This is a genomic window from Pseudomonas sp. SC3(2021), assembly GCF_019856535.1.
Classification (GTDB): Bacteria; Pseudomonadota; Gammaproteobacteria; order Pseudomonadales; family Pseudomonadaceae; genus Aquipseudomonas; species Aquipseudomonas monsensis.
Window position 1 is genome coordinate 5,889,845 of sequence record NZ_CP082236.1, and the last position, 57,671, is coordinate 5,947,515.

Genomic DNA, 57,671 nt, shown 5'->3' on the forward strand with positions numbered 1-57,671 from the left:
ACAAGGTATCCAAACGTCTGGACGACGACATTTCTGCCGTCTGCGCTGCCTTCAACCTGCGCGTGGAAAACGGCGTGATCAGCGACGCCCGCATGGCCTTCGGCGGCATGGCCGCGATCCCGAAACGCGCCGCCCACTGCGAAGCCGTGTTGCTCGGCCAGCCGTTCAACAACGCTGTGATCGAACGCGCCTGCGCCGCACTGGCCGACGACTTCACACCGCTCTCGGACTTCCGCGCCAGCAAGGAATATCGCCTGCTCAGCGCGCAGAACCTGCTGCGCAAATACTTCATCGAACTGCAAACACCGCACATCGAGACTCGGGTGACCGCTTATGTCTAACCATCACGCCGTAGAGAAGACTCAAGCTGAATTGGCTGAACTGTTCGCCAAGGACCTGACCACCGGCGTCGGCCGCAGCGTCAAGCACGACAGCGCCGCCAAGCACGTGTCCGGTGAAGCGCAGTACATTGATGATCGTCTGGAATTCCCCAACCAGCTGCACCTGTACGCACGCCTGTCGGACCGCGCCCACGCGAAAATCATCAGCATCGACACCAAGCCGTGCTACGCCTTCGAAGGCGTGCGCATTGCGATCACCCATGAAGACGTGCCGGGCCTGAAAGACATCGGCCCGCTGCTGCCGGGCGATCCGTTGCTCGCCATCGACGACGTGCAGTTCGTCGGCCAACCGGTGCTCGCCGTCGCCGCCAAGGATCTGGAAACCGCCCGCAAGGCCGCGATGGCGGCGATCATCGAATACGAAGATCTGGAACCGGTGCTCGACGTGGTCGAAGCCTTGCGCAAACGCCACTTCGTGCTCGACAGCCACACCCATCAGCGCGGCGATTCGGTCTCTGCGCTGGCGACCGCTGAACACCGCATCCAGGGCACGCTGCACATTGGCGGTCAGGAACACTTCTACCTGGAGACGCAGATCTCCTCGGTGATGCCGACCGAAGACGGCGGCATGATCGTCTACTGCTCGACACAGAACCCGACCGAAGTACAAAAACTGGTCGCCGAAGTGCTCGACGTGTCGATGAATAAAATCGTCGTCGACATGCGCCGCATGGGCGGTGGTTTCGGTGGCAAGGAAACCCAGGCTGCCAGCCCGGCGTGCCTGTGCGCCGTGGTTGCACACCTCACCGGCCAGCCAACGAAGATGCGCCTGCCGCGGGTCGAAGACATGCTGATGACCGGCAAGCGTCACCCGTTCTACGTCGAATACGACGTCGGCTTCGACAGCACCGGGCGCCTGCACGGGATCAACATGGACCTGGCCGGCAACTGCGGTTGCTCGCCGGACTTGTCCGCGTCGATCGTCGACCGGGCGATGTTCCACTCGGACAACTCGTACTACCTCGGTGACGCGACGATCAATGGTCACCGCTGCAAGACCAACACCGCGTCGAACACCGCTTACCGTGGTTTCGGTGGCCCGCAAGGCATGGTCGCCATCGAGGAAGTGATGGACGCGATTGCCCGTCACCTCCACCTCGATCCGCTGGCGGTGCGCAAGGCCAACTACTACGGCAAGACCGAGCGCAACGTCACCCACTACTACCAGACCGTCGAGCACAACATGCTCGAGGAGATGACCGCCGAACTGGAAGAGAGCAGCCAGTACCACGAGCGTCGCGAAGCGATCCGGCGCTACAACGCCAACAGCCCGATCCTGAAAAAAGGCCTGGCGCTGACCCCGGTGAAATTCGGTATTTCCTTCACCGCCAGCTTCTTGAACCAGGCCGGCGCACTGATCCACATCTACACCGACGGCAGCATCCACCTGAACCACGGCGGCACGGAAATGGGCCAGGGCCTGAACACCAAAGTCGCACAGGTGGTGGCCGAAGTGTTCCAGGTCGAAATCGACCGTGTACAGATCACCGCGACCAACACCGACAAGGTGCCAAACACCTCGCCGACGGCCGCCTCCAGCGGTGCTGACCTCAACGGCAAGGCCGCGCAGAACGCCGCCGAGACCATCAAGAAACGTCTGATCGAATTCGCTGCGCGGCACTACAAGGTCAGCGAAGAAGATGTGGAATTCCATAACGGCCATGTGCGCGTGCGTGATCACATCCTGACCTTCGAAGCGCTGATCCAGCAGGCGTATTTCAATCAGGTGTCGCTGTCGAGCACCGGCTTCTACAAGACCCCGAAAATCTATTACGACCGCAGCCAGGCCCGTGGCCGGCCGTTCTACTACTTCGCCTTTGGCGCCGCATGTTGCGAGGTGATCGTCGACACCCTGACCGGCGAGTACAAGATGCTGCGCACCGACATCCTTCACGACGTCGGCGCCTCGCTGAACCCGTCCATCGACATCGGCCAGGTCGAAGGGGGCTTCGTGCAGGGCATGGGCTGGCTGACCATGGAAGAGCTGGTCTGGAACAACAAGGGCAAGCTGATGACCAACGGCCCGGCCAGCTACAAGATCCCGGCCGTGGCGGACATGCCGCTCGATCTGCGGGTGAAGCTGGTGGAAAACCGCAAGAACCCGGAAGACACGGTGTTCCATTCCAAGGCTGTCGGCGAGCCGCCATTTATGCTCGGGATCGCCGCATGGTGTGCGATCAAGGATGCGGTGGCGAGCCTGGGTGATTACCAGCATCAGCCGAAGATTGATGCGCCGGCGACTCCGGAGCGGGTGTTGTGGGGGTGTGAGCAGATGCGCCAGTTGAAGGCCGTGAAAGCGGTCGAAGCTGAAACCGAGTTGGCTCCGCTCTAAACCGAGGTGCGGTCTTCGCGAGCAAGCTCGCTCCCCCATTTGGAATGCATTCTCCTGTGGGAGCGAGCTTGCTCGCGAAGAGGCCCGAACAGACAACAAAGATGTCGAGGTGAACATGTACAACTGGATCGACGCCCTCGCCGACCTGCAGAATCAGGGCGAACCCTGCGTTCTGGTGACGATCATCGAAGAACTCGGCTCGACCCCGCGCAACGCCGGCTCGAAAATGGTCGTCAGCGCGAAACAGACCTTCGACACCATCGGTGGCGGGCATCTGGAATACAAAGCCATGCAGATCGCCCGCGAGATGCTCGCCAGCGGCAAGCAGGACACCCATCTGGAGCGCTTCAGCCTCGGTGCCAGCCTCGGCCAGTGCTGCGGCGGCGCCACGGTGCTGTTGTTCGAACCGATGGGCCAGGTGCAGGCGCAGATCGCGGTGTTCGGCGCCGGCCACGTCGGTCGCGCCCTCGTGCCCTTGCTCGCGAGCCTGCCCTGCCGGGTACGCTGGATCGATTCGCGGGAAGAGGAATTTCCCCAACAGATTCCCCACGGCGTCCGTAAAATCGTCGCCGAAGAGCCTGTGGATGAAATCGACGACCTGCCCGCCGGCAGCTATTGCATCGTCATGACCCACAATCATCAGCTGGATCTGGAACTCACCGCCGCGATCCTCAAGCGCAACGACTTCACCTGGTTCGGCCTGATCGGCTCGAAGACCAAACGGGCCAAGTTCGAACATCGCTTGCGTGATCGCGGTTTCGACCCCGGCGTCGTGCAACGCATGCGCTGCCCGATGGGCATCGGCGAAGTCAAAGGCAAACTGCCTGTGGAAATCGCCATCTCCATCGCCGGCGAAATCATCGCCACCTATAACGCCAGTTTCGGCCAGCACAGCGCCAGCGCCGAACCGATTGCCAGACTGCTGCCCGCTTCCCGGCGCAGTCAGGCCGCCAAACTCAAAGCCTCAAACTGATTAGAGAACCCTCATGCCTCTGACTCGCAAAGCCTACCGCGCCGCCATCCTGCACAGCATCGCCGACCCTGCCGACGTCGGGATCGAAGCCTCCTACGAATATTTCGAGGACGGCCTGCTGGTGGTCGATGGTGGCAAGATCAGCGCCCTCGGCCACGCCAGTGAACTGCTGCCGACCCTGCCAGCGGACATCGAGATCACGCATTATCAGGATGCGCTGATCACCCCCGGCTTCATCGACACCCACATCCACCTGCCGCAAACCGGCATGGTCGGTGCCTACGGCGAGCAACTGCTCGACTGGCTGAACACCTACACCTTCCCCTGCGAAAGCCAGTTTGGTGACAAAAACCACGCCGATGAAGTCGCGGACATCTTCATTAAGGAGCTGCTGCGCAACGGCACCACCACCGCATTGGTATTCGGCAGCGTGCACCCGCAATCGGTGAACTCTTTCTTCGAAGCCGCCGAGAAGCTCGACCTGCGGATGATCGCCGGCAAGGTGATGATGGACCGCAACGCCCCGGACTACCTGACCGACACCGCCGAATCGAGTTACGTCGAGAGCAAGGCGCTGATCGAGCGCTGGCACGGCAAGGGCCGTCTGCACTATGCCGTCACCCCGCGCTTCGCCCCGACCAGCACCCCGGAACAACTGACCCTCGCCGGGCAACTGCTGACCGAATACCCGGATCTGTACATGCAGACCCACATCAGCGAGAACCTCAAGGAAATCGAGTGGGTCAAGGAACTGTTCCCGGAGCGCAAGGGTTACCTCGACGTCTACGACCACTACCAGTTGCTCGGCGAGCGCTCGGTGTTCGCCCATGGCGTGCACCTGTGCGATGACGAATGCGCACGCTTGGCGCAAACCGGCTCGGCAATCTCGTTCTGCCCGACTTCGAACTTGTTCCTCGGCAGCGGCCTGTTCAACTTGCCGATGGCCGAGAAACACAAACTGAATGTCGGCCTGGGTACCGACGTCGGCGGCGGCACCAGTTTCTCGCTGCTGCAAACGCTGAACGAAGCCTACAAAGTCATGCAGTTGCAGGGCGCGCGCCTGAGTCCGTTCAAGTCGCTGTACCTCGCAACGCTTGGCGGTGCGCGGGCACTGCGCCTGGAAGACAAGATCGGCAACCTGCAACCGGGTTCCGACGCCGACTTCCTGGTGCTGGACTACAACGCCACGCCGCTGCTGAGCTACCGCTTGAAGCAGGCCAACAACATTGCCGAAACGTTGTTTGTGTTGATGACGCTGGGCGATGACCGGACCGTGCAGCAAACTTATGCGGCGGGTGCGCTGGTGCATCAGCGCTGAGTTTTTCCAAGGCATAAAAAATCCCCCGGAGGTGTTCACCCCGGGGGATTTTTATTGCCTGTCCGATTGCCATCGCTGGCAAGCCAGCTCCCACAGTTTTTGAGGTGTTCACCCGATTTGCGCTACACCACACATCCTGTGGGAGCTGGCTTGCCAGCGATTGGGCCAACTCGGTCCGACTTAGAGCTTGGCCGCTGGACGCCCCGGTTTCTTGGTCTGCAACAAATGCGAGAACACCGCATGCAGATCATCCGACGCGCCTTCCTCATCGAGGTTGAGCTTGCTGTCGATGTGATCCATGTGATGCATCATCAGGTCCACCGCCAGCTCACCGTTGCGCGCCTCGATGGCGTCGATCAACTGGGTGTGCTCGTCATAGGAGCAGTGCGAACGGTTGCCGCTTTCATACTGGGCAATGATCAGCGAGGTCTGCGACACCAGGCTGCGCTGGAAGCTGACCAGCGGTGCGTTCTTCGCCGCTTCGGCCAGTTTCAGGTGGAATTCGCCCGACAGCCGGATACCGGCGCCGCGATCACCACGGGAGAAGCTGTCGCGCTCGTCGTTGACCATCTGGCGCAGTTCGGCGATCTGCTCGGCGGTGGCGTGCTGCACGGCGAGTTCAGTGATCGCACGCTCCACCAGACGGCGGGCCATGAACACCTGACGCGCTTCTTCAACGCTCGGGCTGGCGACCACAGCGCCACGGTTCGGCCGCAACAGCACCACACCTTCATGGGCCAGTCGCGACAGCGCACGGCGAATGATCGTGCGGCTGACCCCGAAGATTTCCCCCAGCGCTTCTTCACTCAACTTGGTGCCGGGCGCCAGACGCTGTTCGAGGATGGCCTCGAAGATATGCGCGTAGACAATATCGTCCTGGGTTCCGCTGCGGCCGGCTTTGCCTGCTCGCGGTTGTTTCTTGAGGGGTTGCAACTGTTCGTTCATGGGCACTCGAGTCGGGAGAACTGCGGCGAATAGACCGTGACTGTAATACGGCACAGTAGGTCGCTGGCAAGTATCGCGTAAAAAACAGCGCGATTGTACACAATGGATGGTGGCAACACGACTGTATGGCCGTTTGTGACCTCGGCTGTATTGCGACGATCCGTTACGATTGAGTTTAGGCTTGATCGCAGAATCCGCCTTCAGCACACAATTCCCTGTAGGGATTGCGTCAAAGGGGACATCTTCATCTGTATAAGGAACACCGCCGTCATGAACGACGCCACCTACACCCGGCTGCGCCCTCTGGCCGACACTTCGCCCTCGGCCATCGTCGCCGGTTTCATCGCGATGATGACCGGTTACACCAGCTCGCTGGTGCTGATGTTTCAGGCCGGGCAAGCGGCCGGCCTGAGCAGCGGGCAAATCTCGTCGTGGATCTGGGCGATCTCGATCGGCATGGCGGTGTGCTCCATCGGCCTGTCGCTGCGTTATCGCACGCCGATCACCATCGCCTGGTCGACCCCGGGCGCGGCCCTGCTGATCACCAGCCTGGGCGGCGTCACGTATGGCGAGGCCATCGGCGCCTACATCACCTGCGCGGTGCTGGTGACGATTTGCGGGCTGACCGGCAGCTTCGAACGCCTGGTGAAAAAGATTCCGGCTTCGCTGGCGGCGGCGTTGCTGGCAGGGATTCTGTTCAAGATCGGCAGCGAAATCTTCGTCGCCGCGCAACACCGCACCGGTCTGGTGCTGGGGATGTTCTTCACTTACCTGCTGGTCAAACGCCTGTCGCCGCGTTACGCCGTGCTCGCCGCCCTGCTGATCGGTACAGCGCTGTCCGGGTTCATGGGGCTGCTGGACTTCAGCGCTTTTCATCTGGAGGTGGCGACACCGGTGTGGACCACGCCGCACTTCTCGCTGGCGGCGACCATCAGCATTGGCATTCCGCTGTTCGTGGTGGCGATGACTTCGCAGAACATGCCCGGCATCGCCGTGCTGCGCGCCGACGGCTACAACGTGCCGGCCTCGCCACTGATCACCAGCACCGGCATCGCCTCGCTGCTGCTGGCGCCATTCGGCTCCCACGGGATCAACCTCGCGGCGATCAGCGCCGCGATCTGCACCGGGCCGCACGCCCATGAGGATCGCAACAAGCGCTACACCGCGGCGGTGTGGTGCGGGATTTTCTACGGGATTGCCGGGGTGTTTGGCGCCACATTGGCGGCGCTGTTTGCCGCGCTGCCGAAAGAACTGGTGCTGTCGATCGCCGCGCTGGCGCTGTTTGGCTCGATCATCAACGGTTTGAGCATTGCCATGACCGAGGTGAAGGAGCGTGAAGCGGCGTTGATTACCTTTATGGTCACGGCGTCGGGGCTGACACTGTTTTCCATTGGTTCGGCATTTTGGGGGATTGTCGCAGGGGTCTTGACCTTGCTGATTCTGAATTGGCGCAAAGCTTAGGGTCAAAAGCCCCCCATCGGAACGCCGCCCGCCTAGCCCTCTCCCAGAGGGAGAGGACTGACCAAGGTGCTTGGAGGACATACGCCGACGTGAGATACCGAGTCGAACTCAAATTTTGACAAGCCCATAAATCGGCTCCCTCTCCAGGGGGAGAGGGCTGGGGTGAGGGGTAGATTCACCGCAAACCAAAGCCGAACCCCCAAACACCAGACGAAAAAAAACGGCGACCCGAAGGTCGCCGTTTTTTTCAGTATCACTTAGCCGGGTTGATCGGCTTTTCCGGATACCAGACGTCCAGCAGCGGGCTGACAGTCATACCAGTCAGTTCGCTACGGCCTTTCAACCAGGTTTCAACAGCAGCACGCTGCTCTTCGTTCACCGAGCCACGCTTCTGCAGGCATACCAGACCGAAGTCGTCGCCACCAACGTAACCCAGACCATTGGCTTCCATGGCTTCTTTGATGAAGGCTTCGAGGAAAGCGTCAATGGCTTCTTCGGACAAGTCTTCTTTGAAGTCCAGGTTCAGTTCGAAACCCAGCTCTTGAAATTCATCAACGCACAGTTTTTTGCGCAGACGCTGGGAACGGTTAGTCGCCATTGGAACAATCCTCTTAAGTATTAACGGCCGGCACTTTACCAGTTTAAGGCGTCGATTGCCCGACTCTCTGGCCCCTGAAGCCGACCGCCTGTAAAAAAATAACGTATTGGCCGGCCCGGACAAGGCACAAGCTGTAGAACCTTGGGGCATAATGCCGACACTTTCATGACCACTGAGGGCTTTTTCATCCATGTCCTCGTTATTTTTCCCCTCTTCTGCAGGGTTTTATTTCATATGATCAAATCGTTGCGTCCACTGTTTCTCGCCGGCCTTCTTCTGCCGCTGGCCCTGCCTGTTTCCGCCGCCACCCTTAATACCGCCCTCACCCCCAACGTCGAAAAAGCCCTCAAGGCCAGCAAATTGCAGCCAAGCGCGCTGTCGCTGGTGATGATCCCGCTCGACGGCCCGGGCAACCCGACCGTGTACAACGCCGACGTGTCGGTCAACCCGGCCTCGACCATGAAACTGGTCACCACCTACGCGGCGCTGGAAATGCTCGGCCCCAACCATCAGTGGAAAACCGAGTTCTACACCGACGGCAACCTCAGCGGCGGCATCCTCAACGGCAACCTCTACCTCAAGGGTGGCGGCGATCCGAAACTGAACATGGAAAAACTCTGGCTGCTGATGCGCGACCTGCGCGCCAACGGCGTGACCCAGATCACCGGCGATCTGATCCTCGACCGCAGCTTCTTCATCCAGCCACAACTGCCCGAGTTCAACGACGACGGCAACGACGAGAACAAACCGTTTCTGGTCAAGCCCGACTCGCTGCTGGTCAACCTCAAGGCCCTGCGCTTCGTCGCGCGCAATGACGGTGGTCGGGTACTGATTTCGGTGGAACCACCGATTGCCAGCATCCATATCGAAAACACCGTCAAGGCCCTGCCCTCCAAGCAATGCACCGGCGGCGTGCGCTACAACCCGGTGACGCAGGCCGATGGCAGCGTCAACGTGACCGTGGCCGGCCAGTTGGGCGAAGGCTGCAACTCACAGACCTACCTGTCGCTGCTCGACCACGCGACTTACACCGCCGGCGCCGTGCGCGCGATCTGGAAAGAACTGGGCGGCAGCATTCAAGGCAAGGATCGTCTAGGCGCGACGCCAGGCAACGCCAAACTGCTGGCCCGTGCGTACTCGCCGGATCTGGCGGAAATCATCCGCGACATCAACAAGTACAGTAACAACACCATGGCCCAGCAACTGTTCCTGAGCCTCGGTCAGCGCTTTCGCAACGATGCCGACGGTGATGACGCCAAAGCCGCGCAGCGCGTAGTACGTCAGTGGCTGGCGAAGAAAGGCATTACCGCGCCGCATCTGGTGATGGAGAACGGCTCCGGCCTGTCCCGTGCCGAACGCGTCAGCGCCCGCGAGATGGCGAACATGCTGCAAGCGGCGTGGCACAGCCCGTATGCCGCCGAGTACATCAGCTCGATGCCGATCGCCGGCACCGATGGCACCATGCGCAAACGCCTGAAAACCACAGCGATGCGCGGCGAAGCCCACGTCAAGACCGGCACCCTGAACACCGTGCGTGCAATTGCCGGCTTCAGCCGCGACGTCAACGGCAATACCTGGGCGGTGGTGGCGATCCTCAACGACAAGGCGCCGTTTGGCGCATCGTCGGTGCTGGATCAGGTGCTGCTGGATCTGTACAAGCAACCGAAACTGCCGCAGACCGCTTCGGCGCTCTAAGCCGCCCAAAGCAAAAGATCGCAGCCTGCTGCAGCTCGTACAGGGTGTACATCATCCCCATGCAGGAGCTGCCGAAGGCTGCGATCTTTAGATTTTGTGGGAGCGGGCTTGCTCGCGAAGGCGTCAGTTCAGTCAGTATTTTTGGCGACTGACCCGCCGCCTTCGCGAGCAAGCTCGCTCCCACAGGGGAACCGCGTCGCGGCCTAACTCATCTGCTCGACGCGATCGCGCCCGCGCTGCTTTGCCATATACACCCCCGAATCCGCCCGCAGCAGCAACGCATCCGCGCCCTCCCCCGGCCGCCAGCTGGCGATGCCGAAACTCGCCGTCACCACCCCGACCACATCCACCGGCGCACTGCGCAAGCCTTGCCACAACTCCACCGCCAGCATGTACGCATGCTCACCGTCGATGTCCGGGCAGAGCACCATGAACTCTTCGCCGCCCAAGCGGCAAAACACATCGGTACGCCGCAAGCGATGACCAATACGCTCGCACACCGCTTGTAACACCCGGTCGCCCATGGCGTGGCCGTACTGATCGTTGATGCGCTTGAAATGGTCGATGTCGAGCATGATCACCGACAACTCGCCGCCGCCCCGTTCGACGCGAGCCATTTCAGTGGTCAGGCGCTCCTGGAAATAGCGCCGGTTGTGAATCCCGGTCAGCGAGTCGGTTACCGACAGCGCACGCAATTCTTCTTCCACCCGCTTCAGGTCGGAGATATCCGAGATGTAGCCGTGCCACAACACGCCGCCGCCCGGCAGTTCCTCCGGGGTCGCCTCGCCGCGCACCCAACGCAGGCCGCGCTCGGGTAATTGCACGCGATACTCCTCGCGCCACGGGCTGAGGCTGTCCGCCGAGGCACGAATCGAGGTACGGACGCGGGTGACGTCCTGCGGATGAATACGCGTGAAGATTGCCTCGGCATTGAACAGCAACACGTCGGGTTCCAGCTCGTAGATCTCACGGATGCCGTCGCTGGCGTAGATCACGCTGAAACGCCCGTCGAATTCCATCTTGAATTGATAAATGCCACCGGGCACGTGGGCGCTGAGTTTCTTCAGCAACACGTCCCGCGCCGCCAGCACTTCGTGCACACGCTTGCGCTCGGTGATGTCGATGCAAATCGCCAGATGGCCGACCCACAAGCCCTGCTCATCCAGTACCGGGGTGGCGAGCATGTTCACCGGTAGATGACTGCCATCGCTGCGCACCAGCGTCCATTCGCGTGCTTCGTGGCCACCGACTTCACCGCCCTCGACCAACATCGCATGGCAGGTAGGAATGCTTTTGCCATAACGCGCGCTCAATTCCGCCGCCCGCGCACTCAACTCGCGGGGCAAGTGCAGGTTTTCCAGAGTCATGTGGCCGACGACATCGGCACTGCTGTAACCGAGCATCTGCTCGGCGCCGGGATTGAAGGTGTTGATCACCCCGCGCAGGTCGGTGGCGATGATTGCCACCTGGGTCGCGGCGTTCAACACCCCGCGCAACTGGCCGTGGGTGCCGCGCAACTCCTGTTCGCGCTCGTGCAATTCCTGGGTGCGCAACTGGACCATGCGCAAGGCACGCTGGCGCTGGCTGACCAGCACATACAGCAAGGCGCTGAGCAGCAGGCTGAGCAAACCACCGAGAATCACCACACTGCCGACCGACGAATGGTTGGCCTGCATAAAGGCTTCGCTCGGCAGGATGTCCACCTGGTAATCATGATCGGCCATGCGCAGCAAGCGGGTGGCCGACAAATCGCTGGCCGCCGGCTCGTTGGTCGATTCGAACAGCACCTCATGCTGATCAGTGACTGACAGATCGAGGATGCGCACCGACAGGTAGTCATGAGACGCATCCGGCAAGCCGTCGGCCAGCAACTGGCGCATGCTGATTACGGCCATCGCGTAGCCGAACGGTCGCGGCTGGCCCTCGCGGCTCACCGGCGCCACCAGCAGCACGCCGCGGGCGTAAGACGGCTCGATGCTGACCAGATGCATCGGTTGCGACACCGCCAGACTGGCGAGCTTGTCCGCGCGCTGCAAGGTGTCGCGGCGCAGCGGCTGGGCCAGCAAATCGTAGCCCAACGGCGAGCCGAGACGGCTCTGGGTCTGGCTGTACAGCACCGGCACGTATTCGTCGCGGATCGCGGCCAGTTGCAACTCGCCCTGGGCATTAAGTTCGCGGATGGTAAACGTGCTCAGGCCTTCGTCACGCACGCGCTGCTCGAACGCGGCGCGCTCGGCACCGCTGACCCGCATGGCAAACGAATAGGCCTGGGTGCGCAGCAACAGAGGGCGGGTATAACCGTCGAATTCGGCGCGGGACACCGACTCGGAGTTGGCGAAGAAGCGGCGCAGGCCATCCAGGCGTTGCTCCTGATCCTGAAAGCGCTCTTCGATGCGGCTGTAACGTTCATTGGCCAGCAGTTGAAAACGCTGACGCAATTGCTGATGGAACTGGTTGAGGGTGGCCCAGGCGAGCAGCCCCGTGAGAATCCCGCCGGCGAGCAATACCAGCAGCGCGACCAGCCAGGCCGAGACTTCTTCGCTGATAAAACCCAGGATCTTTGGGCGCACGGGGTGCAACGACATAAAGGCAACTCACTACGCCAGTGTTCCGGGGAAACCCCATTGGCCATGAGTTGAGTTATAGCTATTAGCCATTAATTTGGCTAGCACTGAACGGATCCAAGAGCCTTTAAAAATCAAGGCTCTGTGGATCCAACTTTGGCAAGTGTCAACGAGCCGTGATTTTCCAGGCGCGGTGGATCTTGGTGTTGCGGGCGAAATCCGGATCAATGGTTTGCGCGCTGATTTCCTCGACCGCATAGCGCTCGGTCAGGTTTTCCTCCAACTGGAACTTGCGGAAGTTGTTGGAGAAATACAGCACGCCACCGGTTGCCAGACGCGCCATCGCCAGGTCGATCAACTGCACCTGATCACGCTGCACGTCGAAGATGCCTTCCATGCGCTTGGAGTTGGAGAAGGTCGGCGGATCAATGAAGATCAGGTCGTACTCGTCGCGGCTGCTTTCCAGCCACGCCATCACATCGCCCTGCTCCAGACGGTTCTTGTCAGAGAAACCGTTCAGCGACAGGTTGCGGCGTGCCCAATCGAGGTAGGTTTTCGACAGGTCGACGCTGGTGGTGCTGCGTGCGCCGCCCTTGGCCGCGTGCACGCTGGCGGTCGCGGTGTAGCAGAACAGATTGAGGAAGCGTTTGCCGGCGGCCTCTTTCTGAATGCGCATGCGCATCGGCCGGTGGTCGAGGAACAGGCCGGTGTCGAGGTAGTCAGTGAGGTTGACCAGCAACTTCACACCGCCTTCGCTCACTTCATTGAACTTGCCCTGCGCCGCCTGACGCTCGTACTGCTTGGTGCCACTCTGGCGCTCGCGGCGTTTGACCACCACGCGGCTCTTATCGACATTCAGTGCCTGCGGGATCGCTGCCAGGGCGTCGAACATGCGCGCCGAGGCTTTTTCCGGGTCGATCGACTTCGGCGCGGCGTATTCCTGCACGTGCACCCAATCGTGATACAGGTCGATGGCCATGGCGTATTCCGGCATGTCGGCATCGTAGACGCGGTAGCAGTCGATGCCTTCGCGCTTGACCCACTTGCTCATCGCCTTGAGATTCTTTTGCAGGCGGTTGGCAAACATCTGCCCGCCTTCACTCAAGCGCGGCTGCTCGATCACCGGGGCCGGAGCGGGCGTCGGCTTGATAGGGTTGCCGTTCTTGTTGAACTTGCGCTCTTGCGGCTCGTCCGGGGTCTGGTCGTAAGCCGCTTGTTCGCGTTCGGCCTGACGCTGCTCCGGGGTACGACGCTCACCAGTGACGAACTGATCCGGCAGCACCTTGATCAGCAGCAGCTTGCACGGCAGCGCGCCGTTCCAGAACGAATACTGTTTGTGGCTGCGGATGCCCATGCGCTTGCCCAGGTCCGGCGCGCCGGTGAACACCGCGGCTTCCCAGTTCAGGCAGGCCTGACGCAGGCGCTCGCCGAGGTTCTGGTAGAGGTACAACAGACTGGCTTCGTCACCCAGACGCTCGCCGTACGGCGGGTTGCAGATCACCAGACCTTTCTGGTTCTGGTCCGGACGCGGCTCGAAGGTCGCGACTTCGCCCTGGTAGATCTTGATCCACTCGCTCAGACCGGCGCGCTCAACGTTGTTGCGGCCCGGCTGAATCAGACGCGGGTCGGCTTCGTAGCCGCGAATCCACAGCGGTGGCTTGGCCAGACCGGCAGCGGCACGCTCGACGGCTTCTTCATGGAGCTTTTTCCACAGCGCCGGGACGTGACCCAGCCAGGCGGTGAAGCCCCACTGCTCGCGGCGCAGGTTCGGTGCCATGTCGGCGGCGATCATGCCGGCCTCGACCAGGAACGTACCGACACCGCACATCGGGTCAGCCAGCGCCCCGCCTTCGGCCGCAATGCGTGGCCAGCCGGAACGGATCAGAATCGCCGCGGCGAGGTTTTCCTTCAGCGGCGCCGCGCCCTGCTGCAAGCGATAGCCGCGCTGGTGCAGGCTGTGGCCGGAGAGGTCGAGGGAGAGGATCGCTTCGCCGCGATCCAGACGCAGGTGAATGCGCAAGTCCGGGTTGAGCTTGTCGATGCTCGGGCGATCGCCCTGCGGGGTGCGCAGTTTGTCGACGATGGCGTCTTTGACTTTGAGGGCACCGAAGTGGGTGTTGTCGATACCCGAACCGTGGCCGCTGAATTCGACAGCCAGGGTGCCGTCGGCCAGCATGTGATCCTGCCAGTCGATGTCGAGCACGCCGTGATACAGGTCTTCGGCGTCCTTCATCGGGAAACGCTTGAGCACCAGCAACACGCGGTTGGCCAGACGCGACCAAAGGCACAGGCGATAAGCGGTTTCCATGCTCGCCATGCCACGCACGGCGGAAGTGTGCTCGCGCGCTTCTTCAAGGCCAAGCCCGACGGCTTCCTCGATGAGCAGGCCTTCAAGGCCTTTAGGGCAAGTGAGGAAGAGTTCGAAACGGTCGGACATGGTATTTCCAGAGCCTTTGGCTAGTGAATCGGCAACGCATTGCCGATCCGGTTTTCAATCAGGCGCTTTTCTAAAAGAGCGCCCGCGTGGCACGAAGGTGTGCCTTTCCATCCCCGCTGCTCGGGTTAAAGGAGCTTAGATGCCGGGACAGATAAAAAAGTTGATGAAACAAAAAGTCTTAAAGCGACCCTTCGTCGCTTATTAACCTAGCGCAAACGTGGGTCATTCTCACTAAAGGATTAACCCCACCATCCGCCGCGGAGCCGATCATACCGGGGTTTGCTGAAAAAACGTTCATGAAACCCGTCGTTACTTATGGCTGTAGCACTATTTTCGTTACGTCCTTATGACAAAACGATCATTCCCTCGGTGTGACTCATTGGTTAGAACTGACCACAGGTTGACGTCGCAACGGCGTCAACACCTTGGCTCGCCACGCCGGCAGCGAGCCGCACCCCGGCAGAGTTTTCTGCCAGACCTCGGTTGAGGTCAACGCGACACAAACAGTCAACAAGTGAGGGAAACACCCTATGAGAAGACTTAAGCGTGATCCGTTGGAAAGAGCATTTTTGCGCGGATATCAATATGGCGTTGGTGGCAAATCCCGTGAGCTTTGCCCATTTACTCTACCGTCGGTACGCCAAGCCTGGATCAACGGCTGGCGAGAAGGACGCGGCGACAACTGGGACGGTATGACCGGCACTGCGGGAATCCACAGACTCAACGAACTTCACGCCGTTGGCTGACACAGGGCACTGACTGCAACACGACAATCTGAATTTCTAGCGACTTACCATGCACGTCCTTCCCGGACGGCGGGCTACGGCCCAGGGGCTCCTTCGAGGAGCCCTTTTTTATGCCTGTCACATTATTTGTGCTGCACACACCTGTGGGAGTGAGCTTGCTCGCGAAAGCGTTTATTCAGTCAATATCTACAGAGACTGACACACCGCTTTCGCGAGCAAGCTCGCTCCCACAATTGGATCAACGCAGGGCGGCGATCGCGTCGACCGATTCGCGGATCAGCGCCGGGCCTTTATAGATGAAGCCCGAATAAATCTGCACCAGGCTCGCACCCGCCGTAATCTTCTCGGCCGCATGCTTGCCTTCAGTAATGCCGCCGGCCGCGATGATCGGCAACCGGCCACCCAGTTCCGCCGCCAGCACCTTCACGGTGTGGGTGCTCTTGTCACGCACCGGGGCGCCAGACAGACCGCCCGCCTCGTCACCGTGCTCCATGCCTTCGACGCCGACGCGGCTCAGGGTGGTGTTGGTGGCGATCACCGCGTCCATACCGGTCTCGATCAGCGCCTGAGCCACTTGCGCGGTCTCTTCATCGGTCATGTCCGGAGCGATCTTGATCGCCAGCGGGACATGCTTGCCGTGGCGCAGGGCCAGCTCGGCGCGACGCGCCGCCAGATCCGCCAGCAACTGCTTGAGCGAATCACCGAACTGCAGGCTGCGCAGGCCCGGGGTGTTCGGCGAGCTGACGTTGACCGTGACATAGCTGGCATGGGCATACACCTTGTCCAGGCAGATCAGATAATCGTCCACCGCGCGCTCGACCGGGGTGTCGAAGTTCTTGCCGATGTTGATCCCCAGCACGCCGTTGTATTTGGCTGCAGCGACCCGCGCCAGCAGGTTATCCACACCGAGGTTGTTGAAGCCCATACGGTTGATGATCGCCTCGGCTTCCGGCAGACGGAAGATTCGCGGTTTCGGGTTGCCCGGCTGCGGACGCGGGGTCACGGTGCCGATTTCGACAAACCCGAAGCCCAGTTGCGCAAAGCCGTCGATGGCCGCGCCGTTCTTGTCCAGACCGGCCGCCAGACCCACCGGGTTCGGGAAGTCCAGGCCCATGACCGTCACCGGCACGTGCGCCGGCTTCTTGCACAGCATGCCGTTGAGCCCCAGACGCCCACCCGCGCCGATCAGATCCAGCGACAGATCGTGAGAGGTTTCCGGGGAAAGTTTGAACAACAGCTGACGGGCCAGGGTGTACATGGGCGGCGATGACTCGGGCGGCGAAAAGAGGCGGCGATTATAGCCGGGCAACACCCCGGCGCGCGAGGCGCACGCGCAAATCGCCGCGAGTGGCATATGCCTTGCACCTTTCCCCGGTATCAGCCTGCAAGCCAACGACGGCGTGCGGCTCAGGACAATGGCGTCGTCCTCGGTTTTTGCCTGTGCAAAAGCCCGGGACGGCGTTTTTTTTCAAGGTGGCTTTTTATGAATGATTCGTCCGTCGGGCCGCTGGCCTGGGTCAATGGCAGTGATGCCCCGGAAAAAAGCGCGATCGACCTCGGTTTCATGGCCCTGAGCGATTGCGCCTCGGTCGTCGTCGCTGCCACTCAAGGCTTCGCCCAGCCTTATGGCCTGACCCTCAACCTCAAACGCCAGACGTCGTGGGCCAATCTGCGCGACAAACTGGTCAGCGGTGAACTCGACGCCGCCCATAGCCTTTACGGCCTGATCTACGCCGTCCATCTGGGCATCGGCGGCGTCGCTTCGACGGACATGGCGGTGTTGATGGGCCTGAACCAGAACGGTCAGAGCCTCAACCTTTCCCACGGCCTGCAAAACCTCGGCGTGATCAGTCCTGAAGCGCTGGATCGCCACGTGCACCAAAGCCGCGCAAAACTGACCTTCGCCCAGACGTTTCCCACCGGCACCCATGCCATGTGGCTCTACTATTGGCTGGCGAGCCAGGGCATTCATCCGTTGCAGGATGTTGACAGTGTGGTGCTGCCGCCGCCGCAAATGGTTGCGCACTTGCAGGCCGGGCGCATCGACGGATTTTGCGTCGGCGAACCGTGGGCAGCCAGCGCGGTGCAGCAGGATCTCGGTTTCACGATGGCGACCAGCCAGAGCATCTGGCCCGATCACCCGGAAAAAGTCCTTGGCTGCACCCGTGAATTTGTCGAGCAGTACCCGAATACCGCGCGGGCGCTGGTGATGGCGGTCCTGGAAGCCAGCCGCTTTATCGAAGAAAGTCCGGAAAACCGCCGCAGCACCGCACAATTGCTCAGCGCGCCGGAATATCTGGACGCTCCGCTTTCGTGCATCGAACCGCGTTTTCTCGGTGATTATGCCGACGGCCTCGGCAATCGCTGGCAGGATCCGCACGCGCTGCGTTTTCACGGCAACGGCGAGGTGAATCTGCCGTATCTGTCGGACGGTATGTGGTTCATGACCCAGTTCCGCCGCTGGGGCCTGCTGCGCGAAGACCCGGATTACCTCGCCGTCGCCCGCCAGGTTCAGCAACTGGATATCTACCGCGACGCCGCCACCGCTGTCGGCGTCGCCGCGTGGGGCACCGACATGCGCAGCAGCCAGTTGCTCGACGGCAAGGTCTGGGACGGCAGCGATCCGGCCGGTTTCGCCCGCAGCTTCAAGCTGCACGCCCTGAGCGATGACGCTCCCCTACTCGCCCGCCGCTGACAGGAGACCGCCAACATGTTGCGCATTCTGCTGATCAACGACACGGCGAAAAAAGTCGGGCGTCTGAAAGCCGCGCTGACTGAAGCCGGTTTCGAAGTGATCGACGAATCCGGTCTGACCATCGACCTGCCAGCCCGCGTCGAAACGGTGCGCCCGGACGTAATCCTGATCGATACCGAGTCACCCGGCCGCGATGTCATGGAACAAGTGGTGCTGGTCAGCCGCGACCAGCCCAGGCCGATCGTGATGTTTACCGATGAACATGATCCGGGGGTGATGCGTCAGGCGATCAGGTCCGGGGTCAGCGCCTACATCGTCGAAGGCATTCACGCACAACGCTTGCAGCCGATTCTGGATGTGGCCATGGCGCGCTTCGAAAGCGATCAGGCCTTGCGTGCGCAACTGCAGGCGCGCGACCAGCAACTGGCCGAGCGCAAGCGCATCGAGCTGGCCAAAGGGCTGCTGATGAAGATGAAGGACTGCAACGAAGAAGAGGCCTACACCCTGATGCGCCGCCAGGCCATGAGCCGGCAGCAGAAGCTGATTCAGGTGGCGGAGCAGATCATTGCCATGAGTGAGTTGCTTGGCTGAAAAGCTCTGGCTGCTTGAAAAGCCCCTCACCCTAGCCCTCTCCCGGAGGGAGAGGGGACCGATCGAGGTGTGCTGACGTCAAACATCGACCTGAAAGACCGGGTCGATTATGAATTCACAGCAAAAATCACAGGTCGGCGTACTTCGCGAGCATCCCCCAATCAGTCCCCTCGCCCTCCGGAGGAGGGAGAGGGGATTGATCGAGGTGTCTGGCGTCACACATCGACCTGAAAGACCGAGTCGATTATGAATTCACAGCAAAAATCACAGGTCGGCGTACTTCGCGAGCATCCCCCAATCAGTCCCCTCTCCCTCCGGAAGATGGAGAGGGGATTGATCGAGGTGTCAGGCGTCAAACATCGACCTGAAAGACCGGGTCGATTATGGATTCACAGCAGAAATCACAGGTCGGCGTACTTCGCGAGCATCCCCTAATCAGTCCCCTCTCCCTCCGGAAGATGGAGAGGGGACTGATCGAGGTGTCTGGCGTCACACATCGACCTGAAAGACCGGGTCGATTATGAATTCACAGCAGAAATCACAGGTCGGCGTACTTCGCGAGCATCCCCCAATCAGTCCCCTCTCCCTCCGGAAGATGGAGAGGGGATTGATCGAGGTGTCTGGCGTCAAACATCGACCTGAAAGACCGAGTCGATTATGGATTCACAGCAGAAATCACAGGTCGGCGTACTTCGCGAGCATCCCACAATCAGTCCCCTCTCCCTCCGGGAGAGGGCTAGGGTGAGGGGCTTTTGATCTTTCACCTGTTGGCACAAATCTCGCTAGGTAAAACGCACAGGTAACCAACGGCGGTTGCCCCACCCACGACAAAGACGTCGCTCACCCGTTTGCCCCTCATGGCGAAACAGGTAGCGGCGTTTTTTGCGATTTGGCCCCACAGCCCGGGGCCGGTGGTGCGGCCGTGGTGGCGCCCCACCTGCTGTGACTCCTATCGAGACTCTTTTCAGCTGAGGTGCGCGATGAATTCAAGCTTCTGGAAATCCGGCCATACCCCGACCCTGTTCGCGGCCTTCCTGTATTTCGACCTGAGTTTCATGGTCTGGTACCTGCTCGGCCCGCTGGCGGTGCAAATCGCCGCCGACCTGCACCTGACCACGCAACAACGCGGTCTTGTGGTGGCGACGCCGATTCTGGCCGGGGCGGTGCTGCGCTTTGCGATGGGCATGCTGGCTGATCGTCTGTCACCGAAAACTGCCGGTCTGATCGGCCAGGTCATCGTGATCTGCGCACTGTTCGGTGCGTGGAAACTCGGTATCCACAGTTACGAACAGGCTCTGCTGCTGGGTCTGTTCCTCGGCATGGCCGGTGCGTCGTTCGCTGTGGCCCTGCCATTGGCGTCGCAGTGGTATCCGCCGCAGCATCAGGGCAAAGCCATGGGCATTGCCGGTGCAGGCAACTCTGGCACCGTGTTCGCCGCGCTGATTGCACCGGTGCTGGCGGCTTCGTTTGGCTGGAGCAATGTGTTCGGTTTCGCCTTGATCCCGCTGATACTGACACTGGTACTGTTCGCCTGGCTGGCAAAAAACGCCCCTGAGCGGCCGAAAGCCAAAGCGATGGCTGACTACTTTAAAGCCTTGGGCGACCGCGATAGCTGGTGGTTCATGTTTTTCTACAGCGTCACCTTCGGCGGTTTCATCGGCCTGGCCAGCGCCCTGCCCGGCTACTTCAACGACCAATACGGCCTGAGCCCGGTCACGGCGGGCTACTACACCGCAGCCTGCGTATTCGGTGGCAGTTTGATGCGACCGCTGGGTGGCGCGCTGGCGGATCGCTTCGGCGGCATCCGCACCTTGCTGGCGATGTACACCGTCGCTGCCGTCTGCATCGCTGCCGTCGGGTTTAACCTGCCAAGTTCCTACGCCGCGCTGGCACTTTTCGTCTGCACCATGCTCGGTTTAGGGGCAGGCAACGGCGCAGTGTTCCAACTGGTGCCGCAGCGTTTTCGTCTGGAGATCGGCGTGATGACCGGGTTGATCGGTATGGCCGGCGGTATCGGCGGATTTGCCTTGGCCGCCGGCATGGGCGCGATCAAACAGAGCACCGGCAGCTATCAACTGGCCCTGTGGTTGTTCGCCAGCCTCGGCGTACTGGCGTGGTTTGGCCTGCACGGCGTCAAGCGTCGCTGGAGAACCACCTGGGGTTCGGCAGCCGTGACGGCGGCGCGGGTCTGAGGCGTCGATGGCCCTGCAACTGAGTTTTGCCGAAGCCAGCGCCACCGGGCCGCGTGCGGAGAATCAGGACGCTTTGCGCCTGGTCACGCCCGCTCCGGCGCTGGCGGCGAGCAAGGGTTATCTGTTCGCTATCGCTGATGGCGTCAGCCAGTGTGCCGATGGCGGACTGGCTGCGCGTTCGACCTTGCAGGCGCTGGCGCTCGACTACTACGCCACACCGGAAACTTGGAGCGTGGCCCAGGCACTAGACCGTCTATTGCTCGCGCAAAATCGTTGGCTGCAGGCCAATGGCGGTGGCCAACCCTTGCTCACCACCGTCAGTGCTGTGGTCATGCGTGGTCGGCGTTTTACCCTCGCCCACGTTGGAGATTGCCGGGTGTATCGCTGGCACGGCGATAGTTTGCAGCGGATCTCTGAAGATCACGTCTGGGATCAGCCGGGTATGCAGCACGTGCTCAAGCGCGCGCTGGGGCTGGATCAGCATCTGGTGCTGGATTTTCTCGACGGAGAGCTGCGTGACGGTGAAAGCTTTGTGCTGCTCAGTGACGGTGTCTGGTCAACGCTGGGCGATACCGCGATTGCAGCGATTCTGCGTGATCAGCCGGATCTGCGCAGCGCCGCGCAAACACTGGTCAATGCCGCGCATCTGGCGGGGAGCCAGGACAATGCCAGTGCATTGCTGGTGCGCGTCGATGCGCTGGGTGAAGCAAATATCGGCGATGCATTGATTCATTTGCAGCAATGGCCCCTGCCGCCGCCGCTGAAACCTGGCCAATCCTTCGAAGGCTGGCAGGTTCAGGGGATTGTCGCTCAGAGTCAGCAATCGCTGCTGTATCGGGTTGTCGATGGACAAGGCCAGACGTGGTTGCTGAAAACCCTGCCGTCGCGCAGCGCCGATGATCCTCACGCCGGGCAAGCGCTGCTGTCCGAGGAGTGGTTCCTGAAACGTGTGGCCGGCCGGCACTTTCCTGAAGTCCATGCCTGCCAGCAGCGTCAGCATTTGTACTACGTCATGCGCGAATATTCCGGGACGACGCTGGCGCAGCTGTTTCAGCAGTACGGCCCATTGCCGCTGGCGCAGTGGCAGGATATTGCCGAGCGCCTGCTGCGCGCGGTGGGGCTTTTGCATCGACGGCAGATTGTGCACCGGGACATCAAACCGGAAAACCTGCATTGGGGTGACGACGGTGAGTTACGTCTGCTGGATTTTGGTTTGGCGTATTGCCCGGGCTTGTCCGAAGACGCGCCGTCAACGCTGCCCGGAACCCCAAGTTACATCGCCCCGGAAGCGTTTCGCGGGGATCCGCCGAGTGCACAGCAGGATTTGTATGCGGTCGGCGTGACCCTGTATTTCCTGCTCACCGGGCATTTTCCCTATGGCGAGATTGAGGCGTTTCAGCGGCCGCGCTTTGGCGTGCCGGTAAGCGCCAGTCGTTATCGGCCGGATCTGCCGGAATGGTTGGCGCAGAGTCTGGAGCGTGGTGTGGCAGCGGATCCGCAGCAGCGTTTTGAAACGGCTGAAGAGTGGTTGCTGGTGTTGGAACAGGGCGAGCGGCGCAGTTTGAGCGTGCGTCCTCGGCCATTACTGGAGCGTGAGCCACTGAAGGTCTGGCGGACGATGGCGTTGCTGGCTTTGCTTGGCAATCTGGTGCTGCTGGTTTTGTTGTTTCACAGTTGAACCACATCGCGCCATTCGCGAGCAAGCTCGCTCCCACAGGGGATTTGTGAACACCACAGCCCCCTGTGGGAGCGAGCTTGCTCGCGAAGGCGCCCGCCCAATCACCACAAATTCAACTGCCTGAATGCCCCACGAACGAGCAACCCGCTTCGAATCAGTGCAAAAAAACCATCCTCAAAATCCGTCACCCCCAATAAACCCGCCACCGTCCCCACTTGGCACAACCACTGCATTACCCCACTCAACACACACATAAAGCCCAACCTTCAACGACGAAGGCCGGGCTTCCCGAGAGAACGGGACCAGGACAAAGGCGTCCTCGCTAGGCAACTAGCGGGACGCCTTTTTTTGTTTGCGCAAAATTTCTCGAGCAAGGCCTGACTGCCCACAAGAGGCCAGCCGCCGCTCCCCGGAGACCCTGATGAAAAAACTCAAACTGGTGATGATCGGCAATGGCATGGCCGGCGTCCGCACCCTGGAAGAACTGCTCAAACTGAGCGACGAGCTCTATGACATCACCGTCTTCGGCGCCGAACCGCACACCAACTACAACCGCATCCTGCTCTCGCCAGTGCTGGCCGGTGAGCAGACTTTCGAAGAGATCGTCCTCAACGATCTGGACTGGTACCTGGAAAACAACATCAAGCTGCTGCTCAACCGCAAAGTGGTGGAGATCGACCGGGTCAAACGTCGGGTAATCGCCGAGGACGGCACCGAAGCTGAATACGATCGCCTGTTGATCGCCACCGGCTCGACGCCGTTCATCCTGCCGATCCCCGGTAACACTCTGCACGGGGTGATCGGCTACCGCGACATCGCCGACACCCAGGCAATGATCGACACCGCGAAAACCCACAAGCACGCGGTGGTCATCGGCGGTGGCCTGCTCGGCCTCGAAGCCGCCAACGGCCTGATGCTGCGCGGCATGCACGTCACCGTGGTGCACCTCGGTGAATGGCTGCTGGAGCGGCAACTGGACAAGACCAGCGGCCAACTCCTGCAAAGCGCCCTCGAGTCACGCGGCCTGCATTTTCGCCTGTGCGAGCAAACCCAGGCACTGCATGACGCCGGCAACGGTCGGGTCGGCTCGGTGCAATTCAAGAACGGCGACATCATCCCGGCCGATCTGGTGGTGATGGCCGCCGGCATTCGCCCCAATACCGAACTGGCGGAAAAGGCCGGCATCCCGTGCAACCGCGGGATTCTGGTCAACGACACCCTGCAAACCTACGACCCGCGTATTTATGCCATCGGCGAGTGCGCCAGCCATCGCGGCATCGCCTATGGCCTGGTAGCACCGCTGTTTGAACAAGCCAAGGTCTGCGCCAACCACCTCGCACAATTGGGATTCGCCCGTTATCAGGGCTCGGTAACCTCGACCAAATTGAAAGTCACCGGCATCGACCTGTTCTCCGCCGGCGACTTCATGGGTGGTGAAGGCACGGAAACCATCACCCTCTCCGATCCGATTGGCGGCGTGTACAAAAAACTGGTGATCAAGGATGACGTACTGGTCGGCGCCTGTCTGTACGGCGATACGGCGGATGGCGGTTGGTATTTCCGGCAGATTCGTGAGAATCACGCCATCGGCGAGATCCGCGATCATCTGATGTTTGGGGAAAATGCGTTAGGCGATGTAGGACATCAAGGCCAGGACAAAGCCATGAGCATGGCCGACACCGCCGAAGTCTGCGGCTGCAACGGCGTGTGCAAAGGCACCATCGTCAAGGCGATCCAGGAACACGGCCTGTTCAGCGTCGACGAGGTGAAAAAACACACCAAAGCTGCCAGTTCCTGTGGTTCCTGCACCGGGCTGGTCGAGCAGATCCTGATCAACACCGTCGGCGGCGCGGCGGACGTCAAACCGAAAAGCGAAAAAGCCATCTGCGGCTGCAGCGACCTCAATCACGGGCAGATTCGCCAGGCCATTCGCGAGCAGCATCTGCTGACCATCGCGGGCGTCATGAGCTACCTCAACTGGCGTACACCCAATGGCTGTGCAACCTGCCGGCCGGCGCTCAACTACTACCTGATTTCCACCTGGCCCGGCGAAGCCAAGGACGATCCGCAATCGCGCCTGATCAACGAACGCGCCCACGCCAACATTCAGAAGGACGGCACCTACTCGGTGGTTCCGCGGATGTGGGGCGGCGTGACCAACCCTTCGGAACTGCGGCGGATAGCCGACGTAGCCGACAAGTACAACGTGCCCATGGTCAAGGTCACCGGCGGCCAGCGCATCGACCTGCTGGGGATCAAGAAGCAGGACTTGCCCGGCGTCTGGAAGGACCTCGACATGCCCTCCGGCCACGCCTACGGCAAATCCATCCGCACCGTTAAAACCTGCGTCGGCAGCGAGTTCTGCCGCTTCGGCACGCAGAATTCGACGCAGTTGGGCATCGAACTGGAACACGACCTGTTCAACATGTGGTCACCGCACAAAGTGAAGCTGGCCGTCTCCGGTTGCCCACGCAACTGCTCGGAAGCGGGGATCAAGGACGTCGGCATTATCGGCGTCGACTCCGGCTGGGAGATGTACATCGGCGGCAACGGCGGGATCAAGACCGAAGTCGCCGAGTTCTTCGTCAAGCTCAAGACCGCCGAAGAAGTCCGTGAATACAACGGCGCCTTCCTGCAGCTCTATCGCGAAGAAGCCTTTTACCTCGAACGCACCGTGCACTACCTGCAACGGGTCGGCATGGAGCACATCAAGCAAGCGGTGCTTGAAGACCCGGAGCGCCGCAAAGCCCTCAACGAACGCCTGCAATTCTCCCTGTCGTTCGAACAGGACCCGTGGAAAGAGCGTCTGGCGCAGCCGCAACTGAAGAAAGAATTCGACGTGATTCCCGTGAAAAACCTGGAGGTACCGGCATGAACTGGCTCGATATCTGTGCCCTGGATGAAATCAATGCGCTCGGTTCGCGGATCATTGCTGGCCCCAAAGGCGACATCGCGATTTTTCGTACAAGCGACGATGAGGTTTTCGCTCTCGATGACCGCTGCCCACACAAGGGCGGCCCGTTGTCGCAGGGTTTGATCTACGGTAAGCGCGTGGCCTGTCCGTTGCACAACTGGCAGATCGACCTGCAAACCGGCGAAGCCCAGGCCCCGGACATCGGCTGCGCGCACCATCATCCGGCCCGGGTCGAGAACGGCCGGGTGCAACTGGCGCTGCGGGATGCCGTCTGATGAACCGCAAGACGACCGCCTCGACCTGCTGCTATTGCGGGGTCGGCTGCGGCGTGCTGATCGAACATGACGGCGAGCGCATCCTCGGCGTCAGCGGCGATCCGGCGCATCCGGCCAACTTCGGCAAACTGTGCAGCAAAGGCTCGACCCTGCACCTGACTGGCGACCTTGCGGCGCGCGCGCTGTACCCGGAGCTGCGCCTGGGCAAGGGCCTGGCGCGCAGCCGCACCGATTGGGACACCGCACTGGAACACGCCGCCAACGTATTCGCCGAGACCATCGCCGAACACGGCCCGGACAGCGTGGCGTTCTATATTTCCGGCCAGTTGCTGACCGAGGACTACTACGCCTTCAACAAGCTCGCCCGGGCGCTGGTCGGCACCAACAACATCGACAGCAATTCACGGCTGTGCATGTCTTCGGCAGTGGTTGGCTACAAGCGCAGCCTCGGTGCCGACGCGCCACCGTGCAGCTACGAGGATCTGGAACTCAGTGATTGCGTGATGATCGTCGGCAGTAACATGGCCTACGCACATCCGGTACTTTTTCGTCGGCTTGAAGAGGCAAAATCCCGCCGCCCACAGATGAAGGTCATCGTCATAGATCCCCGCCGCACCGACACCTGCGACTTGGCGGATCTGCATCTGGCCATTCTGCCGGGCACCGATGTCGCTTTGTTTCATGGGATTTTGCATCTGCTGTTGTGGGAAGACTGGATCGATCGCGACTTCATCAAGGCGCACACCGAAGGCCTTGCCGAGCTGAAGAACCTGGTGCGCGATTACACCCCGCAAATGGTTGCGCAACTGTGCGGGATCAGCCTCGAGCAATTGCAGCAATGTGCTGAATGGGTGGGCACGTCAGCGAGTTTTCTGTCCTTGTGGTGCATGGGCTTGAACCAGTCCACGGCCGGCAGCGCGAAAAACAGCGCATTGATCAATCTGCATCTGGCCACCGGGCAGATTGGCCGTCCGGGAGCAGGACCGTTCTCCCTTACCGGTCAGCCGAATGCCATGGGCGGGCGGGAAACCGGTAGCCTGGCGAATCTGTTGCCCGGCCATCGAGAGGTCGCCAATCCGCAACACCGCGCCGACGTGGCGCACTACTGGGGTGTAGAGCGGCTACCGGAAACCCCCGGGCTCAGCGCCATCGAACTGTTCGAGCAGGTGCGCAATGGCAAGATCAAGGCGCTGTGGATTGCCTGCACGAACCCGGCGCAATCGCTGCCGGATCAGAGCGCGGTGCGGGCAGCGCTGCAAGCCTGCCCGTTTGTCGTACTGCAAGAAGCCTTCCGCACCACCGAAACCGCTGCGTTCGCCGACCTGCTCTTGCCCGCTGCCAGTTGGGGCGAGAAGGAAGGTTCGGTGACCAATTCCGAGCGTCGTATTTCCCACGTGCGCAAAGCCATTCTCCCACCCGGTGAAGCGCGAGCGGATTGGTCGATCACGGTGGACTTTGCACAACGGCTGGAGAAACGCTTGCGCCCCGAGGCGCCAAGCCTGTTTGCCTTCGATCAATCCGCGCAGTTATTCGATGAATACAAACTGCTGACGCGCGGTCGGGATCTGGACTTGTCCGGAATCAGTCACGCCTTGATTGATGAGATCGGGCCGCAGCAATGGCCCTTCCCCATCGGCGCCCGAAAAGGGACGGCGCGCTTGTACGCAGACGGCATTTTTCCTACGGCCAACGGGCGCGCTCAGTTCATGGCCGAGCCTTACCGAGCGGCCAAAGAGCAGCGTGATGCGCGCTTCCCGTTGACATTAATCACCGGGCGCCTGCGTGATCAGTGGCACGGTATGAGCCGTACCGGTACCGCTGCTCAATTGTTTGGGCATGTCAGCGAGGCGCAGTTAAGCCTGCATCCGGATGAATTGCGTCGGCATCGCTTGCAGCCTGGCGATCTGGTCAACCTGAAAAGCCGTCGGGGCGCCGTGATCGTTGCTGTTGGCAGCGACGACAGCGTGCGTCCGGGACAGGCGTTTTTACCCATGCATTGGGGCGATCGTTTTCTCAAGGGCGGTGTGAACAATCTGACCCAACCGGCGTTCGACCCGTTGTCGAAGCAACCGGAGCTCAAACACAGTGGCGTGCGCCTGGAGAAAGTGGACTTGCCGTGGCAACTGTTCGCCCTGATCGAGGGCGATGTTCAACGGCATATCGAGGCCCTACGCCCTCTCTGCGAGGCGTTTTCCTACGTCAGTCTCAGCCTTGTCGGACGTGAACGATCAGCATTGCTGATACGCGCAGCCAGCCACGAGGCACCGGATGCGCCATTGCTCGGTGAAATCGACCGATGCCTTTCGCTCAGCGACGGCCCGGTGTTGGCCTACGACGATCCGCGCCGTGCCATTGGCAAGCGTGTGCGCATTGAAAACGGCCGGATCACGGCGATTCGCCTCGCCGGCGAAACCCTCGCCCAGCATTGGCTGCAAGGGTTGTGGCTGGAAGGCCGTGCGGATGAACAACTGCGGCGCTGGCTGCTGGCGCCCATGAGCGCGCCGCCGGGCAGTGCCGGGGCGCAAATGGCTGTGGATAAAACCCTGTGCAACTGCAAAAACGTCAGCCTCAACGCGGTCTGCGCCGGCATTCGCCGGGGCTTGGATCTGCAGGGTCTGAAGAGCCAGCTGGGCTGCGGCACGCAATGCGGCTCGTGTGTCCCGGAAATAAAACGCTTGCTGGCTGCCAACCTGCAGCCAGCCGTCATCTGATGAGGAACACACCATGAATGCGAAAGTCTGGCTGGTGGGTGCAGGGCCGGGTGATCCGGAACTGCTGACCCTCAAAGCGGTACGCGCCTTGCGCGAAGCCGATGTGGTGCTGATCGATGACCTGGTCAACGGCGCGGTGCTGGAACACTGCCCTGCCGCGCGCATCATTGCGGTGGGCAAACGGGGTGGATGCAGATCGACACCGCAGGCCTTTATCCATCGACTGATGCTGCGCTATGCCCGCCAGGGCAAGTGCGTGGTGCGGCTCAAGGGCGGCGATCCGTGCATTTTCGGACGTGGTGGTGAAGAGGCACAGTGGCTGCGTGAGCGTGGCGTTGAAGTGGAATTGGTCAATGGCATCACTGCAGGGCTGGCCGGGGCGACGCAATGTGATATTCCGCTGACGTTACGCGGCGTGGCGCGTGGGGTGACACTGGTGACTGCACACACGCAGGACGACAGCCAGTTGAACTGGCAGGCACTGGCGCAGGGCGGCACGACGCTGGTGATTTATATGGGCGTGGCCAAGCTGGGCGAGATTCGCGATCAACTGTTGGCGGGCGGGATGGCGGCGGATACGCCGGTGGCGATGATCGAGAATGCGTCGTTGCCAGCGCAGCGCGAATGCCGGAGCAATCTGACGTCAATGATTGACGATGCGTGCAGGTTTGAACTCAAGAGCCCTGCCATTCTGGTGATCGGCGCAGTGGCGGCTGTTGTTGAAGATCAAAAGATCGCAGCCTGCGGCAGCACCTGCACAGGGACCGCGTTCGTCTCGTAAGCCCAAATCGCAGGCAAAGAAAAGCCCGGCCTGAGCCGGGCTTTTCTCGGAGCGGCAGCTAATTACTTAGCTTGAGCTTCAACCTGCGCTTCTACGCGACGGTTTACAGCACGGCCAGCTTCAGTTTTGTTGTCAGCAACTGGGCGGGTTTCGCCATAGCCGATCGACTGAACGCGGGACGATTCAACACCGTACTGGTTGGTCAGAACTTGCTTAACGGCGTTTGCACGACGCTCAGACAGTTTCTGGTTGTAAGCGTCAGGACCGACGGAGTCAGTGTGACCTTCAACAGTGGTGTGAGTGGCTGGGTACTGCTTCATGAAGTCAGCCAGGTTCTTGATGTCAGCGTAGCTGTTTGGCTTGACGACCGACTTGTCGAAGTCGAATTTCACGTCCAGCTCTACACGAACAACTTCAGCAACTGCTGGGCAGCCATCAGCGTCAACAGTTACGTTGGCTGGGGTGTCCGGGCACTTGTCAACGTTGTCGCAAACGCCATCGTTGTCGCTGTCGGAGCAGACTTCAGCTGGTGCTGGAACTGGAGCAGCAGCAGGCTTGGAGCCGCCACCGAAGTTCACACCGATACCAACGCTAGGAGCCCACTCGGTGTCGCCCTGGTCGATGTTGTACTGAGCTTCAACGCCGGCACGAGCGTAGAAGTTGTCGGTGAAGTACAGCTTGGCACCGCCACCAACGTTAGCGAAGGTAGAACGGTTACGACCGTTCGAACCGTTCTGGTCGATGCTCTGGTCGGAGAAACCGGCCGAGACGTATGGACGCAGCATGTCGCCTGGGTTGTTGAAGTGGTACAGAGCGTCCAGAGCGGTGTTAGCGCCTTTTACGTTCTTGCCATCATCGGCACGTACGTTGTGCACTTCGTCGTAGCCCAGACGCAGTTCAACGTCGTCGGTCAGGAAGTAACCGATCGAGCCGCCGAACAGGTTGCCGTTGTTCTTGAAGTTACGAGCGCTGTCGAATTGTTCTTTCTTTGCGAAGCCTTCGATTTCAACTGCGCCTTGGCCTTGTGCCAGAGCGCCGAACGAAGTGGCGGCAATCAGAGAACCAATGGCCAAGCCCAAGGTGTTTTTCAGTTTCATCCGTTAAATCCCCATCTGGTGATTGTGAAGCAGTCCCGCAAACCGGGGGACAACTCGGCGGCAAGTCTATCAGAACTTGCCTACACGTAAGAGATATTTGCGCTGAACTAAGTTTCAGCAATGCCTGCAAATTTCTCACGCAATTTATCTAGAGCACGTTTGTAACGCATTTTTGTCGCACTCAAACCCATGTGCATGATGTCTGCGATCTCCTGAAATTCCAGCTCTGCGACAAATCGAAGCACCAGAATTTCGCGGTCAATCGGGTTCACATACACCAGCCAGCGATCAAGCCCGCCCTTCTCCTCGGGTTTCGGCGCCTTTTCTTCGGACGCTTCCTCGAGGGGGTCAAGACTCAATGCGTCCATCAAGCGACGCTTTCGCCGTTCCTTCCGATACTGCGTAATACATTCGTTGTACGTGATGCTGTAGAGCCACGTTTTGAACTTCGATTTCCCCTCGAAGTTCTTCAGGCCGTACAGCACCTTCAACATGACTTCCTGACAGACATCGTCTGCGTCGCGATCGTTCCCAAGATATCTCGCACAAACGTTAAATAATGTTCGCTGGTAACGCCGCATCAGCTCTTCATAGGCGCGCGTAACGTGAAACAGCTCGGTATGCGAGCGCGCGACCAACTCCTCATCAGAGAGCTCACGGGGGTCATAGCGCGTGGATAGCGTTTGGGCTTTATTCAAAACAAGTCGTGCCGACAGTCAGGTCAATGTCCGCCGCTACCCTCTCAGGGCATTTTGCGGCGGCATACATTAGCAGGGTTTGCCGGGTTAGCGGCTACTCACATGCTGTTCCAGCAGGATCCGATTGGAGAGTGAGACTAGCTCACCCTCATCGGTCAACAATGTGGTTTTAACCGTGCCGATCTCCTCGATCTGGCCTTCGACCTCACCAACACGCACTTGTTGCCCAACCTGATACAACTCACGCACATAGATTCCCGCAAGAATCTGACCGGCAATTTCCCGGCTGCCCAGCCCCATTGCCAGCGCAACCGCCAGACCAACGGTAATCAAAACGATGACGATCACATGGTTCAGCAGGTCGGTCTTGACCTCGAGCTGGCTGATTGCGACCGAGATGCTGATGATGATCACCAACCCTTGGGCAATTCGACCCAAACCCGAAGCGTAGTCCAGCCCTACGCCTTCTGCCGCCCCGCGCACCAGCCCGTTGGCCAGCTGAGCGAGCAAGACACCCACCAGCAGCACCAGGCCAGCGCCGAAAACCTTCGGCAAATACAACGCCAGCATGTCGAGCGTAGCTGAAACTCGCTCAAGCCCAAGAGACTCTGCCGCAGAAACCAGAAAAATCAGCAGAACGAACCAATAGACGATTTTGCCGATCAAGGTCGAAATCGGTACCTGCAAACCCGCCCGCGACATCAACTTGGTCAGTCCGGTGCCGCCCATCAGGCGATCAAGGCCCAGTTTGGCGAGCAATTTGGACAGCAAGGTATCGAGCAGCTTCGCCACCACGAAACCCAACAGCAGCACCACCAGGGCGCCGAACAGATTCGGAATGAAGTTGGCGACTTTGGTCCACAACGCAGTCATTGCAGTGACGAGGCTCTGAGTCCAGAGATCAAGTTCCATATTCAATCAGCCTTATCAGCAGTGCGGTCAGCAGGTTTACGAAGACGGGAAACCGGCGAGACGTGGGCCGATCCGTTATTCAGGGCGATCATCAGCGCGGGCAGCCAACGGCCCAGCAGGCTGAACAGATCACCGGCGCCAACCTGGCGGTTGGCGGTTTTGAGTACGCGGCCCAGGCACGCATCGTCGTCGCGGCTGGACGGCGAAGCGTTGAGCATGTCACGCAAAGACTGTTCAAACGGATCGTGCATACGCACCTCTCGTGATGTCTGTGAAAGACGCGGGCAGATTTGGTCGGGTCACATGCGCCATCTTCATACCCAGCGCAAACGACGGAATAACCACCACTGACCGCAGGCCAGGGCGAGTACCGTCAGACAGGCAATCAGGAAACCATAAGGGCTGCTGGAGAACGGGATACCGCCGACGTTTATGCCCAGCAGACCGGTGATGAAACTCATCGGCAAAAAGATGCAGGTGATGATCCCGAAGCGGTACATGGTGCGATTCATGCGCTCGCTCAAACGCCGGTCTTCGGCCTCCAGCACAAGCCCCACGCGCTCTCGGGTCAATTCGAGCTCTTCGAGATAGCGGGTCAGGCTGTTGTTGAGTTCGTTCCAGTAATCGGCATCGTCATCGACAAACCACGGCAGTTTTATCCGCGTGAGTTGTCCGAAAATATCCCGCTGCGGTGCAAGAAAACGCTTTAGTCCGGCCGCCCGACGACGGATGTGCAAAATGGCGCCATGCTCGGGAGTATACCGTTCGTCGGCATCCATCTTTTCTTCTTCCTCATCGGCGATTTCCGAGAGGCAAGTGACCAGATCCTGCACCTTGTTGGTGAGGAACTGCGCCAGATAAAGAATGAGTTCGGAGGAAGTTTTCGGGCCTTTGCCGTCCGCCAGTTGAGCCAGCAACTCATCGGTGGCACGCAATGGACGCAGACGCAGGGAGATCACTCGCTGGGCGCTAGCAAAAATCCGCACCGAAACCATGTCTTCAGGTTCAGCCCCCGGATTGAGGTTGACCCCGCGCAGAAACAGCAGCAGCTCGGAATCGGGCAACGGCAACAGACGCGGACGGGTGTTCTCTTCCAGCAGCAGGTCGCAGGTGAACTCGTTGAGTCCACTGGACCGACGCAGCCAGGTCTGGGTTTGCGGATGGCTGCGATCCCAGTGCAGCCACAGGCTTTCATGCGCCTGCAGCTGCAAATCGTCGAGCTCGGTCCGGGCTATCGAACGCGCACCGCCTTTACCGTCCAGCACCAGGGCATGCACCAGCCCCCATTGCGCGTTTTCTTCCTCGAACATCCGCATCCCTTGGTCGTACCGCAGTTTATTCAGGCATCTTCAGCGGACTCGGCGAGACGATCACGCCGTTGTTGTCCGCATAAATGTACTGGCCGGGGTGAAACGTCACGCCCGCGAAGGTCACCGGGACGTTGAGGTCGCCGATGCCGCGTTTTTCAGTCTTCTTTGGATGGCTGGCCAGGGCCTGAACGCCCAGATCGGTCTGCGCGATCACGTCAACGTCACGGATGCAGCCGTAGATCACCAGCCCTTCCCAGCCGTTTTTCGCAGCTTTCTCGGCAATCATGTCGCCCAGCAGCGCGCAACGCAGCGAACCGCCGCCATCGACCACCAGCACCTTGCCATTGCCCTGGTGTTCGGCTTGTTCTTTGACCAGCGAGTTGTCTTCGAAGCATTTGATGGTCACGATTTCGCCGCCGAAGGAATCACGGCCGCCGAAATTGCTGAACATCGGTTCCAGCACCTGCACCAGCTCCGGATAGGCGTCGCACAGGTCAGGCGTGAGGTAATGGTTCATCGAAAAACTCCTGTAACAAGGAAGACGATCAAGGATGTCGCACTCTGTTGAAACGAGTCCCGGCGGTCGCTGTTTACCTTAGTTCATGCAATGGTCGCTGAACGAACCTGAACAATTGCTGAAACGTAATAGCTAAACAGCCACTAAATATGACCAAAATTGCACAATGCGTCATATCTTAGCCGCAAGCCGATCTGAACGAAATGGCCTTTTCAGCGCCTGCGGCTCAAACCGCCGCGGCCAGATCCGGTTTCTCGCCCAGCAGTGGCGTGTGCTGATCCTGCAGCCAGCGCGCAACCAGTGGCCAGACTTCGGCCTGCGCCGCTTTGCTGACCAGCATCTCGACATGCCCGAAGTTGTCGCTAAAGCCCTGCTCACGCCCCAGGTTGACGAACTGTTTGTGCTCGGAACCGATTTGCTCGAACAGCTTGCGACAGGCCCACGCCGGGGCCTGATGATCTCCCGCTGCCGTCACCGCCAGCACCGGCACCTGAACCTCGGAGAGACCGGCCCACCAATCCTTGTCCTTGTCGCCAAAACGGCCGAACAGGCCGTACCAGCGCATGCTTTCCAGCGCCAGACCGATCGGCTCGTCTTCCGGACCACGCTTGAGACGCGAGCCGGACAATTGCGCGAAACGCTTGAGAATGAAGCGCCCGCTCCACTCCACTGGCGGGATCTTCAGCGGCCAGTAGGTGCGGCTGACCTGGGTACCGAAAAACGCCGCCGAGGCCACGGCCGGCTCGCCAAGGTATTCGCCGCCGAGCGCCGCCGCCAGGGTGATGCCGCCCAGCGAATGGCCGATCCAGTGCGGCACCTGCCCGCTCTGCTCGCGCACGAACGCGGCAATCGCCGGCAGATCGTAACGGGCGTAGTCGGCCACACGATTGCGGCGGTAATCCTCATTGCGCTGCGACAGGCCGTGGCCGCGCATCTCCGGGATCCACACGTCGTAGCCCAGACGCGTGAGGTACGCGCCCAATCCCAGGCCCTTGGGGGAAAACCAGAAACGCCGGTTGGAGAAACTGCCGTGCAGCAAGATCACCGGCACGCCACGGGACGCCGGTTCATCGGCCATGCCCAAACGGGTCACGGCGATTTCCACGGACCAGTCCGGGCTGTTGCCGGGTTTCAAGCGATACACGTCTTCGCTCAGATCACCGCGACGTTCGGCGCTGATCAGGGCGACGGGAAATAGGTTGCTGCTGCTTTGCATAATGCTCTTGCACAAAAAAGGGCGGCATCTACAGGAGCCCGCCCTACTTGAATTTCAAGGCTCCGCCCCCAGAAGGGAGCGGGCCGTTCACATACTGATCAGGCCTGCGCCTGACCTTCCGCCAGGAAGAACCAGGTTTCCAGCACGGTGTCCGGGTTCAGCGACACGCTTTCGATGCCCTGCTCCATCAGCCACTTGGCCAGATCAGGGTGGTCGGACGGCCCCTGACCGCAGATACCGATGTATTTGCCGGCCTTGTTGCACGCAGCAATCGCATTGGCCAACAGCTTCTTGACCGCCGGATTACGCTCGTCGAACAGGTGCGCGATGATACCGGAGTCGCGGTCCAGGCCCAGTGTCAGCTGAGTCAGGTCGTTGGAACCGATCGAGAAACCGTCGAAGAATTCGAGGAATTCCTCAGCAAGGATCGCGTTGGAGGGCAATTCGCACATCATGATCACGCGCAGACCGTTGTCGCCGCGCTTCAAGCCGTTTTCGGCCAGCAGATCGACAACCTGGCTCGCTTCGCCGAGGGTACGGACGAACGGCACCATGATTTCGACGTTGGTCAGGCCCATCTCGTTGCGTACACGCTTCAGCGCGCGGCATTCGAGTTCGAAGCAGTCACGGAACGATTCGCTGATGTAACGCGAAGCGCCACGGAAGCCCAGCATCGGGTTCTCTTCTTCCGGCTCGTAGAGCTTGCCGCCGATCAGGTTGGCGTATTCGTTGGACTTGAAGTCCGACAGACGCACGATGACTTTCTTCGGCGCAAAAGCGGCCGCGAGAGTGCTGATGCCTTCTACCAGTTTCTCGACGTAGAAACCGACCGGATCATCGTAACCGGCGATGCGTTTATCAACGCTGTCCTTGATCTCTTGTGGCAGACCGTCGTAGTTCAACAGCGCTTTCGGGTGGACGCCGATCATGCGGTTGATGATGAATTCCAGACGGGCCAAGCCCACACCGGCGTTCGGCAGTTGCGCGAAGTCGAAAGCGCGGTCCGGGTTGCCGACGTTCATCATGATCTTGAACGGCAGCTCTGGCATGGCGTCGACCGAGTTCTTCTTGATGTCGAAGCCCAGTTCGCCTTCGAAGATGTACCCGGTGTCGCCTTCGGCGCAGGACACGGTCACACCCTGGCCATCCTTCAGCAGTTGGGTGGCGTTACCGCAACCGACCACTGCCGGAATGCCCAGCTCGCGAGCGATGATCGCTGCGTGGCAGGTACGACCGCCACGGTTGGTGACGATGGCGCTGGCGCGTTTCATCACCGGTTCCCAGTCCGGGTCGGTCATGTCGGACACAAGCACGTCACCCGGCTGGACTTTGTCCATCTCGGACACGTCTTTGATGATGCGCACTTTGCCGGCGCCGATGCGCTGGCCGATGGCACGACCTTCGACCAGCACGGTGCCGGTTTCTTTCAACAGGTAACGTTCCATGACGTTGGCCTGGGTGCGGCTCTTCACGGTTTCCGGACGGGCCTGCACGATGTACAGCTTGCCGTCGTCACCGTCCTTGGCCCACTCGATGTCCATCGGGCAGCCATAGTGCTTCTCGATGATCATCGCTTGCTTGGCCAGCTCGCTGACTTCAGCGTCGGTCAGGCAGAAACGCGCGCGCTCGGCCTTGTCGACATCGACGGTCTTGACCGAACGACCGGCCTTGGCCTCGTCGCCGTAGATCATCTTGATCGCCTTGCTGCCCAGGTTGCGCCGCAGGATCGCCGGACGACCGGCCTCCAGCGTGCCCTTGTGCACGTAGAATTCGTCCGGGTTCACCGCGCCTTGTACAACGGTTTCGCCCAGGCCGTAGGCGCCGGTGATGAACACCACATCACGGAAACCGGATTCGGTATCGAGGGTGAACATCACGCCGGCAGTGCCGGTTTCCGAACGCACCATGCGCTGCACGCCAGCCGACAGGGCGACCAGTTTGTGGTCGAAGCCCTGGTGCACGCGGTAGGAAATCGCACGGTCGTTGAACAGCGAAGCGAACACCTCTTTGGCAGCGCGGATAACGTTTTCCACGCCACGGATGTTCAGGAAGGTTTCCTGCTGACCGGCAAACGAGGCATCCGGCAAGTCTTCGGCAGTGGCGGAAGAACGCACGGCCACGGCCACGTCAGGGTTACCGGCCGACAGCGCGGCGAACGCGGTGCGGATCTCGGTGTTCAGTTTTTCAGGGAATTCGGCGTCCATGATCCATTGGCGGATCTGCGCGCCGGTCTTGGCCAGCGCATTGACATCGTCGACGTCCAGGGCGTCGAGAGCCTTGTGGATCTGATCGTTGAGGCCGCTCAGTTCGAGAAAGTCGCGATAGGCCTGCGCGGTGGTGGCGAAGCCGCCGGGGACCGACACACCGGCACCCGCCAGGTTGCTGATCATCTCGCCCAGGGATGCGTTCTTGCCCCCCACATGCTCAACATCGTGTTTGCCGAGCTTATCGAGGGAAACTACGTACTCTACCAAGGTGATCTCTCCACTAACTGTGTTGGAAAAGCTCAGAAACCGGCAGCTCGGGGGAGCGTTGGCCGGTTGTATGGCCTGGACCTGGAAAATAAGTGAGAATGCGGGCCAATGGCGGCCGACAAATCGCGCCTATCATATCCAAGATTGATGACTAGCTTAAGGCCTAAGGTGCAAATGAAACGATCTGCTTTCTTTATCTCCGATGGCACCGGCATTACCGCCGAAACCCTGGGTCAAAGCCTTCTGGCGCAGTTCGAAAACATTACCTTCACCAAGCTCACGCGGCCGTATATCGACAACGCGGACAAAGCGCGGGCCATGGTACAACAAATCAACAAAGCCGCTGAAACCGACGGCTTTCGGCCGATTATCTTCGACACCATCGTCAATCAGGACATTCGTGAGATTCTCGCGACCTCCAATGGTTTCATGATCGACATTTTCTCGACCTTCCTCGCCCCGCTCGAACAGGAACTGACCGAGCATTCGTCCTACACCGTCGGCAAGTCCCATTCGATCGGGCACAACTCCAATTACATGGAGCGCATCGAGGCGGTGAACTTCGCCCTCGACAATGACGACGGCGCGCGTACCCACTATTACGACAAGGCCGACCTGATACTAGTGGGCGTGTCGCGTTGTGGTAAGACGCCGACGTGTCTGTACATGGCAATGCAATTCGGCATCCGCGCCGCCAACTATCCGCTGACCGAAGACGACATGGAGCGCCTGACCCTGCCGTCTGCGCTGCGCGCCCACCAGCACAAGCTGTTCGGCCTGACCATCGACCCGGATCGCCTCACCGCAATCCGCAACGAGCGCAAGCCCAACAGCCGCTATTCGAGCTACGCCCAGTGCGAATTCGAAGTGCGCGAAGTGGAAAACCTGTTCCGCCGCGAGAACATTCCGCACATCAACTCCACGCATTTTTCGGTGGAAGAGATTTCGGCGAAGATTCTGGTGGAGAAAGGTGTGGAGCGGCGCTTCAAGTAGTTTTGCCGTGTCTGACAAGACGCCATCGCGGGCAAGCCACGCTCCCACAGGGCTTTGTTGTGAATACAAAACCCTGTGGGAGCGGGCTTGCCCGCGATGAACGATTACACGGTCTCGGTCAATGCCCTGGCCAGGGCCTCGAACCCGCCGAGCAACAACCGATCATCCCCCACCGAATTGCACACACTCGCCCGAATAAACTGCGGCACCGCGGCATGCCCGACGGCAAACGCCTCGGCGGTGGACACCAAATAACTGTTCTCCTTCAGTTCCGCCGCAATCTGCGACGCGCGCCATGCCTCAGGCACTTCAATCCAGAAATGCGGGCTGTGGACGTGAGTCCGGTACACCAGGTCGCTCAGTGCGTGGCTGACCAACGCCTTGCGCCGGCCGATTTCACTGATTTGTTCGTTGAGCAGTTGGGTGGCAATGCCGCTTTCGATCCAGCGGCAGGCCACTTCCATTGCCAACGGATTGGCCATCCAGCACGTCCCGCGAATGGCTGAATTCAATCGCCCGAGCAACGCGTGCGGCGCGTGCAGGTAACCGACACGCAGCCCGGCCGAAACTACTTTGCTCAGGCTCCCGATCAGTACCGAGCGTTCTGCAGCAAACGCACTCAGGGGCAACGGTCGCTGGCGATCCAGCAGCGCATGCGCCTCGTCCTCGAAAATCAGCAGATTGTGTTGCCGGCAGATTTCGGCAATGGCTTCGCGCCGTGGCACCGACATCACCGCCGCCGTAGGATTCTGGATGGTAGGCGTGCAATACAATGCCGACACCCGATGCTGTCGGCAGACGTCCTCCAATGCTGACGGCAACAAGCCTTCAGCATCCATGGCGACACCGATCAGTTTGATCCCGAGTTGGCGTGCGACGCTGATCAACCCCGGGTAGGAAAGATGCTCGGTGACCACGGTGTCACCGGCCTTGAGCAAACCCATCAAAGCGCACAGCAGTCCGTGCTGACCACCGTTGACGCACAGCACTTGGTTGGCATCCGCCTGAAATGCCCCATGGCTCAGCCAGTACGCCCCCGCCTGCCGATGTCGGGGCAAGCCGCTTTCGGCGGTGTACCCGGTCAACTGCTGCAAGCTGTGCGAATCGTTGGCCAACGCCTGCAGCGTCAGACTCATGAACGCGCTTTCCTGCCCGGGAATTGGCTGATTCCGACTCATGTCGAAGCAGGCCCGCGGCTCTTCGCTGACATTGCGAAACCCCTTGTCCCGCAAACGCTCCAGGCCGCGCTCACGCACGTAAGTGCCATCGCCGACACGCGCCACCACCCGCCCGACCCGCTCCAGCTCGCCATAAGCGCGACTGATGGTGCCGATGGTCACACCCAGGCTGTCAGCCAACAGCCTGTGCGGCGGCAATTTCGCGCCGGCGGCGATCACGCCTTCGGCTATGGCGCGTTCCACCGCATCCGCCAGCCGCTTGTACTTCACGCCGACGCCATTGGCGAGACCGTCACGCAGGATTGACACCGTGGCAATACTTATTTTGACAGTCATTGTCACCCCGAATAGCGTGCTGAAAACAGGTGCAATCAGGGATAGTCCTTTTCACCCACGAGGTCAATTCCTCTGCTACGGAGCACAATGCATGTCGACTGTCATCAGCACGCCATTGAATGCGAGCAAACCCTGGCTCGCCGGATTGTTCACCTGCACGCTGTTTCTGATCGTCTGCCTGAGCTGGGGTACCACCTGGCTGGGGATCAAGATTGCCGTGGAAAGTGTGCCGCCGCTGACGGCTGCTGGCCTGCGTTTTCTGATTGCCTTTCCGCTGTTCCTGAGCTTTGCCGTGTGGCGCAAGGAGCCGCTGCTGTTCCCACGGCAAAGCCGCTGGTTTTTCCTGTTTGTCACGCTGTCGTATTTCAGCCTGCCGTACTACTTGCTCAACTACGGCGAGTTGCATGTTTCGTCGGGCCTGACCGCGCTGCTGTTCAGCTGCATGCCGGTGTTTATCCTGGTGTTTTCCTCACTGTTTCTGCGCGAGAAAATCCTCCCGACACAAATGCTCGGTATCGCCATCGGTTTCGCCAGCCTGTACATGATCATTCGCAGCCAGGGCCTGCATCTGGATCAAGCGGAATGGCTCGGCGTGCTGGCGATTCTGTGTGCGGCGATCCTGCATGCGCTGTGCTACGTGGTGACCAAGCAACACGGCAGTGCAATCAGCGTGATCACCTACAACACCCTGCCGATCGGCATCGCCGGACTGATGTTATTGATTGTCGGATTAAACCTGGAAACACCGGTCTTCAAGGACATCAGCGCACGCTCCTGGGGCGCCCTGCTCTACCTCGGACTGGTGGCGTCGGTAGGCGGCTTTATCGTGTATTTCATCCTGCTCAAACGCCTGAGCCCGGTGCTGCTGTCGTTCGTGTTCATCATCTTCCCGGTGTTCGCCCTGCTCATCGGCGCCTGGTACGAAGGCACGCCGATCTCCCGGGACCTGATGCTGTACTCGGCAATCCTGCTCGCCGGTTTCGCGATCACCAAGCTGCCGCTTAAACGCTGACTCCCCCACAATCATTGAACATCGGAGGTTCAAATGTCGGTCCACACCCTGGAAACCCTGAGCCTGTTTAACGCAGAACCTTATCGGCGCGATTTCAGCGCGCGGGTGATCGCTGTGGTCGATCAGGCTGTGGTGCTCGAACATACGCTGTTCTATCCCAGCGGTGGCGGGCAGCCGGGAGACAGCGGCCACTTCAGCCTCGCGGACGGTACCCGGATTGATGTCACCGGCACCCTGCGCGACCCGGCGCTGCCGTCGATCATCTGGCATCAGGTGGCGCAATGTCCGCCGCACCTTGGCGTCGGCACCCTGCTCAACGCCAGCCTCGACTGGCAGCGGCGTTACCAGCACATGAAAATGCACACTTGCCTGCATCTGCTGGGCGCGCTGATCAATGCGCCGGTCACCGGTTGCAGCATCAGCGCCGACAAGGGCCGGCTGGATTTCGACCTGCCGGACATGACCCTCGACAAGGACCGCATCACCCACGATCTCAACGCGCTGATCGCACAGGCCTGCGCGGTCAACGTCCTGAGCCTGCCGGCTGCGGAATATCCTGCGCTGCTGGAAAGGATCGGCAGCAAGACCACCCGGCCAGCGGCGATCCAGGGCGATCTGCGGGTGATTGAAGTGGCGGGCATTGACGTTCAGCCCTGTGGTGGCACACACGTACTCAATACCCGCGAAATCGGCCGGGTGTATTGCGAAAAAATCGAGAAGAAAAGCCAACACAACCGCCGGGTGATCCTGCGTTTTGCCGCCGATGACGCGGCATCCCCTGCATGAAAATTTCCTCACTCAAAACCGACACAGTCTTTACGTCCTTGTAACATCTGGAAATATGCAATCCGCGCAAGCAGCGCATGCGGGCTAAACCCCCGATGCGTCCGCCCTCCCGGCCTGTCGAAAGCAACAGGCCGTTCAGCCTGGAAGATGTCGAGGGCAGCCTTTAGCCCTCGGCACCTCTGGCGCTGCACCTAAATCACAAACAGATCGACAAAGCGATTGACCGGGGTGGCTTCGAGCATTGGCTGATCCTTGCACAGGGCGAAGATCTGGTGGCTGCGCTGACCGGTGAAGCGCGTTGCCAGGTTGGCCTTGAACTTGTCTTCCAGTAACGGAATGCCTTCGGCACGACGGCGACGGTGGCCGATCGGATATTCGACCACCACGTTCTCGGTGCTGGAACCGTCCTTGAAAAACACCTGTACCGCGTTGGCAATCGAGCGCTTGTCGGGCTCCAGATACTCGCGGGTGAAACGCGGGTCTTCGACGATGACCATCTTCTCGCGCAGCACGTCGATGATCGGGTGCGCGGCGTGGAAGTCGTCCTCGTAATGCTCGGCCACCAGATTGCCGAATGCCAGTGGCACGGCGGTCATGTACTGGAGGCAGTGATCGCGGTCGGCGGCGTTGGCCAGCGGCCCGACCTTAGAAATGATGCGAATCGCCGACTCGTGGGTGGTGATGACGATGCGGTCGATATCATGCAAGCGGTTGCGCACCAACGGATGCAATGTCACCGCCGCTTCGCAGGCCGTTTGCGCGTGGAACTCGGCGGGGAAGCTGATCTTGAACAGCACGTTTTCCATGACATAGCTGCCGTAGGGTCGCGAGAAACTGAAGGCGCGCCTGTTCTCAGGCTTGAGCGCCAGATCGTTATTGGTGTGGCTGAACGACACGTCATAGAAGCCCCACTGCTTGGCCGTCAACACCCCGGGAATGCCCATCTCACCTCTTAGGGCGATGTCGGCCAGACGAACGCCACGACTGGTTGCATCCCCTGCCGCCCAGGATTTGCGCGAACCGGCATTTGGCGCGTGGCGATAGGTGCGCAGCGCCTGGCCATCGGCGAAGGCATGGGACAACGCCGACAACAATTGCTCGCGATTGGCACCCATCAGTTTCGCGGTGACGGCGGTCGAAGCGACTTTCACCAGCAGAACGTGGTCGAGTCCGACGCGGTTGAAGGCGTTTTCCAGGGCGATCACGCCTTGAATCTCATGGGCCATGATCATCGCTTCGAACACGTCACGCATTGTCAGCGGTGCCTCACCATTGGCAACGCGCTTTTGCGACAAATGATCGGCCACCGCGAGAATCCCGCCGAGGTTGTCCGACGGATGCCCCCATTCGGCCGCGAGCCAGGTGTCGTTGTAATCGAGCCAGCGCACGATGCAGCCGATGTCCCACGCGGCTTTCACTGGATCGAGGCGATACGACGTGCCGGGCACGCGCGCGCCGAACGGCACGACGGTGCCTTCGACGAGCGGGCCAAGGTGTTTGGTGCATTCGGGAAAACGCAGCGCCAGCAGGCCACAGCCCAGGGTGTCCATCAGGCAGTTGCGGGCGGTGGCGAGGGCTTCGGCAGACTCGATGTTGAAGGTGAGGACGTAATCGGCGATGTCCTGCAGGACACGGTCGTAGTCGGGGCGGTTGTTCAGGTCGACGTTGGCGCTCATGTTCGATTCACTCTGGCAGTGTTCGTTGATGGGACCTCGGTTCAGGGCTAACTGTTTTCTTATGGTTGAAATGCAATCCACTGCAGGAGTGAGCCTGCTCGCGATGGCGGTGTGTCAGGCAACGTTGACGTTGAATGTCAGTCCACTATCGCGAGCAGGCTCACTCCCGCAGTTGTGTTCGGTGTTGGCTCAGAAAGAGTCGCCGGGGATGCGCACGTAGCCTTCCATCAGCACCCGCGCACTGCGGCTCATGATGGCTTTTTTCACCACCCACTCGCCGTTTTCCAGACTGGCCTCGGCGCCGACGCGCAGGGTCCCGGACGGATGACCGAAACGCACGGCGTTGCGTTCAACGCCACCCGCTGCGAGATTCACCAGTGTCCCGGAAATCGCCGCCGCCGTGCCGATCGCCACCGCCGCCGTGCCCATCATCGCGTGGTGCAACTTGCCCATCGACAGCGCACGCACCAGCAAATCCACATCAGCGGCCGCAATCGCCTTGCCACTGGACGCAACGTAATCCGCAGGCTTGGCGACGAACGCGACTTTCGGCGTGTGCTGCCGCTTGGCTGCCTCATCCAGACTGGAAATCAGGCCCATGCGCAGCGCACCGTAGGCGCGGATGGTTTCGAACATCTGCAGCGCTTTCGGATCGCTGTTGATCGCGCTTTGCAGCTCGGTGCCGGTGTAGCCGATGTCTTCGGCGTTGACGAAAATCGTCGGGATCCCGGCGTTGATCATAGTCGCCTGGAACGTGCCAACGCCCGGCACCTCAAGCTGATCGACCAGGTTGCCGGTGGGGAACATCGAACCGCCACCGCCCTCTTCTTCCGCCGCCGGGTCCATGAATTCAACCTGCACTTCGGCCGCCGGAAAAGTCACGCCGTCGAGTTCGAAATCACCGGTTTCCTGCACCTCACCGTAGGTGATCGGCACGTGAGCGATGATGGTCTTGCCGATGTTGGCCTGCCACACGCGCACCACCGCCACGCCGTTGTACGGAATGCGGCTGGCATCGACCAGACCATGGCTGATGGCGAACGAACCGACCGCCGCCGAGAGGTTGCCGCAGTTGCCGCTCCAGTCCACGAACGGCTTGTCGATGGACACCTGACCGAACAGGTAATCGACGTCGTGATCGGCCTTGATGCTTTTCGACAGGATCACGGTTTTGCTGGTGCTCGAGGTGGCGCCGCCCATACCGTCGATCTGCTTGTCGTACGGGTCGGGGCTGCCGATCACACGCAGCAGCAAGGCGTCGCGGGCCGGGCCGGGAATCTGCGCGGCTTCGGGCAGATCCTTGAGGCTGAAAAACACGCCTTTGCTGGTACCGCCGCGCATGTAGGTGGCGGGGATTTTGATCTGTGGTGCGTGAGCCATGGTTGCTCCTCAAAGGACCAAGGGACTTATCATCCCTTGGTCGCTTAACTGGTTTAAACGGCAGCCGCCGACTCTTCGAGGAAGTCCTGGGCGAAGCGCTGCAACACGCCGCCGGCCTCGTAGATCGACACTTCTTCAGCGGTATCGAGGCGGCAGGTCACCGGCACTTCTACACGCTCGCCGTTGTTGCGATGGATCACCAGCGTCAGGTCGGCGCGTGGCGTGCGGGCGCCGATCACGTCGTAGGTTTCGCTGCCGTCGATGGCCAGGGTGTGGCGGTCGGTGCCGGGTTTGAACTCCAGCGGCAACACCCCCATGCCCACCAGGTTGGTGCGGTGGATGCGCTCGAAACCTTCGGCGACGATCGCTTCGACGCCTGCCAGACGCACGCCCTTGGCCGCCCAGTCGCGGGACGAACCCTGACCGTAATCGGCACCGGCAATGATGATCAGCGGCTGCTTGCGCTCCATATAGGTTTCGATGGCTTCCCACATGCGCATCACTTTGCCTTCCGGCTCCACTCGCGCCAGGGAACCCTGTTTGACCTTGCCGTTTTCCACGACCATTTCATTGAACAGTTTCGGGTTGGCAAAGGTCGCGCGTTGCGCAGTCAGGTGGTCACCCCGGTGCGTGGCGTAGGAGTTGAAGTCCTCTTCCGGCAGGCCCATTTTCGCCAGGTATTCGCCAGCGGCGCTGTCGAGCATGATCGCGTTGGAGGGCGACAGGTGATCGGTGGTGATGTTGTCCGGCAGCACTGCCAGCGGGCGCATGCCCTTGAGCGGACGGGCCCCGGCCAGCGCGCCTTCCCAGTACGGCGGACGGCGGATGTAGGTGCTCATCTCGCGCCAGTCGTACAGCGGCGTGACTTTCGGGCCGGTGTCTTCGTGAATGGCGAACATCGGAATGTAGACCTGACGGAACTGCTCCGGCTTCACCGACGACTTCACCACCGCGTCGATTTCTTCGTCGCTCGGCCAGATGTCTTTCAGGCGGATTTGCTTGCCGTCGACCACGCCCAGCACGTCCTTCTCGATGTCGAAACGGATGGTGCCGGCAATGGCGTAAGCGACCACCAGCGGCGGCGAAGCGAGGAACGCCTGCTTGGCGTACGGGTGAATGCGGCCGTCGAAGTTACGGTTTCCGGAGAGCACTGCAGTCGCGTAAAGATCGCGGTCGATGATCTCTTGCTGGATCACCGGATCGAGTGCGCCGGACATGCCGTTGCAAGTGGTGCAGGCGAACGCGACGACACCGAAACCCAGTTGCTCCAGCTCCGTGGTCAGCCCCGCTTCATCGAGGTACAGCGCGACGGTTTTCGAGCCCGGCGCCAGCGAGGATTTGACCCACGGCTTGCGGGTCAGGCCTAGCTTGTTGGCATTGCGCGCCAGCAGGCCGGCGGCAATCACGTTGCGCGGGTTGCTGGTGTTGGTGCAACTGGTGATGGCGGCGATGATCACTGCGCCGTCAGGCATTTGCCCCGGCACGTCATCCCACTGCCCGGAGATGCCTTTGGCCGCCAGATCCGCCACCGCGACGCGGGCGTGCGGGTTGCTCGGGCCGGCCATGTTGCGCACCACCGACGACAGGTCGAACGTCAGGCCGCGCTCGTATTGCGCGCCTTTCAGGCTGTCGGCCCACAGGCCGTTGAGCTTGGCGTACTGCTCGACCAGTTGCACTTGCTGATCTTCGCGACCGGTGAGTTTGAGGTAGTCGATGGTCTGCTGGTCGATGTAGAACATCGCCGCGGTGGCGCCGTATTCCGGGGCCATGTTGGAGATGGTCGCGCGGTCGCCAAGGGTCAGCGCCGACGCACCTTCGCCGAAGAACTCCAGCCATGCGCCGACGACTTTCTGTTTGCGCAGGTATTCGGTCAGCGCCAGCACCATGTCGGTGGCGGTGATGCCCGGTTGCAGCTTGCCGGTCAGTTCGACGCCGACGCTTTCCGGCAGGCGCATCCACGAGGCGCGGCCGAGCATCACGCTTTCGGCTTCGAGGCCGCCGACGCCGATGGCGATCACGCCCAGCGCATCGACGTGCGGGGTGTGGCTGTCGGTGCCGACGCAGGTGTCAGGGAACGCCACGCCATCGCGCACCTGGATCACCGGGGACATTTTCTCCAGGTTGATCTGGTGCATGATGCCGTTGCCTGGCGGGATCACGTCGACGTTCTTGAAGGCCTTTTTGGTCCAGTTGATGAAGTGGAAACGGTCTTCGTTGCGCCGGTCCTCGATGGCGCGGTTCTTCTCGAACGCCTGCTTGTCGAAACCGCCCGCCTCCACCGCCAGCGAGTGGTCGACGATCAATTGCGTCGGCACCACCGGGTTGACCTGCGCCGGGTCACCGCCCTGCAAGGCGATCGCGTCACGCAGGCCAGCGAGGTCGACCAGTGCGGTCTGGCCAAGAATGTCGTGGCACACCACGCGCGCCGGGAACCACGGGAAGTCGAGGTCGCGTTTACGCTCGATCAGTTGTTTGAGGGAATCGGTGAGCGTGGCCGGATCGCAGCGACGCACGAGGTTTTCCGCCAACACGCGGGAGGTGTACGGCAGGGTGTCGTAGCTGCCGGGCTGAATCGCCTCGACCGCCGCACGGACGTCGAAGTAATCCAGGGAACTGCCGGGCAGGTTCTTGCGGAATGCTGTGTTCATCGGGTCAGGACTCGGGTCACGGTGGTTTCAAAGGGTGGGGCCGGACACTGACCTTGAAATTCACACTGAACCCTGTGGGAGCTGGCTTGCCAGCGATAGCGGTGGGTCAGTCGACATCAATGTTGGATGTGACTCGGTCATCGCTGGCAAGCCAGCTCCCACAGGGTCTTCGGTGAACATCGAGATTAGTGTTCGGCCCTCACCATTCAGCGACGTTCGATTGGCACGAACTTGCGCTGTTCTACGCCGATGTACTCGGCGCTCGGACGGATGATGCGGTTGTTGGCGCGCTGTTCGAACACGTGGGCGGCCCAGCCGGTCAGGCGCGAGCAGACGAAGATCGGCGTGAACAGCTTGGTCGGGATGCCCATGAAGTGGTACGCCGAGGCATGGTAGAAGTCGGCGTTAGGGAACAGTTTCTTCTGCTCCCACATGGTCTTGTCGATGGCTTCGGAGACCGGGAACAGCACCTTGTCACCGACTTCGTCAGCGAGTTTTTTCGACCAGCCCTTGATCACCTCGTTGCGCGGATCGCTGTCCTTATAGATCGCGTGGCCGAAGCCCATGATCTTGTCCTTGCGCTCAAGCATGCCGAGGGTGCCCTTGATCGCCTCTTCCGGCGACGAGAAGCGTTCGATCATTTCCATCGCCGCTTCGTTGGCGCCGCCGTGCAGCGGGCCGCGCAGCGAACCGATGGCAGCCGTGACGCAGGAATACAGGTCAGACAGGGTCGACGCGCACACCCGCGCGGTAAAGGTCGAGGCGTTGAATTCATGTTCGGCGTAAAGAATCAGCGACACGTTCATCACTTTGACGTGGAGTTCACTTGGCTTCTTGTCGTGCAGCAGGTGCAGGAAGTGGCCGCCAATGCTCGGCTCGTCGCTGACGCAGTTGATGCGCTTGCCGTCGTGGCTGAAGCGATACCAGTAGCACATGATCGCCGGGAACGCGGCCAGCAGGCGGTCGGTCTTGTCGCGCTGTTCGGAGAAGTCTTTCTCCGGCTCGATATTGCCGAGGAACGAGCAACCGGTGCGCATCACGTCCATCGGGTGGGCGTCGGCGGGAATGCGTTCGAGCACCTCTTTCAGTGCTTGCGGCAGGTCGCGCAGCTTGCTCAGCTTTTGCTGGTAGGCGTCAAGTTGTGCCTGGGTCGGCAGCTCTCCGTACAGCAGCAGGTAAGCCACTTCTTCGAACTGCGCGTCTGCCGCCAGTTCACGCACGTCGTAGCCGCGATAGGTCAGCCCGGCACCGGCCTGGCCCACGGTGGACAGTGCGGTTTGCCCGGCCACCTGGCCACGGAGCCCGGCGCCACTGAGTACTTTTGCTTCGGCCATTGCTGTCTCCAATCTTCTTGAATTTGTAGGGAAACTTGTAGGAGCGAGCCTGCTCGCGAAGGTGGCTGGAACACCTCGGCACATCAGGAACACCGCGTTATCGTTAACGCCCATCGCGAGCAGGCTCGCTCCCACAGGGGTCTTGGTCAGCCTTTCTTTTGTGCAAACAACGCATCGAGCTTCTGCTCGAAGGTGTGGTAGTCGATGCGGTCGTAAAGCTCCATGCGAGTCTGCATGGTGTCGATGACATTCTGCTGCGTGCCGTCGCGGCGGATCGCGGTGTAGACGTTTTCCGCCGCCTTGTTCATCGCGCGGAACGCCGACAGCGGGTACAGCACCAGCGACACATCCGCTCCCGCAAGCTGCTCGGTGGTGTACAGCGGCGTCGCGCCGAACTCGGTGATGTTGGCGAGGATCGGTGCCTTCACGCGGCTGGCGAACAGTTTGTACATCTCCAGTTCGGTAATGGCTTCCGGAAAGATCATGTCGGCGCCGGCCTCGATGCACGCAGCGGCGCGATCCAGAGCCGATTCCAGGCCTTCCACCGCGAGCGCATCGGTACGCGCCATGATCACGAAGCTGTCGTCGGTACGGGCATCGACGGCGGCCTTGATGCGATCGACCATTTCCTGCTGGCTGACGATTTCCTTGTTCGGACGGTGGCCGCAGCGCTTGGCACCGACCTGGTCTTCGATGTGAATCGCCGCCGCGCCGAACTTGATCATCGACTTGACGGTGCGTGCCACGTTGAACGCCGACGAACCGAAACCGGTATCCACATCCACCAGCAGCGGCAGGTCGCAGACATCGGTGATACGACGCACGTCGGTCAGCACGTCATCCAGGCCGGTGATGCCCAGGTCCGGCACACCGAGCGAACCTGCAGCGACGCCGCCACCGGACAGGTAGATCGCTTTGAAGCCGGCACGCTTGGCCAGCAGCGCGTGGTTGGCGTTGATCGCGCCGACCACTTGCAAGGGATGCTCGCTGGCGACCGCATCGCGGAAACGCTGGCCTGGAGTGTTCTGCTTGGAACTCATGACTCACCTCGTTCAGTGGCTGTCTTATTGTCGGCGCCGTCCTGGTAATGACGGGCGATGTTGCGTTTCGAGGCGCCGATGTGGCGGCGCATCAACAATTCCGCGAGCTCGCCGTCACGGTCGGCGATGGCATCGAGAATCCGGTGGTGTTCGGCAAAGGCCTGACGCGGGCGGTTCGGCGTGGTGGAAAACTGGATACGGTACATGCGCACCAGTTGGTACAACTCGCCGCACAGCATCTGGGTCAGGGTGCGATTGCCGCTGCCCTGGATGATCCGGTAATGGAAGTCGAAATCGCCTTCCTGCTGGTAGTAGCCGACGCCGGCCTGAAACGCCGCATCGCGCTCATGGGTTTCCAGCACCCGGCGCAGTTCGTCGATGTCTTCGACGCTCATGCGTTCGGCCGCCAGACGGCAGGCCATGCCTTCGAGGGACTCGCGTATTTCATAGAGTTCGAGCAGTTCGGCGTGGCTGAGCGACACCACTCGTGCGCCGACGTGCGGTACCCGCACCAGCAGGCGCTGACCTTCGAGCCGATGAATGGCCTCTCGCAGCGGCCCGCGGCTGATGCCGTAGGTGCGCGCCAGCTCCGGCTCGGAGATCTTGCTGCCCGGGGCGATCTCACCCTTGACGATGGCCGCCTGGATGCGTCGGAAGACGTTTTCCGAGAGCGTCTCGGAATCGTCGCCGCTGATGACCGGGGGATCGAGTTGATCCAGCATGATTGTCGACACCTTTAAATCCAATTCGGCAAAAACTAGCCAATTCACCCGCATCCGTCAAAGGATAAATACACATTGTCGACAATCGTCTAATAACCACAGCCAATGGTCCTTGTGATCAGCCAATCACCTGTGGGAGCAGGAACCCCAGGGTTATAGACCGCCGCAGGCGCTGGCGCCATAAAACCACCGTGCTAGAATGCCGCCCGCATTTGCTGGCCATTTGTACGGCTTGTCATAAAAAGCTGATAGGCACACGAAGGTGCTGGCGCAGGCAGGAAAGCCTGCTGCCAAGCCCTTGAACCGAGAACGGAACGCTGCGCACCAGGATTTATGAGACTCAAGCCCTTCCCCACCTTTTTTGCTCTGTTTTGCCTGCCCGGCCTCGCCGCAGCGGGGGAAAAAACCGTGTACGGCCTTAACGAATACGCGTCGCTCGATGGCATCAATCTGGAAGTCGCAGCCAAACTCGACACCGGTGCGAAAACCGCATCACTGAGCGCCCGCGACATCAAACGCTTCAAACGCAACGGCGAGTCGTGGGTACGCTTTTATCTGGCGATCGACGCCGCGCATTCGCACCCGATCGAACGGCCGCTGGCGCGGGTCAGCAAGATCAAGCGCCGCGCCGGCGACTACGACCCGGAAGAAGGCAAAAAGTACACTGCCCGCCCGGTCATCGAGCTGGACATCTGCATGGGTTCGGCTTTGCGCAGCATCGAAGTGAACCTGACCGACCGTAGTGCGTTCCAATATCCGCTTTTGATTGGCTCCGAGGCGCTGAAACGCTTCGATGCGCTGGTCGATCCCAGTCTTAAATACGCTGCCGGCAAACCCGCCTGCACCATCGCCGCTCATACCGCCGAGTAATTTCCATGCGTTCTCTAACCTTCCACCTGAAAATCCTGATCACCATTCTGGTGTTGCTGGGCGTTTCGGTTACGGCCTATCAGATTTTCGTGCTCGGGATTCCGGTGACCGAAGACGCCACCGACGACTTGTGGAACATCGACGCCAAGGTCGAGTTCGTCGCCAGCACCAAGGATCCGGTGAAGATCCAGATGTTCGTGCCGCCCCTGAGCCGCGACTACGTCAGCCTCAACGAAAGCTTCATTTCCAATAACTATGGCGTCGCCGTGAACCGCGTCGACGGCAACCGCAAGGTCACCTGGTCGGCGCGCCGGGCCAAGGGCAACCAGACCCTTTATTACCGTCTGGTCCTGACCAAGCGTTACACCGCCGAAAAATCCAAGATCAAAGGCCCGACCTTCCGCGACAGCATCGCCATCGAAGGCCCGGAAAAAATCGCCGCCGAAGCCCTGCTCGCACCGATCCGCCAGCACTCGGCCGACGTCGAAACCTTTATTGGCGAGGCGATCAAGCGGGTCAACAACGTCAACGACGACAACGTCAAACTGCTGCTGGCCGGCGACCCGTCGACGCCACACAAGGCGAAGATCGTCGAGTTGCTGCTGTCCATCGCCCACGTGCCGGTGGAAAAAGTCCACACCATCCGCCTCGTTGCCGATCAACCGCAAACCCCGGAACTGTGGCTGCGCAGCTTCAACGGCAACGACTGGCTGTACTTCAACCCGGAAACCGGCGAGCAAGGCCTGCCGACCGACCGTCTGCTGTGGTGGACCGGTGACGAGAACCTGATCACCGTTGACGGCGGCAAGAAAGCCAACGTGACCTTCAGCCTGAACAACAGCGAGATGAACGCGATTCGTCTGGCCAAGCTGACGGACGAAAACACCGACGCCAACTTCCTCGAATACTCGCTGTACGGCTTGCCGCTGCAGACCCAGCAGACGTTCATGATCATGGTGATGATCCCGATCGGCGTGCTGGTGATCCTGATCCTGCGCAACCTGATCGGCCTGCAGACCCTCGGCACGTTCACCCCGGTGCTGATTGCCCTGGCCTTCCGCGAAACGCAGCTGGGCTTCGGCATTCTGCTGTTTACCGTGATCACCGCGCTGGGCCTGTCGTTACGTTCGTATCTGGAACACTTGAAGCTGCAAATGCTCCCGCGCCTGTCGGTGGTGCTGACCTTTGTCGTGGTGTTGATCGCGGCCATCAGCCTGTTCAGTCACAAGCTCGGCCTGGAGCGCGGCTTGTCTGTTGCGTTGTTCCCGATGGTGATTCTGACCATGACCATCGAACGCCTGTCGATCACCTGGGAAGAACGTGGCGCCAGCCATGCGATGAAAGTGGCGATCGGTACGTTGTTTGCCGCCTCGCTGGCACACCTGATCATGACCGTGCCGGAGCTGGTGTACTTCGTGTTCACCTTCCCGGCGATCCTGCTGATCATGGTCGGTTTCATGCTGGCGATGGGTCGCTATCGCGGCTACCGCCTGACTGAACTGGTGCGTTTCAAGGCATTCGTCAACAAGGCTGATCACTGATGTTCGGTTTCTGGAAGACCTGGAAGGCTCTGGAGGCGCGGGGCATCATGGGCATCAATCGGCGTAACGCCGACTACGTGCTCAAGTACAACAAGCGCAGCCTGTACCCGATCGTCGATGACAAGATCATCACCAAGGAGCGCGCCATCGCAGCCGGCATTCATGTGCCGGAGCTGTATGGCGTGATTTCCACGGAGAAGGAAATCGACAAGCTCGACGCGATCATCGGCGGGCACAACGACTTCGTCATCAAACCGGCCCAGGGTGCCGGCGGTGACGGCATCATCGTCATCGCCGACCGCTTCGAGGGCCGCTATCGCACGGTCTCGGGCAAGATCCTCGCCCACGAAGAACTCGAGCACCACATCTCGAGCATTCTCACCGGTCTGTATTCGCTGGGCGGTCACCGCGACCGTGCACTGATCGAATACCGAGTGACCCCGGATCAGATCTTCAAAAGCATCAGTTACGAAGGCGTGCCGGACATCCGCATCATCGTGCTGATGGGCTACCCGGTGATGGCCATGCTGCGCTTGCCGACCCGCCAGTCCGGCGGCAAGGCCAACCTGCACCAGGGCGCCATCGGCGTCGGTGTCGATCTGGCCACCGGCCTGACCCTGCGCGGCACCTGGCTGAACAACATCATCAACAAACACCCCGACACCACCAACGCGGTGGATGGCGTGCAACTGCCCTACTGGGACGGTTTCATGAAACTCGCCGCCGGCTGCTACGAGCTGTGCGGGCTGGGTTACATCGGTGTGGACATGGTGCTGGACCAAGAGAAAGGCCCGCTGATTCTGGAGCTGAACGCGCGGCCGGGGCTGAATATCCAGATCGCCAACGATTGCGGGCTGACCCAGCGTACGCACGCGGTCGAGGCGCACCTGGAAGCGCTGAAAGCGCGTGGGGTGACGGAGTCGGTTGAGGAACGAGTGGCGTTTACCCAGGAAATGTTTGGGCATATTCCTGCTGTGGAAGGCTGAAAAGCCCCTCACCCTAGCCCTCTCCCAAAGGGAGAGGGGACTGACCGAGGTGGATGCTGGAAATACGCCGACCTGAAAGTCTTGAGTCGAACTCAGGCTTTGAAAAGCATGAAGATCTGCTCCCTTCCCCCTCGCCGCCCAAAGGGAGAGGGGACTGACCGAAGTGGATGCTGGAAATACGCCGACCTGAAAGTCTTGAGTCGAACTCAGGCTTTGAAAAGCATGAAGATCTGCTCCCTTCCCCCTCGCCGCACTGAGGGAGAGGGGACTGACCGAGGTGGATGCTGGAAATACGCCGACCTGAAAGTCTTGAGTCGAACTCAAGCTTTGAAACGCATGAAGATCTGCTCCCTTCCTCCTCGCAGCCCAAAGGGAGAGGGGACTGACCGAGGTGGATGCTGGAAATACGCCGACCTGAAAGTCTTGAGTCGAACTCAGGCTTTGAAAAGCATGAAGATCTGCTCCCTTCCCCCTCGCCGCCCAAAGGGAGAGGGGACTGACCGAAGTGGATGCTGGAAATACGCCGACCTGAAAGTCTTGAGTCGAACTCAGGCTTTGAAAAGCATGAAGATCTGCTCCCTTCCCCCTCGCCGCCCTGAGGGAGAGGGGACTGACCGAGGTGGACGCTGGAAATACGCCGACCTGAAAGTCTTGAGTCGAACTCAGGCTTTGAAAAGCATGAAGATCTGCTCCCTTCCCCCTCGCCCCCCTTGGGGGAGAGGGCTGGGGTGAGGGGGTAGGCTTTTGATTTTGATCTGACAGCGGAGAGGACTACAATCCCTACCCCGCCTCGATGGCCGATCTGCCCCGCCCATGTTGACCTGTTCCGTACACCCGCTGCCTTACCGCGCCAATCCCGCCGACTACTTCGCGGCCATCCGTCATGCCCCCGGCGCCGTGTTGCTCGACAGCGGCCGGCCGAGTGCCGACCGTGGTCGCTATGACCTGCTCAGCGCCTGGCCACTGGCACAACTGGCGGTGTTGCCCGACGAAAGCGGCAGCGTTTTCCTGCAACGCCTGCGGGACAATCTGACTCGTCTGGGCCAGGCGCAGCTGCCGGCGGAATATGAGCTGCCGTTCGCTGGCGGCCTGATCGGCTATCTGAGTTACGACTTCGGCCGGCACCTGGAACAGTTGCCGAGCCAGGCCCGGGACGATCTGCAACTGCCAGACGCACGCTTCGGCCTGTACGACTGGGCGCTGATCAGCGATCACCAGACGGCCACCAGCCAACTGGTTTTTCACCCGTCGTTGGCCGACAGTGAGCGGCAACGCCTGATCAGCCTGTTCAGTCAATCGGCCGCCGCCACGCTGACGCCGTTCAAGCTGAACACGCCGATGACCGCCGACCTGTCGGCCGATGACTATCGCCAGGCGCTGGAGCGCATTCATCAATACATCCAGGCCGGCGACTGCTACCAGGTCAACTTCGCCCAGCGTTTCCGCGCAACCTGTCAGGGCGATCCGTGGCTGGCTTATTGCGCGTTGCGTGAAGCCTGCCCGACGCCGTTTTCCGGCTTCCAGAGCCTGCCCGACGGCGGCGCGGTGCTGAGCCTGTCGCCGGAGCGTTTCGTCAAAGTCAGCCAGCGCCAGGTCGAAACCCGCCCGATCAAAGGCACCCGCCCCCGTGGTCTGACGCCCGCCGAAGACGCGGCCAATGCCGCCGAACTGCTGGCCAGCCCCAAGGATCGCGCCGAGAACCTGATGATCGTCGACCTGCTGCGCAACGACCTCGGCCGCACCTGCCGCATCGGCTCGGTGCGGGTACCGGAGCTGTTCAGCCTGGAAAGCTATCCCAACGTGCATCACCTGGTCAGCAGCGTAACCGGTGAACTGGCGCAGGATCGCGACGCTCTGGACCTGATCGCCGGCAGCTTTCCCGGCGGCTCGATCACCGGCGCACCAAAGATTCGCGCAATGCAGATCATCGACGAACTGGAACCGACCCGGCGTGGATTGTATTGCGGGTCGCTGTTGTATCTGGACGTGCGTGGCGAGATGGACAGCTCCATCGCCATTCGCAGTCTGCTGGTCAAGGATGGGCAGGTGTGTTGCTGGGGCGGCGGCGGGATCGTGGCTGATTCGGACTGGCAGGCGGAGTATCAGGAGTCGATTACCAAAGTGAAGATCCTCCTGGAAACCCTGCAAAACCTCTAAAAGCTATCGCGAGCAGGCTCACTCCTGCATTTGGAATACGTTCCCTTGTAGGAGTGAGCCTGCTCGCGATGGCGTCTTTTCAGACGACTACAAACTCAACTCTCGGTTGGAAGCTTTGAGGAATTCCTGCTTCAACTCGGCAAACGTATGCACCGCCGGAAACTGCGGGAACTCCCGGATCACGTTGTCCGGCGCGTGGAACAGAATCCCGGCGTCCGCCTCACCCAGCATGCTCGTATCGTTATACGAATCCCCCGCCGCAATCACCCGGTAGTACAGGCTCTTGAACGACAGCACCGACTGACGCTTGGGATCTTTCTGACGCAGTTGATAGCTGGTCACCCGCCCGCTGTCGTCAGTGATCAGACGATGGCAAAGCAAGGTCGGGAAGCCCAGTTGTCGCATCAGCGGCTGGGAGAATTCGTAGAAGGTGTCCGAGAGAATCACCACCTGAAAGCGCTCGCGCAGCCAGTCGACGAACTCCACCGCGCCGTCCAGCGGCTTGAGCGTGGCGATCACTTCCTGAATATCCGAAAGCTTCAGACCGTGCTCGTCGAGGATGCGCAGACGCTGTTTCATCAGCACGTCGTAATCGGGAATGTCCCGGGTGGTGGCCTTGAGGGAGTCGATTCCGGTTTTTTCGGCAAAGGCGATCCAGATTTCCGGTACCAGTACCCCTTCAAGATCCAGGCAAGCAATTTCCACAAGACACTCCCGTTTGTATTGATTATTGAATCGAGCGAGCCCGAACTCTAGCGACTCCCCCGCCACGGCGCAACGCAGCGACCACCCCGTACCCCGCCGCTTTTTGTTAACATCGCCGCCATATAGAGCGCCCAGCGCCACCGACCTGTAGGAAGCCGCCCTGATGAGCCCAACGTTCGACGTCGTGGAACTCGCCACGACCTATGCCAACAAATCCGCGCAGGACATCCTGAAACTCGCGTTTGCCGAGTTCGGCGACGAGCTGTGGATATCGTTCAGCGGCGCCGAGGATGTGGTGCTGGTGGACATGGCCTGGAAGCTCAACAAGAACGTCAAGGTGTTCAGTCTCGACACCGGCCGCCTGCACCCGGAAACCTACCGGTTCATTGATCAGGTGCGCGAGCACTACAAGATCGACATCGAACTGGTGTCGCCGGACTACACGAAACTGGAACCGTTCGTGAAGGAAAAAGGCCTGTTCAGTTTCTACAAGGACGGCCATGGCGAATGCTGCGGCATTCGCAAGATCGAGCCGCTGCGCCGCAAATTGTCCGGCGTCAAAGCCTGGGCCACCGGCCAGCGCCGCGACCAGAGCCCGGGCACCCGCAGCGCCGTGGCGGTGCTGGAAATCGACACCGCGTTCTCTACGCCAGAACGCACCCTGTACAAGTTCAACCCGCTGGCACAGATGACCAGCGAAGAGATCTGGGGCTACATCCGCATGCTTGAGCTGCCTTATAACAGCCTGCATGAACGCGGCTTCATCAGCATCGGCT

Annotated in this window: 44 protein-coding genes (2 of these 44 running past the window's edge); 23 read left to right on the plus strand and 21 right to left on the minus strand. The window is 60.6% G+C overall.

Going from position 1 to position 57,671, the window contains the following annotated elements:
• The 4 genes from xdhA to guaD all read left to right on the plus strand — a co-directional run.
• A protein-coding gene (xdhA, locus tag K5Y35_RS26110) for a xanthine dehydrogenase small subunit (RefSeq protein ID WP_222833326.1) crosses the window boundary here: on the plus strand, nt 1-341 show its end. It extends 1,114 nt beyond the left edge of the window; the window shows 341 of its 1,455 coding nt (coding positions 1,115-1,455); its start codon lies off the left edge, out of view; it ends in the stop codon at nt 339-341.
• Nucleotides 334-2,733: a xanthine dehydrogenase molybdopterin binding subunit gene (gene xdhB, locus K5Y35_RS26115; protein ID WP_123463598.1), complete on the plus strand. Its 2,400-nt coding sequence runs from the start codon at nt 334-336 to the stop codon at nt 2,731-2,733. Before xdhA ends, xdhB begins: the two co-directional genes overlap by 8 nt.
• Nucleotides 2,734-2,848: 115 nt before the next feature.
• Entirely contained in the window at nt 2,849-3,706 is an 858-nt protein-coding gene (gene xdhC / locus K5Y35_RS26120; RefSeq protein WP_222833327.1) for a xanthine dehydrogenase accessory protein XdhC, read from the plus strand.
• Nucleotides 3,707-3,719: 13 nt separating this feature from the next.
• Nucleotides 3,720-5,024 (plus strand): guanine deaminase, encoded by a 1,305-nt coding sequence (gene guaD, locus K5Y35_RS26125; protein WP_123463600.1) that lies wholly within the window; start codon nt 3,720-3,722, stop codon nt 5,022-5,024.
• A gap of 180 nt (nt 5,025-5,204) precedes the next feature.
• Here guaD and K5Y35_RS26130 read toward each other — a convergent pair whose 3' ends face one another.
• Nucleotides 5,205-5,969: a GntR family transcriptional regulator gene (locus tag K5Y35_RS26130; RefSeq protein WP_123463602.1), complete on the minus strand. Its 765-nt coding sequence runs from the start codon at nt 5,967-5,969 to the stop codon at nt 5,205-5,207.
• Nucleotides 5,970-6,239: 270 nt separating this feature from the next.
• Between K5Y35_RS26130 and K5Y35_RS26135 the strand changes: the two genes are divergently transcribed.
• Nucleotides 6,240-7,430: a benzoate/H(+) symporter BenE family transporter gene (locus K5Y35_RS26135; RefSeq protein WP_222833328.1), complete on the plus strand. Its 1,191-nt coding sequence runs from the start codon at nt 6,240-6,242 to the stop codon at nt 7,428-7,430.
• 253 nt (nt 7,431-7,683) lie between these two features.
• Here the strand turns inward: K5Y35_RS26135 and K5Y35_RS26140 are convergent, their stop codons facing one another.
• Nucleotides 7,684-8,028, minus strand: a complete 345-nt coding sequence (locus K5Y35_RS26140; RefSeq protein ID WP_123463606.1) for a YggL family protein — start codon at nt 8,026-8,028, stop codon at nt 7,684-7,686.
• A gap of 234 nt (nt 8,029-8,262) precedes the next feature.
• Here K5Y35_RS26140 and dacB point away from each other — a divergent pair, with 234 nt between their 5' ends.
• Nucleotides 8,263-9,723 (plus strand): D-alanyl-D-alanine carboxypeptidase/D-alanyl-D-alanine-endopeptidase, encoded by a 1,461-nt coding sequence (dacB, locus tag K5Y35_RS26145; RefSeq protein ID WP_222833329.1) that lies wholly within the window; start codon nt 8,263-8,265, stop codon nt 9,721-9,723.
• A 203-nt stretch (nt 9,724-9,926) separates the two neighbouring features.
• Here dacB and K5Y35_RS26150 read toward each other — a convergent pair whose 3' ends face one another.
• Both K5Y35_RS26150 and rlmKL read right to left on the minus strand, forming a co-directional pair.
• Entirely contained in the window at nt 9,927-12,308 is a 2,382-nt protein-coding gene (locus K5Y35_RS26150; protein ID WP_222833330.1) for a diguanylate cyclase, read from the minus strand.
• 145 nt (nt 12,309-12,453) lie between these two features.
• A complete protein-coding gene (gene rlmKL, locus K5Y35_RS26155) occupies nt 12,454-14,724 on the minus strand; it encodes a bifunctional 23S rRNA (guanine(2069)-N(7))-methyltransferase RlmK/23S rRNA (guanine(2445)-N(2))-methyltransferase RlmL (RefSeq protein WP_123463612.1) in 2,271 nt (756 codons plus the stop codon).
• A 530-nt stretch (nt 14,725-15,254) separates the two neighbouring features.
• Between rlmKL and rmf the strand changes: the two genes are divergently transcribed.
• Nucleotides 15,255-15,470 (plus strand): ribosome modulation factor, encoded by a 216-nt coding sequence (rmf, locus tag K5Y35_RS26160; RefSeq protein WP_003223300.1) that lies wholly within the window; start codon nt 15,255-15,257, stop codon nt 15,468-15,470.
• A gap of 238 nt (nt 15,471-15,708) precedes the next feature.
• Here rmf and K5Y35_RS26165 read toward each other — a convergent pair whose 3' ends face one another.
• Nucleotides 15,709-16,728 (minus strand): quinone-dependent dihydroorotate dehydrogenase, encoded by a 1,020-nt coding sequence (locus K5Y35_RS26165; RefSeq protein WP_128614208.1) that lies wholly within the window; start codon nt 16,726-16,728, stop codon nt 15,709-15,711.
• A gap of 225 nt (nt 16,729-16,953) precedes the next feature.
• Between K5Y35_RS26165 and K5Y35_RS26170 the strand changes: the two genes are divergently transcribed.
• From K5Y35_RS26170 to cobA, 8 genes are all read left to right on the plus strand, one after another.
• A complete protein-coding gene (locus K5Y35_RS26170; RefSeq protein ID WP_222833331.1) occupies nt 16,954-18,165 on the plus strand; it encodes a CmpA/NrtA family ABC transporter substrate-binding protein in 1,212 nt (403 codons plus the stop codon).
• Nucleotides 18,166-18,180: 15 nt separating this feature from the next.
• Nucleotides 18,181-18,756, plus strand: a complete 576-nt coding sequence (locus tag K5Y35_RS26175) for an ANTAR domain-containing response regulator (RefSeq protein WP_123463618.1) — start codon at nt 18,181-18,183, stop codon at nt 18,754-18,756.
• 980 nt (nt 18,757-19,736) lie between these two features.
• On the plus strand, nt 19,737-20,948 hold the full coding sequence (locus K5Y35_RS26180; RefSeq protein ID WP_186744804.1) for a nitrate/nitrite transporter: 1,212 nt from the start codon (nt 19,737-19,739) through the stop codon (nt 20,946-20,948).
• A 7-nt stretch (nt 20,949-20,955) separates the two neighbouring features.
• Complete coding sequence (locus K5Y35_RS26185) at nt 20,956-22,626, plus strand: bifunctional protein-serine/threonine kinase/phosphatase (RefSeq protein ID WP_222833332.1); 1,671 nt, start codon at nt 20,956-20,958, stop codon at nt 22,624-22,626.
• 421 nt (nt 22,627-23,047) lie between these two features.
• Nucleotides 23,048-25,501, plus strand: a complete 2,454-nt coding sequence (gene nirB, locus K5Y35_RS26190) for a nitrite reductase large subunit NirB (RefSeq protein WP_123463624.1) — start codon at nt 23,048-23,050, stop codon at nt 25,499-25,501.
• Nucleotides 25,498-25,815 carry a nitrite reductase small subunit NirD gene (gene nirD, locus K5Y35_RS26195; protein WP_123463626.1) on the plus strand — a complete coding sequence of 106 codons (318 nt, stop codon included), beginning with the start codon at nt 25,498-25,500 and terminating at the stop codon, nt 25,813-25,815. Before nirB ends, nirD begins: the two co-directional genes overlap by 4 nt.
• The gene (locus tag K5Y35_RS26200) at nt 25,815-28,526 is read left to right on the plus strand and encodes a nitrate reductase (RefSeq protein ID WP_222833333.1); all 2,712 of its coding nucleotides are present in this window, start codon (nt 25,815-25,817) and stop codon (nt 28,524-28,526) included. The genes nirD and K5Y35_RS26200 overlap by 1 nt, the downstream gene beginning before the upstream one ends.
• Before the next feature lie 13 nt (nt 28,527-28,539).
• Nucleotides 28,540-29,307: a uroporphyrinogen-III C-methyltransferase gene (cobA, locus tag K5Y35_RS26205; RefSeq protein WP_222833334.1), complete on the plus strand. Its 768-nt coding sequence runs from the start codon at nt 28,540-28,542 to the stop codon at nt 29,305-29,307.
• A gap of 62 nt (nt 29,308-29,369) precedes the next feature.
• On the opposite strand, the gene K5Y35_RS26210 is transcribed toward cobA, so the two are convergent.
• The 8 genes from K5Y35_RS26210 to ppsA form a co-directional block, all read right to left on the minus strand.
• A complete protein-coding gene (locus K5Y35_RS26210; RefSeq protein WP_123463633.1) occupies nt 29,370-30,404 on the minus strand; it encodes an OmpA family protein in 1,035 nt (344 codons plus the stop codon).
• A gap of 107 nt (nt 30,405-30,511) precedes the next feature.
• Entirely contained in the window at nt 30,512-31,102 is a 591-nt protein-coding gene (gene sigX, locus K5Y35_RS26215; RefSeq protein WP_011333251.1) for an RNA polymerase sigma factor SigX, read from the minus strand.
• An 87-nt stretch (nt 31,103-31,189) separates the two neighbouring features.
• Nucleotides 31,190-32,014 (minus strand): mechanosensitive ion channel family protein, encoded by an 825-nt coding sequence (locus K5Y35_RS26220; protein ID WP_123463635.1) that lies wholly within the window; start codon nt 32,012-32,014, stop codon nt 31,190-31,192.
• A 2-nt stretch (nt 32,015-32,016) separates the two neighbouring features.
• Entirely contained in the window at nt 32,017-32,265 is a 249-nt protein-coding gene (locus K5Y35_RS26225) for a CrfX protein (RefSeq protein WP_123463637.1), read from the minus strand.
• Between the two features lie 63 nt (nt 32,266-32,328).
• A complete protein-coding gene (locus tag K5Y35_RS26230) occupies nt 32,329-33,324 on the minus strand; it encodes a zinc transporter ZntB (RefSeq protein ID WP_123463639.1) in 996 nt (331 codons plus the stop codon).
• 25 nt (nt 33,325-33,349) lie between these two features.
• Complete coding sequence (gene rraA, locus K5Y35_RS26235) at nt 33,350-33,841, minus strand: ribonuclease E activity regulator RraA (protein WP_128616022.1); 492 nt, start codon at nt 33,839-33,841, stop codon at nt 33,350-33,352.
• Between the two features lie 226 nt (nt 33,842-34,067).
• Nucleotides 34,068-35,057 carry an alpha/beta fold hydrolase gene (locus K5Y35_RS26240; RefSeq protein ID WP_222833335.1) on the minus strand — a complete coding sequence of 330 codons (990 nt, stop codon included), beginning with the start codon at nt 35,055-35,057 and terminating at the stop codon, nt 34,068-34,070.
• Between the two features lie 98 nt (nt 35,058-35,155).
• Nucleotides 35,156-37,531, minus strand: coding sequence for a phosphoenolpyruvate synthase (gene ppsA / locus K5Y35_RS26245; protein ID WP_123463645.1), 2,376 nt, complete (start codon nt 37,529-37,531; stop codon nt 35,156-35,158).
• Nucleotides 37,532-37,705: 174 nt separating this feature from the next.
• Between ppsA and K5Y35_RS26250 the strand changes: the two genes are divergently transcribed.
• A complete protein-coding gene (locus tag K5Y35_RS26250) occupies nt 37,706-38,524 on the plus strand; it encodes a pyruvate, water dikinase regulatory protein (protein WP_123463647.1) in 819 nt (272 codons plus the stop codon).
• Between the two features lie 104 nt (nt 38,525-38,628).
• On the opposite strand, the gene K5Y35_RS26255 is transcribed toward K5Y35_RS26250, so the two are convergent.
• Nucleotides 38,629-40,038 carry a PLP-dependent aminotransferase family protein gene (locus K5Y35_RS26255; RefSeq protein ID WP_222833336.1) on the minus strand — a complete coding sequence of 470 codons (1,410 nt, stop codon included), beginning with the start codon at nt 40,036-40,038 and terminating at the stop codon, nt 38,629-38,631.
• 91 nt (nt 40,039-40,129) lie between these two features.
• Here K5Y35_RS26255 and K5Y35_RS26260 point away from each other — a divergent pair, with 91 nt between their 5' ends.
• A complete protein-coding gene (locus K5Y35_RS26260) occupies nt 40,130-41,050 on the plus strand; it encodes a DMT family transporter (RefSeq protein ID WP_222833337.1) in 921 nt (306 codons plus the stop codon).
• Between the two features lie 33 nt (nt 41,051-41,083).
• Complete coding sequence (locus tag K5Y35_RS26265) at nt 41,084-41,836, plus strand: alanyl-tRNA editing protein (protein WP_222833338.1); 753 nt, start codon at nt 41,084-41,086, stop codon at nt 41,834-41,836.
• Nucleotides 41,837-42,027: 191 nt separating this feature from the next.
• On the opposite strand, the gene prpD is transcribed toward K5Y35_RS26265, so the two are convergent.
• The 6 genes from prpD to K5Y35_RS26295 all read right to left on the minus strand — a co-directional run bounded on the left by prpD (nt 42,028) and on the right by K5Y35_RS26295 (nt 50,633).
• Nucleotides 42,028-43,512 (minus strand): 2-methylcitrate dehydratase, encoded by a 1,485-nt coding sequence (gene prpD / locus K5Y35_RS26270; protein WP_222833339.1) that lies wholly within the window; start codon nt 43,510-43,512, stop codon nt 42,028-42,030.
• Nucleotides 43,513-43,701: 189 nt separating this feature from the next.
• Nucleotides 43,702-44,892, minus strand: a complete 1,191-nt coding sequence (gene prpF, locus K5Y35_RS26275; RefSeq protein ID WP_222833340.1) for a 2-methylaconitate cis-trans isomerase PrpF — start codon at nt 44,890-44,892, stop codon at nt 43,702-43,704.
• A 53-nt stretch (nt 44,893-44,945) separates the two neighbouring features.
• Entirely contained in the window at nt 44,946-47,540 is a 2,595-nt protein-coding gene (acnD, locus tag K5Y35_RS26280) for a Fe/S-dependent 2-methylisocitrate dehydratase AcnD (RefSeq protein WP_123463660.1), read from the minus strand.
• A 206-nt stretch (nt 47,541-47,746) separates the two neighbouring features.
• Nucleotides 47,747-48,874: a 2-methylcitrate synthase gene (prpC, locus tag K5Y35_RS26285; protein ID WP_222833341.1), complete on the minus strand. Its 1,128-nt coding sequence runs from the start codon at nt 48,872-48,874 to the stop codon at nt 47,747-47,749.
• A 146-nt stretch (nt 48,875-49,020) separates the two neighbouring features.
• Nucleotides 49,021-49,914: a methylisocitrate lyase gene (gene prpB / locus K5Y35_RS26290; protein WP_123463664.1), complete on the minus strand. Its 894-nt coding sequence runs from the start codon at nt 49,912-49,914 to the stop codon at nt 49,021-49,023.
• Nucleotides 49,911-50,633, minus strand: a complete 723-nt coding sequence (locus tag K5Y35_RS26295; protein WP_174377155.1) for a GntR family transcriptional regulator — start codon at nt 50,631-50,633, stop codon at nt 49,911-49,913. The genes prpB and K5Y35_RS26295 overlap by 4 nt, the downstream gene beginning before the upstream one ends.
• Nucleotides 50,634-50,969: 336 nt before the next feature.
• Between K5Y35_RS26295 and K5Y35_RS26300 the strand changes: the two genes are divergently transcribed.
• The 4 genes from K5Y35_RS26300 (at nt 50,970) to pabB (ending at nt 56,190) form a co-directional block, all read left to right on the plus strand.
• Entirely contained in the window at nt 50,970-51,506 is a 537-nt protein-coding gene (locus tag K5Y35_RS26300; protein WP_007916436.1) for an ATP-dependent zinc protease, read from the plus strand.
• Between the two features lie 5 nt (nt 51,507-51,511).
• A complete protein-coding gene (locus tag K5Y35_RS26305) occupies nt 51,512-53,047 on the plus strand; it encodes an inactive transglutaminase family protein (protein WP_128613972.1) in 1,536 nt (511 codons plus the stop codon).
• Nucleotides 53,047-54,033, plus strand: coding sequence for an alpha-L-glutamate ligase-like protein (locus K5Y35_RS26310; protein WP_123463668.1), 987 nt, complete (start codon nt 53,047-53,049; stop codon nt 54,031-54,033). The genes K5Y35_RS26305 and K5Y35_RS26310 overlap by 1 nt, the downstream gene beginning before the upstream one ends.
• Nucleotides 54,034-54,846: 813 nt before the next feature.
• Nucleotides 54,847-56,190: an aminodeoxychorismate synthase component I gene (pabB, locus tag K5Y35_RS26315; RefSeq protein WP_222833342.1), complete on the plus strand. Its 1,344-nt coding sequence runs from the start codon at nt 54,847-54,849 to the stop codon at nt 56,188-56,190.
• Nucleotides 56,191-56,277: 87 nt separating this feature from the next.
• Here the strand turns inward: pabB and thrH are convergent, their stop codons facing one another.
• Nucleotides 56,278-56,895 (minus strand): bifunctional phosphoserine phosphatase/homoserine phosphotransferase ThrH, encoded by a 618-nt coding sequence (thrH, locus tag K5Y35_RS26320; RefSeq protein ID WP_123463671.1) that lies wholly within the window; start codon nt 56,893-56,895, stop codon nt 56,278-56,280.
• Between the two features lie 163 nt (nt 56,896-57,058).
• On the opposite strand from thrH, the gene K5Y35_RS26325 reads away from it, so the two are divergent.
• Nucleotides 57,059-57,671 carry the 5' portion of a phosphoadenylyl-sulfate reductase gene (locus tag K5Y35_RS26325; protein WP_003223260.1) on the plus strand. 122 nt of this gene lie beyond the right edge of the window, so only the first 613 of its 735 coding nucleotides appear in the window; it begins with the start codon at nt 57,059-57,061; its stop codon lies beyond the right edge, outside the window.

Coding starts and splice junctions, on each gene's coding strand:
- xdhC (WP_222833327.1), top strand. CDS start 2,849: ATGTACAACTGGATCGACGCCCTCGCCGACCTGCAGAATCAGGGCGAA.
- acnD (WP_123463660.1), bottom strand. CDS start 47,540: ATGAACACAGCATTCCGCAAGAACCTGCCCGGCAGTTCCCTGGATTAC.
- pabB (WP_222833342.1), top strand. CDS start 54,847: ATGTTGACCTGTTCCGTACACCCGCTGCCTTACCGCGCCAATCCCGCC.
- dacB (WP_222833329.1), top strand. CDS start 8,263: ATGATCAAATCGTTGCGTCCACTGTTTCTCGCCGGCCTTCTTCTGCCG.
- nirD (WP_123463626.1), top strand. CDS start 25,498: ATGAACTGGCTCGATATCTGTGCCCTGGATGAAATCAATGCGCTCGGT.
- xdhB (WP_123463598.1), top strand. CDS start 334: ATGTCTAACCATCACGCCGTAGAGAAGACTCAAGCTGAATTGGCTGAA.
- K5Y35_RS26140 (WP_123463606.1), bottom strand. CDS start 8,028: ATGGCGACTAACCGTTCCCAGCGTCTGCGCAAAAAACTGTGCGTTGAT.
- K5Y35_RS26185 (WP_222833332.1), top strand. CDS start 20,956: ATGGCCCTGCAACTGAGTTTTGCCGAAGCCAGCGCCACCGGGCCGCGT.
- nirB (WP_123463624.1), top strand. CDS start 23,048: ATGAAAAAACTCAAACTGGTGATGATCGGCAATGGCATGGCCGGCGTC.
- prpF (WP_222833340.1), bottom strand. CDS start 44,892: ATGGCTCACGCACCACAGATCAAAATCCCCGCCACCTACATGCGCGGC.
- K5Y35_RS26175 (WP_123463618.1), top strand. CDS start 18,181: ATGTTGCGCATTCTGCTGATCAACGACACGGCGAAAAAAGTCGGGCGT.
- K5Y35_RS26135 (WP_222833328.1), top strand. CDS start 6,240: ATGAACGACGCCACCTACACCCGGCTGCGCCCTCTGGCCGACACTTCG.
- rraA (WP_128616022.1), bottom strand. CDS start 33,841: ATGAACCATTACCTCACGCCTGACCTGTGCGACGCCTATCCGGAGCTG.
- K5Y35_RS26150 (WP_222833330.1), bottom strand. CDS start 12,308: ATGTCGTTGCACCCCGTGCGCCCAAAGATCCTGGGTTTTATCAGCGAA.
- K5Y35_RS26255 (WP_222833336.1), bottom strand. CDS start 40,038: ATGACTGTCAAAATAAGTATTGCCACGGTGTCAATCCTGCGTGACGGT.
- rmf (WP_003223300.1), top strand. CDS start 15,255: ATGAGAAGACTTAAGCGTGATCCGTTGGAAAGAGCATTTTTGCGCGGA.
- rlmKL (WP_123463612.1), bottom strand. CDS start 14,724: ATGTCCGACCGTTTCGAACTCTTCCTCACTTGCCCTAAAGGCCTTGAA.
- K5Y35_RS26165 (WP_128614208.1), bottom strand. CDS start 16,728: ATGTACACCCTGGCCCGTCAGCTGTTGTTCAAACTTTCCCCGGAAACC.
- K5Y35_RS26305 (WP_128613972.1), top strand. CDS start 51,512: ATGCGTTCTCTAACCTTCCACCTGAAAATCCTGATCACCATTCTGGTG.
- K5Y35_RS26265 (WP_222833338.1), top strand. CDS start 41,084: ATGTCGGTCCACACCCTGGAAACCCTGAGCCTGTTTAACGCAGAACCT.
- K5Y35_RS26220 (WP_123463635.1), bottom strand. CDS start 32,014: ATGGAACTTGATCTCTGGACTCAGAGCCTCGTCACTGCAATGACTGCG.
- K5Y35_RS26240 (WP_222833335.1), bottom strand. CDS start 35,057: ATGCAAAGCAGCAGCAACCTATTTCCCGTCGCCCTGATCAGCGCCGAA.
- K5Y35_RS26310 (WP_123463668.1), top strand. CDS start 53,047: ATGTTCGGTTTCTGGAAGACCTGGAAGGCTCTGGAGGCGCGGGGCATC.
- K5Y35_RS26180 (WP_186744804.1), top strand. CDS start 19,737: ATGAATTCAAGCTTCTGGAAATCCGGCCATACCCCGACCCTGTTCGCG.
- K5Y35_RS26170 (WP_222833331.1), top strand. CDS start 16,954: ATGAATGATTCGTCCGTCGGGCCGCTGGCCTGGGTCAATGGCAGTGAT.
- guaD (WP_123463600.1), top strand. CDS start 3,720: ATGCCTCTGACTCGCAAAGCCTACCGCGCCGCCATCCTGCACAGCATC.
- K5Y35_RS26210 (WP_123463633.1), bottom strand. CDS start 30,404: ATGAAACTGAAAAACACCTTGGGCTTGGCCATTGGTTCTCTGATTGCC.
- K5Y35_RS26250 (WP_123463647.1), top strand. CDS start 37,706: ATGAAACGATCTGCTTTCTTTATCTCCGATGGCACCGGCATTACCGCC.
- cobA (WP_222833334.1), top strand. CDS start 28,540: ATGAATGCGAAAGTCTGGCTGGTGGGTGCAGGGCCGGGTGATCCGGAA.
- K5Y35_RS26200 (WP_222833333.1), top strand. CDS start 25,815: ATGAACCGCAAGACGACCGCCTCGACCTGCTGCTATTGCGGGGTCGGC.
- K5Y35_RS26300 (WP_007916436.1), top strand. CDS start 50,970: ATGAGACTCAAGCCCTTCCCCACCTTTTTTGCTCTGTTTTGCCTGCCC.
- K5Y35_RS26130 (WP_123463602.1), bottom strand. CDS start 5,969: ATGAACGAACAGTTGCAACCCCTCAAGAAACAACCGCGAGCAGGCAAA.
- prpC (WP_222833341.1), bottom strand. CDS start 48,874: ATGGCCGAAGCAAAAGTACTCAGTGGCGCCGGGCTCCGTGGCCAGGTG.
- prpB (WP_123463664.1), bottom strand. CDS start 49,914: ATGAGTTCCAAGCAGAACACTCCAGGCCAGCGTTTCCGCGATGCGGTC.
- K5Y35_RS26225 (WP_123463637.1), bottom strand. CDS start 32,265: ATGCACGATCCGTTTGAACAGTCTTTGCGTGACATGCTCAACGCTTCG.
- K5Y35_RS26230 (WP_123463639.1), bottom strand. CDS start 33,324: ATGTTCGAGGAAGAAAACGCGCAATGGGGGCTGGTGCATGCCCTGGTG.
- K5Y35_RS26260 (WP_222833337.1), top strand. CDS start 40,130: ATGTCGACTGTCATCAGCACGCCATTGAATGCGAGCAAACCCTGGCTC.
- prpD (WP_222833339.1), bottom strand. CDS start 43,512: ATGAGCGCCAACGTCGACCTGAACAACCGCCCCGACTACGACCGTGTC.